Origin of the sequence: Paracoccus homiensis (assembly GCF_900111675.1) — a bacterium.
GTDB classification, from domain to species: domain Bacteria; phylum Pseudomonadota; class Alphaproteobacteria; order Rhodobacterales; family Rhodobacteraceae; genus Paracoccus; species Paracoccus homiensis.
Genome location: NZ_FOHO01000001.1, coordinates 278158 through 335828, shown reverse-complemented (window position 1 = coordinate 335828; position 57671 = coordinate 278158). Strand labels below are relative to the sequence as shown.

Genomic DNA, 57671 nt, shown 5'->3' with positions numbered 1-57671 from the left:
GGCATTGACCACGGTGATTTCGCGGAAGGCATCGCCAAGGCCCAGGGCCTCAAGCTCGGATTTGACCTCGGCCTCGCGGCCGACGACCAGTGCCTGGCCCATATTGGCGCGCTGCCATGCGACGGCGGCACGCAGGACGCGGGGCTCGTCGCCCTCGGCAAAGATCATGCGGGCCTGCTTGGCGCGGGCGCGGGCATGGATGCCCTGAAGGATCGCGGCGGTCGGATCCATCCGGTTCTTCAGCGACTGGACATAGCCGTCCATGTCGATGATCGGGCGGCGCGCGACGCCCGTGTCCATGCCCGCACGCGCGACGGCGGGCGGCACGACATGGATCAGGCGCGGGTCGAAGGGCGTCGGGATGATGTAATCGCGCCCGAATTGCAGCTTGCGGCCATAGGCGACGGCAACCTCGTCGGGGACATCCTCGCGGGCCAGTTCGGCAAGGGCCTGCGCGCAGGCGATCTTCATGTCATCGTTGATGGCGCGGGCATGAATGTCCAGCGCACCGCGGAACAGATAGGGAAAGCCCAGGACGTTGTTCACCTGATTGGGATAGTCGCTGCGCCCGGTGGCCACGATGGCATCGGGGCGGACGGCATGGGCATCCTCGGGGGTGATTTCCGGGTCCGGGTTCGCCATGGCGAAGATGACCGGATTGTCGGCCATGGATTGCACCATGTCCTGCGTGACCGCACCCTTGGCGCTGACACCCAGGAACACGTCCGCGCCTTTCATGGCCTCTTCCAGGCTGCGGGCTTCGGTGACGACCGCATGGGCCGATTTCCACTGGTTCATGCCCTCGGTGCGACCCTGATAGATCACGCCCTTGGTGTCGCACATGATGCAGTTTTCATGCCGCGCGCCCATGGATTTCAGCAGTTCCAGACAGGCGATCCCGGCCGCCCCCGCGCCGTTCAGGACGATGCGCACATCCTCGATCTTCTTGCCCGACAGTTCCAGCGCATTGATCAGGCCGGCGGCGCAGATCACGGCGGTGCCATGCTGGTCGTCGTGAAAGACCGGAATGTCCATCAGTTCCTTCAGCCGCTGTTCGATGATGAAACATTCCGGCGCCTTGATGTCTTCCAGATTGATGCCGCCGAAGGTCGGACCCATCAGGCGCACGGCGTTGATGAACTCATCGGCATCCTCGGTATCCAGTTCGATGTCGATGGCATTCACGTCGGCAAAGCGCTTGAACAGCACCGCCTTGCCTTCCATCACCGGCTTCGAGGCCAGCGCACCCAGATTGCCCATGCCAAGGATGGCCGTCCCGTTCGAGATCACCGCCACCATGTTGCCCTTGGTGGTATAGTCATAGGCGGTTTCGGGCTTGTCGGCGATCGCCTGCACCGGAACGGCCACACCGGGGCTGTAGGCCAGGGACAGGTCGCGCTGTGTCGCCATCGGGGTCGAGGCGGTGATGTCGTATTTCCCCGGGCTGGGCTCCATATGGTAGGCCAGCGCCTCTTCGGGCGTGATGCGGGTGCCGCGGCGCGTCTTTTCTGCCATGTCTCTCCTCCGGGTGGGCGTCCCTGCTGCTTAACGCGGCAGAGGGGTTGCCTCAACGCCGTTCCGGGGAAAGTCGTGGTTTAAAGCGTGACCTTGGTGAAACTGTCACGCAGCGCGGCGGACCAGGCGGCGCTCATTTCCATGAAATCGGGGTCGCCTTCCTGAATGCGGCGGCGGGTGGTGACCCGGCAGGCGTCCTTTTCCATCACCGCCAGATCCAGCGGCATCCCCACCGACAGGTTCGACCGCAGGGTCGAATCCATCGACAGAAGCACCGCCTTCTGCGCGTCCGACAGGCTGGTATCGGGGGTCACGACGCGGTCGAGGATGGGCTTGCCGTATTTATGTTCGCCGATCTGCAGGAAGGGCGTGTCATCGGTCGCCTCGATGAAGTTGCCTTCGGGATAGATCAGGAACATGCGCATGTCGCCGCCCCTGCGCTGACCGGCGACGATCATGCTGGCCGAGGCCTGCTGTTTCAGATCGCGGCACTGATCGGCGATCTCGCGGCGGGTGCGGGTCAGGGTATCGCCGATGATCGTGGCCACACGCAGCATGTTCGGCGCCTTCATGATCGACGTGGTCTCGTCGGCCATCTCGTCCTCGATGGCCTCTTCCAGACGGGCCAGCGTGGTCTGGGTCACCGACAGCGACCCGGCGGTCATGATCACTAGGCTGCGTTCACCCGGTTCTTCAAAGATGAACATCTTGCGATAGCAGGAAATATTGTCCAGCCCGGCATTGGTGCGGGTGTCGGACAGCAAGACCAGCCCGGCATTCAGCTTCAGGCCGACGCAGTAAGTCATTCAGGTTCGTCCCATTCAAATCAACCCGCAATCTAGGCATCGCGGCTGCGGGTCGCAATCTTTCCTTTCGGTCAGGTCCGCCGGGCTATTGTGCGATTTCCTCGACATGGACGGCCACGTCCAGACGTTCGGCCCCCGATCCCATCGCTACGCCCCGGATCGGCGCGGCATCAGAACTGTCCAGACCCGATCCCAGACGGACATAGCGTTCGTCGGGACAGCACCGGTTGGCGGCATCGAAACCGACCCAGCCAAGGCCGCCGACATGGATTTCCGCCCAGGCATGGGCGGCATCATGGGGTTGGCCGTCCAGCGTCGAGTGCAGATACCCCGAGACATAGCGCGCGGGCAGCCCGCGCAGCCTTGCCAGCGCGATCAGCGCGTGGCTGTGGTCCTGGCAGACGCCCTCGCCCAGGGCCAGCGCCTCGGCCGCGGTGGTATGCGCCTCGGTGACGCCGGGACGGAAAGCAATGGCATCGGTCACCGCCGAGGACAGCCGATGTGACAGATCCAGCGCATCATCGGTCGAGCCGTCCACCGAATGCGCAAGCTCGCGCAGCGCCTCGTCGGGCGCGGTCGGTTTGGTGTCGCGCAGATAGGCCAGCGGGTGAATGATCTCGCGATGTCCGCGCAGGACACCCGCGGTGTCGCGGGTTTCGATATGGCCCGAGGTGCGGACGGTGATTTCCTGCACCGGGCCACGCACGGTCCAGCCCTCGACCCAGTCGCCCGCGCCGTCGCGAAAGCCGGGCCCTTTCAGGCCGTTCGTCACCTCGATCAGCCATTCATGGGTTTTCTGCCCCTCGAAGACAGATGGCGTCAGGCGCAGGCTTTGCACCAGGTTGCGGATGGGCATGTCATAGCCATAGGTCGTCTCGTGCGAGATGCGCAGCTTCATGGCTTAGGCCCCCCCTAGCAGATAGTCCTGATGCACCCGGTTCGAGATCGTCCCGATCTCGCCGATGAACCAGCTGAGAAATTCGTGCAGCCCCTCGTCGAAGATCATGTCGATATCGCGCGATTGCAGCGCCTCAAGCGAATGGCGGGCCTGATCGCGGGCACTGGTCGGCGCGCTGTCGCCATAGCGGCGGGCGATGCCTTCCAGATGCCAGACCGTCTCGTAAAGCGAGGTGATCAGCGAGCGGGGGCTTTCGCCGTTCAGGATCAGGAAATCGGCCACCCGCGCGGCGGAAATGTCGCCGCCATAGGCCCAGTGGAACGCCCGATGCGCCGACAGGGCGCGCAGGATCACCTGCCATTGATAGGTGTCCAGACCCGAGCCGACGAACTCGATCCGGGGCAGCAGCACGAAATATTTCACGTCCAGCAGCCGCGCCGTGGCATCGGCGCGTTCAAGGCCGTAACCCGTATGCATGAAATGCCAGCCGTCATTGCGCAGCTGCGTGGCATTGATCGCGCCGCGCACGGTCGAGATATGGCCGGTGGTGAAATCGGTCAGCGTCGCGGTGTCCAGCTTTGCCCTTGGGGTCCGCTCGATCCGGCGCAGTTCCTGAAAGGCCACGTTCAGCGCGTCCCAGACCTGACTGGTCAGCGCGGTGCGGACGATGCGCCCGGCCTCGCGGGCCTTTTCGATGCATGAGACGACCGATGATGGGTTGTCGCGGTCGAAGAAGATGAATTCCTCGATCTTTTCCTGCGTGGCCTCGCCATATTTGCTGGCAAAGACCTCAGCAGTGCCCGAAGCGCGCAACAGCGCGTTCCATTCGTTCTGATACCCGGCTTCCGTATTCGGCAACAGGGTGATCCGCTGACCTACATCCAGCAGGCGGGCGGCGGTGTCGGCGCGTTCAAGATGGCGACCCATCCAGAACAGGTTCGAGGCGGTCCGGCTAAGCATGTGTTGTCCCTCCTCTTATTCCGACAGGACCCAGGTGTCCTTGACGCCCCCGCCTTGCGACGAGTTCACGACAAGGCTGCCCTCGCGCAGGGCGACGCGGGTCAGGCCGCCGGGCACAAGTTCGATCCGGTCGCCGCACAGGCAATAGGGGCGCAGGTCCACATGGCGCGGCGCGACGCCTTCCTCGACAAAGGTCGGGCAGGTCGACAGCGACAGCGTCGGCTGCGCGATATAGTTCGAGGGGTTGGCCTCGATCTTCTTGCGAAAGATCTCGACCTCTTCCCTGGTGGATTTGGGGCCGACCAGCATCCCATACCCGCCCGAGCCGTGAACCTCTTTGACGACCAGATCCGGCAGGTTGTCCATCACATAGCGGTAATCGTCATCCTTCCACAGCGTCCAGGTCTGGACATTGTTCAGGATCGGCTCTTCGCCCAGATAAAAGCGGACCATTTCCGGCACGAACGTATAGATCGCCTTGTCATCGGCCACACCCGCGCCGGGCGCCGAACAGATCGACACCCCGCCCGAACGATAGACATCCATCAGACCCGGAATGCCCAGCATCGAATCCGGCCGGAAACACAGCGGATCAAGGAAGGGATCGTCGATCCGGCGATAGATCACATCGACCCGCTTGGGCCCCTGCGTGGTGCGCATGTAGACGAATTCGCCATCCACGAACAGATCCGCGCCCTCGACCAGTTCGACCCCCATCAGATTGGCCAGAAAGCTGTGTTCGTAATAGGCGCTGTTGTAATGGCCCGGCGTCAGGATGACGCAGGTCGGGCGGCTGTCGCATTTCTGCGGTGCCACCGATTCCAGCGTATGGCGCAGCAGTTGCGGATACTGGTCCACCGGCTCGATCCGGTTCTGGCGGAACAGCTGCGGAAACATCCGCATCATGATCTCGCGGTTCTCCAGCATATAGCTGACCCCGGACGGGGTGCGGCAGTTATCCTCCAGCACGTAGAATTCGTCCTTCGCCGTGCGGACCAGATCGACGCCGATGATATGGGAATAGACCCCGCGCGGGGGCACAAAGCCCACGACGGCCTTTTCATAGGCCTCGTTGCGATAGACCAGCCGCGCCGGAATGCGGCCCGCGCGGATGATTTCGCCACGGCCATAGACGTCGCGCAGAAAGGCGTTCAAGGCGCGGGCGCGTTGCTTGATGCCGCGTTCCAGCTTGCGCCACTCGGCCTGTTCGAAGACCCGCGGCATCATGTCGAAGGGGATCAGGCGGTCGGGGTCGCCGCCCTCGCCATAGACGGCGAAGGTGATGCCGATACGGCGGAACAGATCCTCGGCCTCGGCCTGTTTCATCTGGCGGAAGTCCTGGGGCATGGTTTCGACCCATTCACTGAGCCGCGCATAGGGATCGCGCACCCGATCCCCTTCAAGCATTTCGTTATAGAATGTCATCATCCCCCCACATTGGACAAAGGAACCGACGGATCAACGCAACAGTCGGATGATCCGAGACAGTCGGCCGCGAGTCCACAAGGGAATGGCGGGAACCTGCCGAAAGTTCCGGCATTTTCAGTGACGCAAGGGGCGGCGCAGGTCAAATGCGCCGCCCCTTGCCCGGATATTGTGCAGTCAGATCAGTTCGATGGCAATCGCCGTGCCCTCGCCGCCGCCGATACAGATGGCCGCGACGCCGCGGCGCTTGCCCGCCGCCTGCAATGCATGGATCAGGGTCACGATGATCCGCGCGCCCGAGGCCCCGATCGGGTGGCCAAGCGCGCAGGCGCCGCCATTCACGTTGACCTTGTCGTGCGGCAGGTCCATCCGCGCCATGAAGGCCATGGGCACGACGGCGAAGGCTTCGTTCACCTCCCACAGATCGACCTCGTCCTTGGTCCAGCCGATTGCGGTCAGCAGCTTTTCCGCGGCGGGGACGGGCGCGGTCGGGAATTTGCCGGGTTCCTGCCCGTGACTGGCATAGCCGACGATGCGGGCGATCGCGCCCTGTTCCTGCGCGCTGATGACAAGTGCCGCCGCGCCGTCCGAGATAGAGCTGGAATTGGCCGCCGTCACCGTACCGTCCTTGCGGAAGGCGGGCTTCAGTTGGGGGATCTTGTCGGGTCGCGCATTGCCGGGCTGTTCGTCGGTATCGACGATTTCCTCGCCCTTGCGGGTGCTGATGATGACAGGCGCGATTTCCCGCGCAAAGGCCCCGGTTTCGATGGCGCGATTGGCGCGCGACAGGCTGGCCAGCGCATAGTCGTCCTGCGCCTCGCGGCCAAAGGCGAATTCGGCGGCGCAATCCTCGGCAAAGGTGCCCATCAGGCGGCCCTTGTCATAGGCGTCCTCCAGCCCGTCCAGAAACATGTGGTCGATCACCTGCCCATGACCCAGCCGTGCGCCTGCCCGCATCTTGGGCAGCAGGTAGGGCGCGTTCGACATGCTTTCCATGCCGCCGGCCACGACCAGATCGGCGCTGCCTGCGCGAATCATGTCGCCCGCCATCATCACCGCCTGCATCCCCGAGCCGCACATCTTGTTCAGCGTCGTGGCCGGAACCGTCTGCGGCAGGCCAGCCGCGAATCCCGCCTGCCGCGCGGGGGCCTGACCCTGACCCGCGGGCAGAACACAGCCCATGAACAGCGCCTGCGGCTGGTCGGCGGCCGTGTTTGCGCGCTCAAGTGCGGCCTTGATGGCGGTGCCCCCCAGCTGCGCCGCCGTCTGACCCGACAGTGCCCCCTGCAACCCGCCCATCGGGGTCCGGGCCGCACCGTGGATGAAGATATCTCTAATTTTCATTATTCCACACTCCCTTTCCGGCCTCGCTTACCGGATCGTAACCTTTGACGTCTAGTCACAGGATAAGGTCTGCAGGAAAGGTTACCCCGATGGAACTCACCGCCAACGATCAGGGCGAACAGGTTGTCGTGACGCTGGCAGAGCCGCGCATCGATGCGGCCATCGCGACGCGGTTCAAGGATACGATGCGCGAAATCATCACCAAGCATCGCAAGCCGGTGCTGGTCGACATGCGTTCCGTTCAGTTCATGGACAGTTCCGGTCTGGGTGCCATGATCGCCGTGCACAAGGCGATGCCGCAGGGCGTGCATCTGACCCTTCAGGATCTGACCCCCGATGTCATGCGGGTGTTTCGACTGACGCGGATGGATTCCGTGTTTCAGATCAAGGCTTCCGGTGACCAGCAGGAGATGACGACATGACCCCATCGCACCGGCAGAATGTCGGGCCGCACCCTCGCCCCTCGATGTCCACCAAGCCCATGTTCCATCGTGTTTTCGCGGCCGAACCTTCGGTCGTGCGCAAGACGCTTGTCGATATCCGTGCACGTTTCGGTGCCGGGCTGGACGAAGATACGATGGGCCGGCTGGAACTGGTTCTGGCAGAGGTGTTGAACAATGTCGCCGAACATGCGGTCGATGTGCGGCAGGGCACATCGATCCACCTGTGCATCGTCCGGCAGGATGCGGGCTTTGCCTGCGCGATCACCGATGACGGGGTGTCTTTGCCGCAGGAATGCCTGCAACCGCGCAACCTGCCGCAGGACGGCGCAACCGAACTGCCCGAGGGCGGGTTCGGTTGGTATCTTATTCAGGATCTGACGCAGGCGCTGTGCTATTACCGCGAGCGGCATCGCAATTTCCTGGCCTTCAGCGTACCCTTTGACGGTGTCGAGAGGGCGCATTAGGCGCTAGTTCAGGCGTTCCTGCAGCGGATAGCGCCCGTCCTCGAAATCACCGAACATCTCCGTGACTTCGGGGTGGTCCAACGGCTCGCCCGAATAATCCGGGACCAGGTTCTGTTCCGAGACATAAGCGATGTAGTAGGTCGCCTCGGTTTCGGCATAAAGGTGATAGAAGGGCTGGTCCTTGGCCGGTCGCGCGTCTTCGGGGATGGATTCGTACCATTCCTCGGTATTCGCGAATTCCGGGTCCACGTCGAAGATCACGCCACGGAACGGACGTTCCCTGTGGCGGACCACCTGACCCAGACTGTATTTCGCGATGCGTTGACCAGATTGCATTCGGGACGATCCCAAGAGGTATAAGCCGTTGTTGTAGCGCTGGCAGGCGTTCTAGCGCCGCCGCCCGATTCTGTCCACCATGCCCGCGGGTCAGGGGGTTTGCGCCTCGACCGGCACCGGCACGGTCGAAATCGCCATCTTGGCCGAACCGTCGGTGATCTGGTTGCCATGCGCCAGATAGACCAGCACCTGATTGGCCTCGTCATAGATGCGCTTGACCCGCAGCGACTTGAAGATCAGCGAGCGGCCTTCGCTGAACACGTTCTCGCCCTTCGGGCCGCGCTCGATCCGGGTAAGGTCGATGGGGCCGGTCTGACTGCACTCGATGGCGCTGTTCGAGGGGTCCTCGAACCAGTTGCCCTTGCTGAGCCGGTCGATGACCGAGCGGTCGAAATAGGCCAGATGACAGGTCACGCCGCCGACCTTGGGGTCCTGAACCGCCTCGACGACGATGTCGTTTCCGACCCAATCGACGCCGATCTTGCCGATTTCCTCGGCCTGGGCGGTCAGGGGCATCATCAGCGCAAGGCAGGCGGCACGAAACATCGGCTTACTCCGGGTGCAGGGGGACACGTCCTTCATCGGTCAGAAGGTGGGCCTTCCCATCCTCGATGACAATGGCGCAAAGCGGTCGTCCATAGGCCGCGCCGCCATCGATGTTCAGCCGGTTGCCGTGATGGACCGCCGTGTCCAGCGCGGTGTGTCCATGGATCACCAGCGTGCCATGATCGCGGGTGTCTTCCAGAAAACCCTTGCGGATCCAGACCAGATCCTGCTCGGCCTGATGTTGCAGATCGATGCCCGGACGGATGCCGGCATGCACGACCAACGCCTCGGGGTGCAGGAACCACAAAGGCAGGTTGGCCAGAAAATCGGCATGGGCGCGCGGCACCGCCCGCAAAGCCTGGGCATGAAGTTCGGGGGCAGGCAGGTCGGTATCCAGCCCATAGGATTGCAGCGTTGCGGCCGCGCCCAGACCGGGATGCGCCGTCCAGGGCCTGCCCGAACCGACGCCAGGATCGACCCAGGCGGGATTGCGCAGATAGGCGGGCAGAAAGCGATCGTGATTGCCGCGCGTGACGACCCAGTTGCGCCCGTCGATGCGACCTTGCAGCAGATGCTGAACCACGCCGCGCGAATCCGGGCCCCGATCGATCAGATCGCCGACATGCGCGATCAACGCGTCCTTGCCGCCATCGCTGAAGATGCGCTCATGCGCGGCCTTCAGCAGGTCCAACTGTCCATGCACATCGCCGATCGCATAAAGTCGCATCGCATCGTCCCATCGTTATGTCGCCCGCTACGCGACAGATGGCAGGGTTCCGCGCCACCGACAACGGGCGGCGCGGAAATTGTCGGGATCAGACTTCGAACTGCAACCGGCGGGCTTGCAGGAACTTGCCCGTCTCGCGCAGCACGGCCAGGGTTTCGTCCTTGATGGGCTCGTCCAGATACAGGATCGCGATCGCATCATCGCCATTGGCCGAGCGGCCCAGGGTAAAGTTCGCGATGTTCACCCCCAGATTGCCAAGCGTCATCCCCAGGGCGCCGATCACGCCGGGCACGTCCTTGTTGCGGGTGTACAGCATATGCTCCCCGACCTCGGCATCGATATTGATGCCGCGGATCTGGATGAAGCGCGGCTTGTCATCGCTGAACACCGTCCCCGCGATCGAGCGTTCACGCTCGGCCGTGACCACAGTCAGCTTGATGTAACCCTCGTAGACGCCGGCCTTGTCCTGACGGGTGGTGGCGACCTGAATGCCGCGATCCTTCGCGATCACCGGGGCGGACACCATGTTCACATCAGGGTTGGTCGCCTTCATCACGCCCGCGATCACCGACGCGTTCAGCGCGTTCAGGTTCATCTCGGACACGACGCCGTCATACAGGATGTTGATCGCCTTGATCGGTTCATCCGTCATCTGGCCCACGAATGCACCCAGATGCCCGGCCAGCTTGATCCACGGGCCCATCACGGCGGCTTCCTCGGCGGTGACCGACGGCATGTTCAGCGCGTTCTGCACGGCGCCGGTCAGCAGATAATCCGACATCTGCTCGGCCACCTGCAGTGCCACGTTTTCCTGCGCTTCCGTGGTCGATGCGCCCAGATGCGGCGTCACGACGACATTGGGCAGGTTGAACAGCGGGCTTTCCGTGGCGGGTTCGACCGCAAAGACGTCAAAGGCGGCTCCGGCGACACGCCCGTCCTTCAGGGCCTCGGCCAGCGCCTCTTCGTCAACCAGACCGCCACGGGCACAGTTTACGATGCGAACGCCCTTCTTCAGCTTGGCGATATTCTCGCGCGACAGGATGTTCTTGGTCTTGTCGGTCAGCGGCACGTGGAAGGTGATGAAATCCGCCTTGCCCAGCAGCTCGTCCAACTCGACCTTGGTGACGCCCAGTTCCTTGGCGCGCTCTTCCGACAGGAACGGATCGAAGGCCAGAACCTTCATGTGCAGACCCAGCGCACGGTCGATCACGATGGAACCGATATTGCCCGCGCCGATCACGCCAAGCGTCTTGTTGAACAGCTCGACCCCCATGAAGCGGCTCTTTTCCCACTTGCCGGCATGGGTGCTTGCGCTGGCTTCGGGCAATTGGCGGGCGACGGCGAACATCATCGCGATCGCATGTTCCGCCGTGGTGATCGAGTTGCCGAAGGGCGTGTTCATCACGATCACACCCTTCTTGGATGCGGCCGGGATATCGACATTGTCGACACCGATCCCCGCGCGCCCCACGACCTTCAGATTGGCCGCATTCTCCAGCAGCTTTTCCGTGACCTTCGTGGCCGACCGGATGGCAAGCCCGTCATACTGACCGATCACCTCGGCCAGCTTTTCCTTGTCCTTGCCCAGGTCGGGCAGATAATCCACCTCGACACCGCGATCGCGAAAGATCTGGACGGCGGTTTCCGACAGCTTGTCCGATACAAGAACCTTCGGCATGTCAATCATCCTCATATGCTGCACCCGGGCCCACGCCTCGCAGGTGCCTGATCATCTTCTGTGAAGAAATATCCTCGGGGGTCCGGGGGCAGACAGCCCCCGGCGGTCGCGGGACGCGAATTACTGCGCGGCCAGTTCCGCGCGATAGGCATATTCGATCCACGGCATCAGCGCCGCGACATCGGCCGCCTCGACGGTCGATCCGCACCAGATCCGCAGACCTGCCGGAGCATCGCGATAGGCGCCGGCGTCCAGGGCCACACCCTCTTTCTCCAGCCGCTTGGCCACGGCCTTGGCAAAGCTGGCCCCGTCCTTGATCGCGGGATCGGTGAATTTCAGGCAGACGCTGGTGGTCGATGCGGTGGCCGGGTCTGCGGCCAGATCGGCGATCCAGTCCTTGTCGGCGATGAAATCGCGCACGGCCTTGGCATTGGCGTCGGCGCGCGCGATCAGGCCCTGCAGGCCGCCGATCTTCTGCGCCCAGTTCAGGGCTGCCAGGTAATCTTCGACCGCCAGCATCGAGGGCGTGTTGATCGTCTCGCCACGGAAGATGCCCTCGATCAGCTTGCCGCCCTTGGTCAGGCGAAAGATCTTGGGCAGCGGGCGGTCCGGGGTAAAGCTTTCCAGACGCTCGACGGCGCGGGGCGACAGGATCAGCATGCCATGCGCGGCCTCGCCGCCCAGAACCTTCTGCCAGCTGAAGGTGACGACATCCAGCTTGTCCCAGGGCAGGTCCATGGCAAATGCGGCGCTGGTGGCGTCGCAGATGGTCAGGCCCTCGCGATCGGCCGGGATCGCATCGCCATTGGCAACGCGCACGCCGCTGGTGGTGCCGTTCCAGGTGAAGACCACGTCCTTGTTGAAATCGACTTCGGCGAAGTCGACGATCTGGCCGTAATCGGCCTTGCGGACGGTGGCGTCCAGCTTCAGCTGCTTGACCGCGTCGGTGACCCAGCCTTCGCCAAAGCTTTCCCAGGCCAGCATTTCGACGGGGCGGGCGCCCAGCATGGTCCACATCGCCATCTCGACGGCGCCGGTATCCGAGGCCGGAACGATGCCGATGCGGTAATCTGCGGGAACGCCCAGAACCTCGCGCGTCTTGTCGATCGCCTCGGCCAGCTTCGCCTTGCCGACAGCGGCACGGTGCGAGCGGCCCAGAGGGGCGTCGGACAGCAGGTTCAGATCATATTCGGGGAATTTGGCGCAGGGGCCAGACGAAAAACGCGGATTTGCCGGCCGCGTGGCCGGGATCGTCGGATCAGTCATGTGACTCAGCCTTCCAGCTAAAAGCCCTTCGTTGGGGAAGGGTGTCCCACGGACGGACATACAGGTCTCGGCCGCACTGGCGCAAGCGAAAACTTTGGCCTACATCCCGATCTGTCCAATAACAGGAGCGTCCATGTTCACCGTCTCGCTGATCGCTGCCCCCGCGCGGGCCAATCTGGAAAGCGCCCTTGTGGACGGGCTGGCGCGCGGCTGGGATGGCAGCGGGCTGCGCTGGTTGAACCCCGGCATCGCAGCGGAATTCGATGTGGCCGCGCAACCTGCGGATCTGGATCGCGTCTGGGCCGATCTGCAACGCGTCGGTATCGATCTGGCGATCCAGCCGGCACAGGGCCGCCGCAAGATGCTGCTGCTGGCCGATATGGATTCGACCATGATTCAGCAGGAATGCATCGACGAGCTGGCCGATATGGCGGGGGTCGGGGCGCGTGTCGCCGATATCACCGCCCGCGCCATGAATGGCGAGCTGAACTTCAACGACGCCCTGATCGAGCGGGTGGGCCTGCTGGCCGGTCTGGACGAATCGGTCATCGCCGAGGTGCTGAAGACCCGGATCACCCTGGCGCCCGGCGGTCTGGAGCTGGTCGCCACCATGCGCGCCAACGGGGCCTATGCCGCGCTGGTGTCGGGCGGGTTCACCAGCTTTACGGGGCCGGTCGCCGCCATGCTTGGCTTTGACGAGAACCGGGCCAATATCCTTCTGGCCCGTGACGGCAAGCTGACCGGCGATGTGGGCCGCCCGATCCTGGGCCGCGAGGCCAAGATCGAGGCGCTGCAGGACATCACCGCCACGCGCGGCATCACCGTCGATCAGGCGATTGCGGTCGGGGACGGCGCGAATGATCTGGGAATGCTGCAACTGGCCGGGGCTGGCGTGGCGCTGCATGCCAAGCCCGCCGTTGCCGCGCAGGCGGGCATCCGCATCAACCATGGCGATCTGACCGCGCTTCTGTATCTGCAAGGCTATCGCGCCGCCGATTTCGCGGCCTGATTCCGTTCGATCCCGTCGAACACCCTGTTCCGTAGCTGTCCACTGGGCGCGGACATGGTTCGCCTCCATCTTGCAGTCAGGTTTCTGACGAAAGGATGGAGAGATGCGCGGCGGCTTGCATCACGTCACTGCCATCACCCGCGATGTGCAGGCGAATGTCGATTTCTGGATGGGATTTCTGGGCCTGTCGCTGGTCAAGCAGACCGCCGGGTTCGAGGATGCGCAGCAATTGCACCTGTTCTATGGGGATGCGCGGGGTCGTCCGGGGACGCTGATCAGCTTTCTGGTCTGGCAGGGCGGCGCGCCGGGGCGGGTGGGGCACGGTCAGGTGGCCGAGATCGCGTTGACGATCCCCCGTGGCCGGATCGGCGACTGGCTGACGCGCGCCCTGGATCACGGCATCGCGGTTCAGGGGCCTTCGCGCGAATTCGGCGCCTCGGTACTGCGGTTGAAGGACCCCGACGGCATCATCGTCAAGCTGGTCGGCACCGATCAGCCCGATGGCGACTGGCCTGCCGCGCCTTCGGGTCTGCATGCGGCGACTTTGTGGTCCGATGACGTCTTCGCCACAACGGCATTTCTGGCGCAGTTCGGCTTTGGCATCACGGCGGTCGAGGCGGGGGTCACCCGCCTGACATCGCCGGGCGGGGCGCTGGATATCCGCGATGCGTCGGGCTTCGTTCCGGGTATTCCCGGCACCGGGGTCATCGACCATGTCGCGCTGCGCGTGCCGGATGCGGCGCAGGTCACGACATGGCAGGCCAGACTGCCCGGCGCTACCACCGTGCATGACCGCAGGTATTTCACCTCGCTTTATGTGCGGGACCCGGCGGGCGTGCTGATCGAACTGGCCAGCGACGGTCCCGGCATGGCGGTGGACGAGCCTGCCGAGGCCTTGGGACACAAGCTGGTCTTTCCCCCTGAATTTGCAGCGCAAAGCGCGGATCTGCGCGTCAGCCTGCCGCAATTCGCCCGTCCGGGCGAGGAAAGGACCATCATGCGACAACTGCCCTTCGTTCACCGGATCCACCGCCCCGATGCCGCCGACGGCTCGGCGATGGTGCTGTTGCATGGCACCGGCGGAAACGAGGCCGATCTGATGCCGCTGGCCCATCGCATCGCGCCCCATGCCACGCTGATCGGCGTCCGTGGACGATCAACCGAAGAAGGGGTGGCGCGCTTTTTCCGGCGGCTGTCGGTGGACAGCTTCGATCAGGACGACATCCGGTCCGAGGCGCGGGCCTTTCGCGCCTTCTGGGATGGGGCGGTGTCCGGCTATGATCTGGACCCGGCGCGGCTGACCGTGCTGGGCTATTCCAACGGCGCGAATTTCGCCGGCGCGGTCATGGGGCTTTATCCCGGACTGATCCGGCAGGCGGTGCTGCTGCGCCCGATGGCGGTGCTGTCACAGATGCCGAAGGTCGATCTGACGGGCACGCGGGTCCTGACTTTGGCCGGGGCGCAGGATCCATATGGCCGCTATGCCCCGGCGCTGAACGCATGGTTGCGGAACAGCGGTGCCGATCTGACGGCGCGGCAGATCAATGCCGGGCATAATCTGTCGCCTGATGATCTGACCACCGCGCAACAATGGCTATAGCCAACCGCTGCGGCCCGCGATGGGCCGCAGCCTTGCCCCTAGGCAATGCGAAACCGGGTGCCCCACGGGTCGGTTATCTGATGCCCGGCGCGGGCGGGGTCCGCGATCACCACTTCGGCAAGGCCGGCCATGCCTTGCGGGCGGGGGCCGGCATTGCGGCTGTTCCAGATATTTCCCGCAAGGTGGTGGTGATAGCCGTTCCAGCCATACCAGCCGCCGCCTGTCGCCTGAAATTGCAGATCCAGCCCCAGTTCATCCAGAAAGAACCCATCCGCCTGTCGCAGATCGCCCACCTGCAGATGCACATGCCCGACCGTCGCGTCCGCCGCGATGCCGTGCCACGCTGTCTGCGCCTCAGCCGCCAGATCGTTCAGGTCCAGCCGATGCGTGAACATCCGGATCCGGCCCATGTCGCGCGGCCAGTCCTGCGGGGCTCGGTCGCGATAGACCTCGATCCCGTTGCCCTCGGGGTCGTCCAGATAGATCGCCTCGCTGACGCCGTGGTCGCTGGCGCCGGTCAGACGCAGGCCCGTATCGGCGGCGTGACGCAGCCATTCGGCCAGATCCCTGCGCGACGGCAGCAGAAAGGCGGTGTGAAACAGCCCTGCCTGCGACGGATCCTGCGGCATGGCCGCCGGATCGCCGCGCAGTTCCAGAAGGACACGGCTGCCTGTGCCCAGTCGCCGCGTCGCGCCGTCGCCGCCCATCGGCCGCAGTCCCAGCGCCGTTTCATAAAAGCGTTCCATGCCGGGCAGATCGCGCACGGTCAGGGCCACATGATCGATTTCACGCCCATCCATTGGCGTTCCCCTTTCCTGATCCCGGACCTGTCGCGACGGCCCGGTCGGTCCGTCTACAGCGTGGCGGCGAAATCGGCGACAAAGCGGGCCAGCCGGTCGCGCGTCTTGTCATCGGTCAGGTTGCCGTCCTCGTCGAACAGATCGCCCGCCTTCGACACCATCAGCCGCCCCTCCCAGAACGGGCGCGTCTGCAATGTCCGCAGCACCGGCAGCCAGTGGCTTTGTGCGTGGGCGGTGCCGAAACTGCCGGGCGAGGCACCGGTCACCGCGACGGGCTTGCCCTTGAAATTCGCCAGCCCGTCGCCGCGCGACATCCAGTCGATCGCGTTCTTGAAGACGCCGGGAATGCCGTTGTTGTATTCCGGGCTGACCAGCAGCAGCCCGTCGGCCCCGGCAAGCTGCGCATTCAGGCGCTGCACTGCCTTGGGCGTGCCCGAGGCCGCCTCGGCATCGCCATTATACAGGGGGACATCGGTGATGGACCCGATGATGATCCGGACCCCGTCAGGGGCGCTGTCACGGGCGGCCCGCAACAGGCCGGTGTTGAAGGACGCGCGGCGCAGGCTGCCGCTGAGGCCGAGGATCGTCGTCATGTCAGGCTCCTTCCGGTGGGTGGGGGCATGGTGCCCCCCGGACCTATGCTAGTCGAGCGGTTTGAGTTCCGCCTTGATCTGGGCGCGCTTGCCTTCCAGGAAGGGCGGCAGGGACAGGCCCTGACCCATCGTGTCGCGCGGTTCATCCACGTCGAAGCCGGGGTCGTCGGTGGCCAGTTCGAACAGGTTGCCCCCCGGTTCGCGGAAATACAGCGAGCGGAAATAGTAACGCTCGACCTCGCCGGAATTCGGCACGCGGAACTGTGCGACGCGGGATGCCCATTCGGTCAGTTCGGGCTTGCCCGGCACGCGAAAGGCCACGTGATGCACGCCGCCCGCGCCCTGACGGGCCATCGGCAGACCCGGCTGGACCGCAACATGCAGTTCCGCCGCGGCCCCGCCCGGCCCCATGTCAAAGACATGAACCCGGCCTTCGCCATCGGGGCTGGCATAGTCCCGCGCCTTGCGCATGTTCATCACCTGCGTCAGCAGCGCCTGGGTCGGGGCCAGGTCCGGGACCGAAATGGTGATCGGGCCAAGGCCGCGGATCTGATGATCGGCGGGCACCGGGCTGTGCGCCCACGGCTGTCCCACCGGGTCGGGGGCGGCGATCAGGCGCAGGCGCTGTCCCTCGGGGTCCTCGACATCAAGGCTGGCGCGGCCATCCAGTTCGGTGATCGTTCCGCTGGACACACCCAGATCACGCAGGCGGCGCGCCCAGTAATCCAGACTGTCCTGCGCCACGCGCAGCCCGGTGCGGCTGATCGAATTAGTGCCGCGACGTTCGCGGGCGGCCGGCCAGTCGAAAAAGGTGATGTCGGTGCCCGGCGTCCCCGCGCCATCCGCGAAGAACAGGTGATAGGCCGAGGTGTCGTCCTGGTTCACCGTCTTCTTGACCCGCCGCATTCCCAGCGTTTCGGTATAGAAGCGGTTGTTTCCGGCCGCGTCGGCGGTGATGGCGGTCAGGTGGTGAATGCCTTGCAATTGCATGGCGAAACTCCTGTCGATGTTGCTTGATCTCAATATGCGGGGCTGGCGGCGTTTCCGGCAGGCGCCATCGGTGCAAAGCGGCGTTCGCTTTGCGCGAACACCGCGCCGGGCGGTCGCATGGCGGTTCCGGGCAGGATCGCGGATTGTCGCGGGGCGCAAAGGGTTGCAGGATGCCGTCGGCAGGATCGGGGCAATGGCCCGGGCGGACATCACGGACGGACAGACATGATCAACACGCTTTACGATGCCTTGATGGCCCCTCATGCCGGATCGCAGCGCGATTTCCTGATCCTGCCGGACGGTACGCGGCATTCTTATGACCAGATCCACCGCCTGTCTGGCCGTCTGGCGAATCTGCTGGTGGCCCAAGGGGTTACGCCCGGCGACCGGGTGGCCGCGCAGGTCGAGAAATCGCCGCAGGCGCTTGCGCTGTATCTGGCGACCGTGCGGGCGGGGGCGGTCTTTTTGCCGCTGAACACCGCCTATACCCCGGCCGAGATCGCCTATTTCGTCGGCGATGCGGAACCCGCGCTGGTCGTCTGCGACCCGGCGCGTGAAGGGCTGCGCGATGATTTCATGGCCCCCGATGCAGCGCTGCTGACGCTGGCCGCGGATGGCAGCGGCAGTCTGATGGCCGAGGCGATCCGCCATCCCGAAACCCACAGCCCGACCCCGCGCGAGGGCAGTGCCCTGGCGGCGATCCTGTATACGTCGGGCACGACGGGCCGGTCCAAGGGCGCCATGCTGAGCCATGACAATCTGCTGTCGAATGCCCGCACGCTGGCCGATGCTTGGCGGTTCGGAGCGGATGACGTGCTGCTGCATGCGCTGCCGATCTTTCACACCCACGGCCTGTTTGTGGCCAGCAATGTGATGATGCTGACCGGCGGTGCGATGATCTGGCTGGCGCGTTTCGATGCCGATGCGATCATTCGCCTGATTCCGCAGGCCACAAGCCTGATGGGCGTGCCGACATTCTATACCCGGCTGCTGGATCGGCCCGAATTCAACCGCGACCTGACCCAGAAGATGCGGCTGTTCACCTCGGGCAGTGCGCCGCTTCTGGCCGAAACCCACCGCGCCTTCGAACAGCGCACTGGGCACCGCATCCTTGAACGATATGGCATGACGGAAACCAACATGAACACCTCGAACCCCTATGACGGCGAGCGCCGCGCGGGGACGGTGGGCTTTCCGCTGCCGGGGGTCGAATTGAAGATCACCGATGATGACGGTGCCGACCTGCCGCAGGGTCAGATCGGCATGATCGAGGTGCGCGGCGACAATGTGTTTCAGGGCTATTGGCGGATGCCCGAAAAGACCGCCGAGGAACTGGCCGGGGATGGCTGGTTCAAGACCGGCGATCTGGGGCTGATCGACGAGGATGGTTATGTCGTCATCGTCGGACGCGGCAAGGACATGATCATCTCGGGCGGGTTCAACATCTATCCCAAAGAGGTCGAGTTGCTGATCGATGAATTGCCGGGCGTTCTGGAAAGCGCGGTGATCGGCGTGCCGCATCCCGATCTTGGTGAAGGGGTGGTGGCCGTGGTGGCGCGCGACAAGGGCCAGGACCCTGATCCGCAGGCGATCATCGACGCGCTGGCGGATCGGCTGGCCAGGTTCAAGCAACCCAGGAAGGTGATCGTGGTCGATGAACTGCCGCGCAATACCATGGGAAAGGTGCAGAAGGCCGCGTTGCGCAGCGAACATGCCGCGCTGTTCAGGGGCTGACGCTTTCCCGCGTGGGCGATTTGTGGCAGGGCTGGGGCGCGGCACGAATGCCGCGTCCGCAACTGACAGGACCATGTGATGATCGACCCGAACGCCCCGTTCTTCCGCCCGCTGTGGGTGCGCCTGATCTGCGGTCTGTCGCCCCTGCTTTGGGCCGGGGTCGAGGCCTGGCACGGCAATGGTTTCTGGGCACTTCTGTTTGCGGCCGCCGGGCTTTACCTGTGCTATCAGCTGTTCTTCCTGCGCAAGGCGGATTGAAGCCCGCCTTGCACGCCGCATCAGACCGTCAGATCCGGGGCGCCGTCCAGCCATGCAAAGCCATTGGCAGGCAGGTTCAGGACATCGCCCGACAGGCTGGCATGACCCGGACCGATCAGCGTGCATCCGGCGGCCTGCACCACTGCCGGGGTCTTTGACAGGTTGAAGATGCAGGTCACCGTCTGGCCGTCATGGTCGCGGCGAAAGGCCAGCAACGGTTCGGGCAGGTCCAGAAACCTTGTCGCGCCCCAGCGCAGCGCGGGCGTGGCCTTGCGATGGGCCAGCGTCGCGCGATAGCCCGACAGCACGCTGTCATTTCCGGCCTCTTGCGTGGCGACGGCACGGGCCGCCTGCGGTTCCTTGACCGGCAGCCAGGGTTTGGCCGATGAAAAGCCCGCATTCGGGGCGTCGGCGTCCCAGACCATCGGCGTGCGACAGCCGTCGCGGCCCTTCACCTCGGGCCAGAAGCGCAGGGCAGGGGGGTCGGTCAGTTCCGCATAGACAAGCTCGGTTTCGGTCTGGCCCAGCTCTTCGCCCTGATAAAGGCAGACCGAGCCGGGAAAGGACAGCAGCATCGCCGCCGCCTGTTTCGCCAGATCGTCCCGGTTCAGCGCGTGATCGCCCCAGCGGGTCACATGGCGCGGCACGTCATGGTTGGAAAAGGACCAGCAGGAATGCCCGTCGGGTGCGCCTTTCTGCACGCCCTCGATCACATGGCGGAAATGCCTGGCGGTAAAGGCGGGGCCAAGCATTTCAAAGCTGTAGCACATATGCAGGCGGTCGCTGCCCTCGGTATATTCGGCCATGATGCGGATCGCGGTGTCGCCGCCATCGCCGACCTCGCCCACCATCATCCGCGCGTCGTACTCATCGGTCAGCGCGCGCAGCCGTTTCAGAAAGCCGATATTCTCGGGGCGGTTCTTGGAGTGTATATGCTGTTGATAACCATAGGTTTCCGGCCCGTCCGCGTCGGGATTGGGCGGGTTGTCGCGCAGCTTGTCGTCGTGGAAATAGTAGTTCACCGTGTCCAGCCGGAACCCGTCGACGCCCCGGTCCAGCCAGAAGCGCATCGTGTCCAGCAGCGCATCCTGCACCGGGCGGTGGTGGAAATTCAGGTCCGGCTGCTGGATCAGGAAGTTGTGCAGGTAATACTGTCGGCGGCGCGGTTCCCATTCCCAGGCCGGCCCACCAAAGACCGAGGGCCAGTTCGTCGGCGGCGTGCCGTCGGGGTTGGGATCGGCCCAGACATACCAGTCGGCCTTGGGGTTGCTGCGGCTTTGGCGCGATTCCTCGAACCAGGGATGCTTGTCGCTGGTATGGCTGATGACCTGATCGATGATGACCTTCAGGCCCAGATCATGCGCCCGCGCGACCATCGCGTCGAAATCCGCCAGCGTGCCGAACAGCGGGTCGATATCGGTGTAATCCGACACGTCATAGCCCATGTCCTTCATCGGCGAGGTGAAGATCGGCGACAGCCAGATCGCATCCACCCCCAGCGCGGCCACGTGATCCAGCCGCCGCGTGATGCCGCGCAGATCGCCGATCCCATCGCCATTGTCGTCCTGAAAGCTGCGGGGATAGATCTGGTAGATCACCGCGTCTCGCCACCATTCGGTCATCGGAAACTCCTGTCCCGTGATGCGTGTCGAGGCCAGACAAGCACGACACCGGCAGCAAGGGAAAGTGGAAGTTAGCGTTCACATGCGCATTGTGTGAAAACTTGCGCAGGCTACAGTGCGGGTATGAGCGAGATGCCGAATCCTTCACCCATCGCGGAACGTGATCTGGCTTTGCTGGGCGCGGGGCAGCACGATCGGCCCTTCGACGTGCTGGGACCGCACAAGCACAAGGGCCGCTGGTGGGTCACGGCTTTTCACCCCGATATCGCGTCGCTGTCGGCCATCACCGACACGGGCGAGATGCCCTTGCCCCGCATCAAGGGCGATCTGTTCGCGGGTCCGGTCGGGGCCGGGCCCTATCGGCTGAAGGCGGTGTCGGGCGGCGGGGTCGCGTGGGAATTTCACGACCCCTATCGGTTCGATCCGGTGCTGGGCGAGGTTGATCTGCATCTTCTGGGCGAGGGGACGCATCGCAGGTTGTGGCAGGCGCTTGGGGCGCATGTGATGACCCATCAGGGCGTCGCGGGCACGCATTTCGCCGTCTGGGCGCCCAATGCGCGGCGGGTTTCGGTGGTGGGCCAATTCAACCAGTGGGACGGTCGCCGCCATCCGATGCGGCGCATCGGCGGTTCCGGTGTCTGGGAAATCTTCCTGCCATCCCTGTCCGAGGGGGAACTTTACAAATACGAGATCCTCGGCGCCGATGGCTCGGTCATGCAGAAGGCCGATCCGGTCGGGTTCGGCAGCCAGCATCCCCCCGAAAAAGCCAGCGTGGTGCGCGACATTTCCGGTTTTGGCTGGCGGGATGACCTGTGGATGGCGACCCGCAGCGAAATACAGGACCATCAGGCCCCGATCAGCATCTACGAGGTGCATCTGGGCAGTTGGCGCCGCCGCTGGGACGATCACGGGCGGCCCCTGTCCTACAAGGAACTGGCCCGCGATCTGGTCGGCTATGCCAAGGATATGGGCTTTACCCATCTGGAACTTTTGCCGGTCAGCGAGTTTCCCTTTGACGGCTCATGGGGCTATCAGCCGGTCGGCCTTTACGCGCCGACGATCCGGTTCGGCCCGCCGCATGAATTCCGCGATCTGGTCGATGCCGCGCATCAGGCGGGCTTGGGTGTTCTGCTGGACTGGGTGCCGGGCCATTTCCCGACCGATGCGCATGGGCTGGCACGGTTCGACGGCACGCCGCTTTATGAACATGCCGACCCGCGCGAGGGGTTCCACCAGGACTGGAACACCCTGATCTACAATTATGGCCGGACCGAGGTGCAGAATTACCTGATCTCGAACGCGTTGTACTGGTTGCAGGAATATCATATCGACGGGCTGCGCGTGGATGCCGTCGCCTCGATGCTGTATCGCGACTATTCGCGCAAGGATGGCGAATGGGTGCCGAACCGCGATGGCGGGCGCGAGAATTACGAAGCCATCGCCTTCATGCAGAACATGAATGTCATCAGCTATGGCGAATGCCCCGGCATCATGACCGTGGCCGAGGAAAGCACGTCCTTTCCGAATGTCTCGACGCCTGTCGATACCGGCGGGCTGGGCTTCGGGTTCAAGTGGAACATGGGCTGGATGAACGACACCCTGCGCTATATCCAGCAGGACCCGGTGCATCGCAAATACCATCACGACCAGATGACCTTTGGCCTGATGTATGCCTTTTCCGAGAATTTCATCCTGCCGATCAGCCATGACGAGGTCGTGCATGGCAAGGGCAGCATGCTGCGCAAGATGCCCGGCGACGAATGGCAGCAATTCGCCAATCTTCGGGCCTATTACGGCTTCATGTGGGGGCATCCGGGCAAGAAACTGTTGTTCATGGGCTGCGAATTCGCCCAGCCCGAGGAATGGAACCACAATGGCGAATTGAACTGGCATGCCGCCGAACAGCCGCCGAACAAGGGCGTGCAGGCGCTGATCCGCGACCTGAACCGGCTGTATCGCGAAACGCCCGCGCTGCATCTGAAGGATTGCAATGCCGACGGCTTCCAGTGGATCGCGACCGATGCCGATCAATCCACCTATATCTGGTTGCGTCGCGGTGACGACGCCGACCCGCCGGTGGTGGTCGCGTGCAACTTTACCCCGGTCCCGCGCGATAGGTTCCGGATCGGGGTGCCGCGCGCGGGATCGTGGCGCGAGGCGATCAATACCGACGCCGCGATCTATGGCGGCAGCGGCTTGGGCAATCTGGGGCGCGTCACGGCGGACGGGCCCGCGCAGGACGGACAGCCTGCGTCGATGGCGGTGACCTTGCCGCCGCTGTCCGTGGTGATCTTTACGGCCGACGACTGACATCATTGGGGAGGATCTGACATGGCCGAGACGAAACGACTGACCCGCCGGGCGATGGCTTTTGTTCTGGCGGGGGGGCGTGGCAGCCGCCTGAAGGAACTGACCGACCGGCGCGTCAAGCCCGCCGTCTATTTCGGCGGCAAGACCCGGATCATCGATTTCGCCCTGTCGAACGCGATGAACAGCGGCATCCGCAAGATCGCCGTCGCCACCCAGTACAAGGCCCACAGCCTGATCCGCCATTGCCAGCGCGGCTGGAACTTCTTTCGGGCCGAGCGGAACGAATTTCTGGACATCCTGCCCGCCAGTCAGCGCATGTCCGAGGAACACTGGTATCGCGGGACCGCCGATGCGGTCGCGCAGAATATCGACATCGTTGACAGCTATGACGTGGATTACGTCATCATCCTTGCGGGCGATCACATCTACAAGATGGATTACGAGATCATGCTGCGCGAGCATGTCGAAAGCGGCGCCGATGTGACGGTCGGCTGCCTGACCGTCCCGCGCAGCGAGGCCAGCGCCTTTGGCGTCATGGCGGTGGACGACAAGGGGCGCATCACCTCGTTTCTGGAAAAACCCGCCGATCCGCCCGGAATGCCCGGCGATCCCGACAAGTCGCTGGCCTCGATGGGGATCTATGTCTTCAACTGGGCCTTTCTGCGCGATCTGCTGCGGGCCGATGCCGAGGATCCCAACTCCAGCCATGATTTCGGCCATGACCTGATCCCCGACATCGTACGGCGCGGCAAGGCGATGGCGCATCGCTTTGACGTGTCCTGCGTCCGGGCCGAAGGGGCACCCGCCTATTGGAAGGATGTCGGCACGGTCGATGCGTTCTGGCAGGCCAATATCGACCTGACGAATTTCACGCCGGAACTGAACCTGTGGGACAATGACTGGCCCATCTGGACCTATTCGGAATCGGTGCCCCCGGCGAAATTCATCCATGACGAAAAGGACCGCCGCGGGATGGCGCTGTCGTCAATGGTGTCGGGCGGATGCATCATTTCGGGGACCGAGATCCGCAATTCGCTGCTGTTCACACGGGTGCAGACGAATTCCTGGGCCTCGCTGGATCATGTCGTGGCGCTGCCCTATGTCACGGTCCATCGCCGCGCACGGCTGACCAAGGCGGTGATCGACCGCGGCGTGGTCATCCCCGAGGGGCTGATCGTGGGCGAGGATGCGCGCGAGGATGCCAGGTGGTTCCGGGTCAGCGAGAACGGCGTGACCCTGATCACTCAGGCGATGCTGGACGCCCGCGCGGCCAGCCTGTGATGCGGGTTCTGTCGGTCGCCTCGGAATGCGCGCCCTTGGTCAAGACCGGTGGTCTGGCCGATGTGGTCGGCGCGCTGCCTGCCGCGCTGGCCCGCGAAGGGGTGCAGATGCGGACCCTGCTGCCGGGTTATCCCGCGATCATCGCGGCCTTGACGGATACCCGCGAGCTTTCGCAGATCGACGATCTGTTCGGCGGCACGGCGCGGTTGCTGGCGGGGCAGGCGGCGGGGCTGGACCTGTTGGTGATCGAGGCCGGGCATCTGTATCAGCGGCCCGGCAATCCCTATCTGGGCCCCGATGGCCACGACTGGCCCGACAATCCCGAACGCTTTGCCGCGCTGTCCTGGGTGGCGGCGCAGATCGCGGCGCAGGGCGCGGGGGACTGGCGGCCAGACATCGTGCATGGCCATGACTGGCAGGCGGGGTTCATGCCGGAATATCTGCGCCGCTTCGGCGTGGGCGATATCCGCAGCGTGCTGACCATCCATAATATCGCCTTTACCGGCCCGGCACGCCCCGACCGACTGCATGCGTTGCGACTGGATCCGGCGCGGTTTCACAGCGAAGGCTATGAATATTGGGGTCAGATTTCCGCGCTGAAGGCCGGGCTGATCGGGGCAGACCGCCTGACGACCGTGTCCCCGACCTATGCGACCGAGCTGATGACACCGGAATTCGGCATGGGGATGGAGGGGGTGATCCGCCATCGCCGCGCCGATCTGACCGGGATCCTGAATGGCATCGACAGCGATGTCTGGAACCCCGCAACCGATCCGGCGATCACGCCCTATGATCGGCCCGCCGGCAAGGCCCCGAACCGCGCCGCGCTGCGGGCTGAAATGGGCCTGCCCGACAGTGACGGTCCCCTATGTGTGATCGTATCGCGGATGACGCATCAGAAAGGGCTGGATCTGGTTCTGGAATCGCTGCCCGCGCTGCTGGATGGGGGCGGGCAGCTGGCGGTTCTGGGATCGGGCGACGCCGCGCTGCAATCGGCCTGGCAGGACGCCGCGCGCGACCCGAATGTCGCCGTCCGGATCGGTTACGACGAAGCCCTGTCCCACCGGATGATCGCGGGCGGGGATGCGATCCTTGTGCCGTCAAGGTTCGAACCCTGCGGCCTGACACAGCTTTACGGGCTGCGCTATGGCACGGTGCCGCTGGTCGCGCTGACCGGGGGGCTGGCCGATACGGTCATCAACGCCTCTCCGGCGGCGCTGGCGCGTCAGGTGGCGACGGGGGTGCAGTTCTGGCCCGTCGATGCGCTGACGCTGCGGCACGCCTTCTCGCGGCTTTGTGCCCTTTACAAGGATGATCAGACATGGTCCCGCCTTCAGCAGAACGCGATGGCGCAACCGGTCGGCTGGGATCAGTCGGCCCAAGCCTACGCCGCCCTCTACGCCGAGCTGACCGCGACCGAATGAACGACAGATATGTGATGACCGCAGGTTCGCCCACACCACTTGGGGCAAGCTTTGACGGTGCGGGGGTGAATTTCGCCGTCTTTTCGCAACATGGCGAACGGGTGGTGCTGTGCCTGTTCGACGACCGCAACAAAGAGATCGCGCGACTGGACCTGCCCGAACGCGAAGGTCATGTCTGGCACGGCTATGTTCCCGAATTGCGGCCCGGACAGCGGTACGGCCTGCGCGTTCACGGTCCCTACCGCCCGCAAGAAGGGCACCGCTTCAACGCCAACAAGCTGTTGATCGACCCCTATGCCAAGCGCCTGACGGGCGGCCCAAGGATGCATGACGCGATACTGGGCTATCGCGCCGGGCATGCGGATCTGGACCTGTCCTTCGATCGTCGCGACAGTGCCCAGCACATGCCGAAATGCGTGGTCACCGATACCAGCTTTTCCTGGGGCGATGACAGGCCGCTGCGACGTCCGATGGCCGATACCGTGATCTACGAGGCGCATGTCAAAGGTCTGACCGCCGGGCGCGGCGATATTCCCGATGCGGGCAGCTTTGCGGCCATGGCCTCGGACCCGGTGCTGGACCATCTGACCGATCTGGGCGTGACCGCGATCGAATTGCTGCCCGTCCATGCCTTCGCCGATGACCGCTTTCTGACCGAGCGCGGGCTGCGCAATTACTGGGGCTATATGTCCTACGGCTTTTTCGCGCCCGAGCCGCGTTACATGCGCGATGGCGATATCGCCGAATTTCAGCAAATGGTCGCGCGGTTCCATAAGGCCGGGATCGAGGTCATTCTGGACGTGGTCTACAACCACACCGCCGAGGGCAACGAGCTTGGGCCGACCCTGTCCTTTCGCGGGCTGGACAACGCCGCCTATTACCGGCTGGCCGAGGATCGCCGTTTCTATGTCAACGATGCCGGCACCGGCAATGTGCTGAACATGGACAGCCCCTTTACCCTGCGGCTGGTGATGGACAGCCTGCGCTATTGGGTCGAGGTGATGCATGTCGATGGGTTCCGTTTTGACCTGTGTTCGGTGCTGGGCCGGACGCGCGGCGTGTTCGACCGCGACGGGCCCTTCTTTCGTGCCGTGCGGCAGGACCCGGTGCTGAACCGCGTCAAGCTGATCGCCGAGCCCTGGGATATCGGCGAGGGTGGCTATCAGTTGGGCAGCTATCCCGCGCCCTTCGCGGAATGGAACGACCGTTTTCGCGATCAGATCCGGGCCTTCTGGCGCGGGGATGCCGGGCTGGTCGGCAAGCTGGCCAAGCGCATTGCCGGATCTGCGGCCCGGTTCGATCATGATGGCCGGGCGGCGACATCCTCGGTCAATTTCGTGGCTGCCCATGACGGCTTCACGCTGATGGATACGGTCAGCTACAACGACAAGCACAACGAGGCCAATGGCGAGGACAACCGCGACGGCCACAATCACAATGTTTCGGACAATTGCGGGGTCGAGGGGCCGGGCGACGATCCCGAATTGCTGGCCCGCCGCGCCCGCCGTCGCCGCAACCTGATGGCGACGCTGCTGCTGAGCCAGGGAACGCCCATGATCCTGGCCGGGGACGAACTGGGCAATTCGCAGGGCGGCAACAACAACGCCTATTGTCAGGACAATGAGATCGGCTGGGTCGACTGGTCGGCGGTCGATGACGAGTTTCTGGATTTCTGTCGCCGCGCCATCGCGTTTCGCCGCGCGCATCCGATCCTGCGGCAGCGGCGCTTCCTGCACAGCCAGCCGCGCGAACAGGACGGGCTGCCGGATCTTTTCTGGCGCCGGGCCGATGGCGGGCTGATGGGGCCCGAGGATTGGGCCAATCCCGATCTGCGGCTTTTGGGGGCGGAAATGCGGATGGCATCGGGAACGCCGGCCTATGCGGCGCTGCCGGGGGCGGTCTATCTGGTGTTCAACGCCGGCAATCAGGCCAAGGTCAGGCTGCCCGACACCAACGGGCAGGGCGGCCATTGGCGGCGGCAGCTGGACAGCGCGCTGGAACGCGAACCCGACGACGCCTGTGGCGACACCGTCACCGTCGCCGCCGAAAGCATCGCCGCCTTTGTCCTATGCAACAGCGCCGAATGCGGGTGACCCGCGCGGCAGTTGCGCCACGCCCTTGCGGAAATTGCCGCGCAAGCGGGCGGTTGCACGCTGTCACGGCGCGGATTTCGCTGTAGACGCATGTTGACCGATGGCGGATGGCGGATCTGCGTGACAATCGCGCGTGGCCGCCGCCCGATAGCGCTGTCGCCCGCATTTGCATGATGAGGCCCCTTGTGACCCAACTGCCTTCTGCCGAAACGCTTCGCGATCAGATCCTCTACCACCTGACCCATACGCAGGGCCGGGGCGAGGAATTCGCCACGACCTTCGATTGGCGGCTGGCCGTCAGCTATACCATCCGCGACCTGATCGTGACGCCGTGGATGGCGGCGTTGCGGGGGGCGCGCGATCAGGGCCGCAAGCGGGTTTACTACCTGTCGATGGAATTTCTGATCGGCCGCATTCTGGAAGACGCGATCATCAATCTGGGCCTGAATGACAGCATGGATGGGGCGCTGGACCTGCTGGGCCTGAACAAGCAGCAGATTCTGGACGACGAACCCGATGCCGCGCTTGGCAATGGCGGCCTAGGCCGTCTGGCTGCCTGTTTCATGGAATCGCTTTCCTCGCTGTCGGTTCCGGCCTTCGGCTATGGCATCCGCTATGAACACGGGTTGTTCCGTCAGCGGTTCGAGGCAGGCCAGCAGGTCGAAACCCCGGAAGACTGGCTGAATCAACCGCATCCCTGGGAATTCGTGCGGCTGGATTACAGCTATGCCATCGGGTTCAAGGGGCATGTCGAACAGGTCGATGGCCGCGCGGTGTGGCATCCCGGCGAAAGCGTCATCGCGCGGGCCTATGATACGCCGGTGATCGGCTGGCAGGGCGATTGGGCAAATACGCTGCGCCTGTGGGGGGCGCATCCGACGACGCTGTTCGATCTGCACCGCTTCAACGCGGGCGATCACACCGCCGCCGCCGAGCCCGAGGCGCTGGCCCGGACCATCAGCCGCGTGCTTTACCCCGATGACGGCACCGAATCCGGCAAGGAACTGCGGCTGAAACAGGAGTATTTCCTGACGGCCGCCGCGCTTCAGGATATCCTGCGCCGCTTTCTGTCGGAACATGACGATCTGCGGCAGCTGCCGGACAAGGTCGCGATTCAGCTGAACGACACCCATCCGGCCATTGCGGGCCCGGAACTGATCCGGCTGCTGATGGACGATCACGGCATGGATTTCCCGACCGCCCGCGATATCGCGCGCGGCACGCTGAACTATACCAATCACACCCTTCTGCCCGAGGCGCTGGAACGCTGGTCGACCTGGCTGATGGGCCGCGTCCTGCCGCGGCATATGCAGATCATACAGATGATCGACGACGATCACCGCCTGCAGACCCGCCGCCCCGATCATCTGGGTATCGTCCATCATGACGAGGTGCGGATGGGCGAACTGGCCTTCGTCATGGCGGGCAGGGTGAACGGCGTGTCGGCCCTGCATACGGATCTGGTCAAAAGCACCGTCTTTGCCGATCTGAACCGGCTGCATCCGGGGCGGATCGTCAATCAGACCAACGGCGTCACACCGCGTCGCTGGCTGCGCATGTCGAACCCGGCGCTGTCGGCGGTGCTGGACGATGTGATCGGCACGGGCTGGACCGGCGATCTGGATCAGTTGCGCGGGTTAGAGCCTCATGCCGAGGATCCTGCGCTGCTGGCACGTCTGCGCGCGGCCAAGCGTGCCAACAAGGTCTGGCTGTCCGATGGGCTGCTGGCCGGGCTGGGCGTCAGGGCCGATCCGGACGCGATCTTCGACGTGCAGGTCAAGCGTATCCACGAATACAAACGTCAGCTGCTGAACATCCTTGAAGCCATCGCCCTGTGGCGGCGCATCCATGACGACCCGAACGGCGACTGGGTGCCGCGGGTCAAGATCTTCGGCGGCAAGGCCGCGCCGGGATACTGGCTGGCCAAGACCGTGATCCATCTGATCAACGATGTCGCCGCGACGATCAACACTGATCCGGTCACGCGCGATTTTCTGCAGATCGCCTATCCGCCGAATTACAATGTCTCGATGGCCGAGGATCTGATCCCTGCCGCCGATCTGTCGGAACAGATCTCGACCGCCGGAAAAGAGGCGTCGGGCACCGGCAACATGAAATTCACCATGAACGGTGCGCTGACCATCGGCACGCTGGATGGTGCCAATGTCGAGATCCGCGACCATGTCGGACCCGAAAATTTCTTCCTGTTCGGCCTGACGGCGGACAAGGTCGATCAGGCCCGCGCCCGCCCCGGTCATGCCCGCGCCGCCATCGAGGCCAGTGACGATCTGTCCGCCGCCCTGCATATGATCGCAGAAGGCCGTTTTGGCCGCCCCGAGCCGTATTTTGCGCTGCTGGACCGTACCTGGAATGATGATCCCTTCTTGGTCGCCAGCGATTTCGACGACTATTTCGCCGCGCAACGTCAGGTCGACGCCGCATATCGCGACCCCGCCCGATGGGACCGCATGGCGGCCCTGAATATTGCGCGATCGGGCTTTTTCTCATCTGACCGGACGATCCGCGGTTATCTGCGGGATATCTGGAAGCTGGAACCGGGGGCGTAGATAAAACCCGCTTGTCGGGGGCGTTCTGCGCAAAATACTAAATGCATCGCATTTAATCGTTTCCGTGACGCCGGGCTAAGTCGATACCGGAACGAGGTGATGGTCCCAGGCGCGACCGGGGGATTTGGACAGCGGATGCAGGGTCTGGTCGGAACGCACCAAGCCGCCCAGCCCGTCCGAAATGAAAAAGCCCGCCCGCGCCGGGGCAAGGCCGCAGACATCTTCGCGCCGGATCGTCTGTTGATGGCCGCCGCGATGGTCAAAGACCTGCACCCGCCCGCCACGGGGCGAACTGATCGCGACTCGGCGTCCCTCGGCATCGAAGGCGACCGAGCCGACATAGCCCTGCATCGCCATCGCCTCGTGGATGGGCAGTTCGGCCAGCACCGCGCCCTGCCCGCGCCGGTGCAGGCCCAGAAGGGGCATCCCCTCGGCCGGGTCGCCCTGCCATTGCATCCCGAAGGCCACCACGCCGTCCTGCCCGAAGGCGATATGGCGGATCGAGTTGCGGCGCAGTTCGGGGTCCAGCTCGACCTGGTCCAGCAGCGCCCCGTCGGTCGCGACATAGGACAGGTTCGGACGCATCAGCGCGACATCCAGCTTGACGCCCGGCTGGTCGGGGTGATTGCGATAGCCGCCATTGGCCGCGACAAGGATGTCGCCCGGCATCCGCCTGATCTCGTGCGGGCCGATGCCGTGGGTCGGGATCTCGGCGATGCGGCGCCAGCCTTCGCGGCGCGACCACAGCCCGATGCGCCCCTCGCCGCTGTCATAGGCGTTTTCAGATGTGCACAGGATGTCGCCATCCGCGATGAAGGTGCCGTGGCCGTAGAAATGCCGCCCCTGCGGCGCATGCAGCCGGGCCAGGACCTGTCCGGTCACGCAGTTCAGCACGATCGCGAAATTGCCGGGGCTGCGGGCAAAGGCCACGGCCTCGGGGGCGGTCGGATGGGCGGTGGCGGCGTGGCCGCGACCGGGCAGCGGAATGCGGAACAGGTCCGCGCCCCGATCCGACAGGCCGAACAGCGCATAGCCGCCATCCCCTTCGCGCGCGGCGCCAAGGATCGCGGGGCTGCCCGCATCGGCCCAGCCCAGCCGGGGCGCGACCGCCCCCGCCATCAGCGCCGTCAGGAAGCTGCGCCTGCGCATCAGTCGCCATCCTTGGAATTGAAGCCCGCAGTCAGGCCCAGCCCGCCGCCGATCTCGCCCTCGATCGCGGTGCCGATGGCGCGGATGCGCTGTTGCAGGATCTCGACCTTCAGGCGCTGCGTCGGGTCGGTGACCCCTTCAAGGCGCGGATCGTCCTGCAATTCCGCGACCTGCGCCTGCGCGTTGTCGAAGGCCGCCTCGGTCAGGGGGATCGGATCGTCCGACAGCGCGACCGCCATGTCGCGCAGCGCGGCCAGCGACAGTTCGATGTTGCGCAGCGGGCGGTCGCTGCGCCATGCCTCGGCCAGCTTGGGGCGGGGCTTGTCGAAGCTGCCCATCGGGCGGCCAAGGCGCTGATCGGCGTCGAATTCGATGCCCGACAGCAGCGCGGTATAGATCGCCTGATCCGCCTCTCGGGCAGACAGGTAACGGTCGTTCCCGTCCTGCCCCGCATCCAGCATCAGCTGCGCGTGGTCCTGCCAGTCGGCCTGCACGGCATCTGCGATGGTGGCCAGGTCGGTCGCGATGGCGCGGGCATAGCGGCATTCGTAATCGCCAACCTCGTCCGCCATCAGCTGTTCCAGCGCCATCAGACCGCGCCCTGCTATCGAAACCTCGGCAAAGCCTGCCGGATCGTCCACGACCGGATCCTGATCCGCGACCAGCCCCCGGACCGAGCGTGCGACAAGCCCGCGCGGATCGGGCCAGAACGCCACCGTCAGCGCACGCCCGTCCTGTTCCAAGGGCCCGAAGGCCAGATGCGACAGGCCCATCCAGGCATCGAATGCCTGCTGATAGGGGGTGTCCAGCGCGCTGGCCGAACAATCGGCACCGGCCGCATCGGCCAGGGCATGGGCAGCCGTCGCAAAGCGGTCGGTCGCGGGCAGGATATGGTCGTTCACCACCTCGGGGGTGCCGGCCATGGCGGGCAGCGGCAGCAGGGCAAGGGCCAGCAGGGTTCGCATCACAGGCTTTCCACAAATCGGATCAGGGCCGCCCGGTCCTCGGGCGGGATGTCGATGACGGCGTCGCGGGCGGGCGCGGCCTCGCCGCCATGCCACAGGATCGCCTCCAACACGGAACGCGCGCGTCCGTCATGCAGCAGCATGCTGTGGCCGTTGACGGTCCGGGTCAAGCCGATGCCCCACAGGGGCGGCGTGCGCCATTCGCGGCCATTCGCCAGCCCCTCGGGGCGGTGATCGGCCAGCCCGTCGCCCATGTCGTGCAGCAGCATGTCGGTATAGGGCCAGATCAGCTGGAAGCTGTGCTCGGACCGATCCTCCATCCGCGCGGTGACGTATTTGGGCCGGTGACAATCGGCGCAGCCCGTGTCGTAGAAGACCTGCTTGCCGCGCAGCACCTGCGGATCGCCTTCGTCGCGGCGGGCGGGAACGGCCAGGTTCTGGCTGTAGAAGACGGTCAGCGCCAGCCCTTCGGCGTCGATCTCGAACCCGCGTGCATCGCCGCCGCCATGGGGAGCGGCGCGGCAATCCTGCTGGGCATCCGTGCATTCGCCCGCATGGTCCGGATGCAACGGGTTCGAGATGCCGATATCGCCTGAAAACGCGCTGGCGGATTGTTCCTCGACGGTGGGCATCCCAGCCTTCCAACCGAAACGGCCCAGCATCGGGGCGTCATGCCGCGCCGACCAGACGATATTGGCCCGCCCCGAGATCCCGTCGCCATCGGCATCATCCGGATCGGCACCGGCAAGAATGTCGGCGGTCGGGATCGCCTCCAGCAGGCCAAGGCCGATCATCGGCGGGGCGACGCGGGGGCTGATCATCAGATCGTCGCGCAGGGGGCCGTATGCCGGATCGTCGATGCCGTATTCAGGCACGCGCAGATGCGCGACCTCGCCGCCCGACAGGTCCACCCGCGTTTCGGCATAGTCGATGGTCATGCGCCCTTCCGCCGGAACGCCCGCGACCGACAGGTCCTGCAACTGCCCGCCATAGGTCGGATCGGGGCGCGTCGGCTCGACCGGGTTACCTGTCCCGGCCAGGTATTCCTCGATCTGGCTGCGGGGGTCGTTATCCGATGCCGGCACCGACAGCCGCAGGAACATCGAGCCGCCAGCCTCGCCCCGCGTGTCGGGGGGATGGCCGCGCCCGTCCTTCAGGTGGCAGTTCTGGCAGCCGCGCGAATTGTACAGCGGCCCCAGCCCGTCGGATGCCAGCGTCGACGAGGGCGAGGACACCCACAGCTTGCGAAACAGCCCGTTGCCGACCTTGAAGCGCAGTTCTCCCTCGAACCCGATATTGGCCGAGGGCTGCGAGAAGGCATCCGCATCGTCGCGGGCACGCACGGTCGCGGCCCCGCCGGGATTGCCCTCGAAGGGTTCGGGCGCGGTGAAATCCTGCGTGGGCGCGACGACATCGGCGATCCGTGCGGTTTCGGCGCCGGTGCGGGGCGTGGCGTTCAGGTGCAGATCGGTCAGCGCCGGACCCTCCGCAAGGACCGGCGCCGCCGTGATCATCAGCAGCGGCAGCAGGTGCCGCGCGGCCTTACTGGAAGACGGCATCGGGGCTGTCGAGGCTGTCCGAGCCCTCGATGGCGACGTCCTGCGCACCCAGCAGGGTGACCGCGCGTTCGATATCCTGCGTCTGCGCGACCAGCGCATCGACGGCGGCCATGATCAGGCCCTCGCCCGCGTCATTGCCGCGTGCCAGCATCTGGTCATAGGAGGTGCCGCCCTCGGCCACGGTCTTGATGCGGCCCAGCTTGGCCACGCTGTCATCCAGTCCCGCGCGCAGCGACCGATCGACCGATGCGTCGGCCTCGGCCACCAGCGAGGACAGGCTCTCGCCCGAGACGACCGTGCCGTCGATGCGGGCATATTCGCCCAGATAGACGTTCCGGATGCCCAGCCCATCATAGTAATGGCTGTTATGCGTGTTGTCCGAGAAGCAGTCGTGTTCCTCCTCGGGGTCGTTCAGCATCACGCCCAGCTTCATGCGCTCGCCCGCCAGTTCGCCATAGGACAGGCTGCCCATGCCGGTCAGCATGGCGCTGATCGCGGCGTCGGGATCGGCGGTCAGGCCGGTCGCGGCCTCGCCGCCCTCGGCCCATTGCGCGGTCATCCATTCCAGGTCGCTGACCAGCAGGTCGGTCGCGGCCTTCAGGTAATCGCCGCGACGGTCGCAATTGCCGCCGGTGCAGTCGTCACCCGCGGCATAGTCGGTCCAAGGGCGGTCGCCCGCGCCGTGATCGGTGCCGTTCAGGTCCTGACCCCACAGCAGGAACTCGATCGCGTGATAGCCGGTGGCGACATTCGCCTCGATGGCGTCTGCCTCGTGCAGCTGGCCCGACAGCAGGTCGGGCGTGATCTCGGTCGCGTCGATATCCTCGCCCGACAGGGTGAAGGTCGGCGCGGCGACCACGTTCAGCGCGGCGTATTCGTTCGCATCCGACGCCCCGCCATAGGACGGATCGACATAGTCGATCAGCCCCTCGTCCAGCGGCCAGGCGTTCACCTTGCCTTCCCAGTCGTCCACGATGGCATTGCCGAAGCGCAGCGCCTCGGTCTGCTGATAGGGCACGCGAGCGGCCAGCCATGCCGCGCGGGCATCCTGCAGCGCCTCGGCCGAGGGGGACTGGATCAGCGCATCGACGGCGGCCTGCAGGTCGCGCGCGGCGATCAGGCTGTCCTCGTATCCGGCATGGGCGATGGCGATGTAATTCGCGACGACCTCGGGCTTGCCCGCAAGGGCGGGCGAGGCGGTGGCCAGCGCAAGGGCGGACATGGCGAGGGTGGTTTTCATGCGATCCTCCTGAGGCGGGGTCGGTCCATCGCGGATGCGGACCGTTTGACCGCGTTCTGCCCCCTTGGCGATCGCGAAGTCAATTCCCGAGTTCTTTTATCGGTCAATTTGCCGGAAATTGCACGAAAAGGGCGAGCCTTCGTCAGAAGGCTCGCCCCTGGGTTCGTTGATCGGGGCCTCGCTCCTAGCTGAGGAAGCGGCGCGCGGCGGGCAGGTGCCGCATCAGCAGGTAATAGGTCACGCCCGCCGGGATCAGGCTGGCATACCAGCTGATGCCCGAAAAGATCAGCGCAAAGACCACGCCGGTGACAGTCGCGATCAGCGCCGCCGGGTTCATGCCCTGATAGGGGCCGGTCTCGTCATACAGGTGATCCAGATTCAGCGTCTGCTTGCGGATGACATAGTAATCCACCACGAGGATCGCGAAGATCGGACCAAGGAAGGCGCTGTAGGTCTGGATGAACAGACCCAGCCCGGCGGCGGATTCGTCGCGGACCAGCATCCAGGGGAAGGTCGCGAAGGCCAGAAGGCCCACGACCACCGCGGAGGTCTTGAAGTTCAGCTTGAACACATCCATCAGCGCATAGGCTGGCGGCACGACATTGTTCAGGATATTGGTCGTCACCTGCGCAAAGGCGATGAACAGCAGTGTCACGACCAGCAGAAGCTTGTTGTCGACCGCACTGGAAAAGACCTTGATCGGATCGACTTCGCCGGTGGCACCCGACACCATCAGCCCGATCAGGCCCATGAACAGCGTCGCGGGCAGGATCGAATTGGCATAGATCGCCACCTGCCGCACCGGGCCGACCTGATGGCGCAGTTCGCGGCTGTAATCGGACACGTTCAGCATCATGGTCGAATAGATGCCCAGAAACAGCATCGTGGCCCCCCAGAAGGGCGCGCCCCATGTTCCCTCGACATTCACCAGATTGGCGCTGATCTCTTCGCCATATTTGCTGATGACGCTGAAGAACATGTAGATCAGCGACCCGATGATAAAGACCGAGCCGATGTTTTCCAGCCATTTGATGCCGTGAAAGCCCAGCACCGACAGGCCGATCTGCAGGAACTGGAAGCCGATGAAGAACACCCAGATATTCGAATAGCCGAACATGGTTTCGCTGACGAGGTTCAGCGCCCCGGCACCGATCCAGCTTTGAAATCCGAACCAGACGATGGCCGGCACCGACCGGACCAGCGCGGGCAGGCGCGTGCCTGAAAACCCGAAGGCCGAGCGCGCCTGCACCATGAAGGGGATGCCATATTTGTGGCCCGCGCGTCCGTTGATCATCAGCGCGATTCCGATCACCGCGCAGCCGATGGCGATGGCCACGAAGGTTTGCAGCAGGTTCAGCGTGCCGACGAGGCCCGATCCGATGGTGAAGGTGCCGATGGACACGCAGCCGCCCAGCCAGGCGAACAGATAGGACCACGGATCCATGATGCGGGTCTGTTGCGGGGCCAGCGATTCCTGGCCCAGCCCTTTTTCATCGGTGGTGCTGTGTTGCGGCGGCGCGGCGGCCATCATGTCGGTCTGTGTCATGGGTAACTCCCTGTCAGGATTATGAGCGATTATTTCTTGTTGGGCACCGCGTAGGCGCCGATCTTGCTGGTTTTCAGCCCGGCGCCCACCAGCGCCTCGGCGAATTTCGTGGCGACGGTGACGCCGTCGATGACCGGAATCCCGGTTTCACGGGACAGCCATTCGGTCAGGTCGGACATGCCCGCGCAGCCCAGGACGACGGCTTCGCATTTGTCTTCGTCGATGGCGCGCAGGATCTCGTCACGGATCTGCTGCCGGGCGTTCGAGCCGGGCTCTTCCAGTGCCAGGACCGGAATCTCGGCCGAGCGGACGCGGCGGCATTGGTGATCCAGCCCGTATTTGCGGACCAGATCCTCGATGATCGGGACCGAGCGTGGCAGCGTGGTGACCACCGTGAACGAGGTCGCGATCATGCTGGCCGCCTTGCAGGCCGCCTCGCAGATGCCAAGGACGGGGCCGGTGGCGATTTCGCGGCAGGCCCCGATCGAGGGGTCGTCGAAACAGGCGACGACGATGGCATCGGCGGCCGATGCCTCGGCCTGTTGCACTTCGCGCATCAGATGGGCGGCAGACATGACCTCATCGAAATGGCCTTCGATGCTGGCCGGGGCGCCATGCGCGGTGCGGCCGATCACCTCGACATGATCGCCCGCCGCCGCGCGGGCCGAGGCGATGATCTTGTCCGTCATCGACTGGGTAGAGTTGGGGTTGATGACCACCAGTTTCATACGGTTTCCTCCATGAGTCATGAATTGATAACACAGATTGTTAACAATCCAAAAATAAATCTTTTGCTTATATCTTGGGCGTGACGCCTGTTGCGCAGGCCCTTGCGGCATGCAATCTGGGCGATATGGACAAGCCGCTTGAAACCATCATTGTCGACAGCATTCTGGACGCGATCGCGGATCAGCGGCTGCGCGCGGGCACGAAACTGGGCGAACAGGCGCTGTCCGATCTGTTCCGCTGCAACCGTGCGCATGTGCGCCGGGCGCTGGCGACGCTGACTGCGTATCGCGTGGTCGATCATCTGCCCAATCGCGGGGCCTTCGTGGCCACCCCCACGCCACAGGATGCGCGCGACATCTTTCAGGCACGCCGCGCGATCGAGCGCGTGATCTGCCGCAATGCCGTGAACCAGGCGACCGAACAGGACATCGCCGATCTGCGCAGCCATCTGGCCCAGGAGGCCGCGGCCAAGGGGCAGGGCAACCGCCCCGCCGCAGTGCGCCTGTCCCGCGGATTTCACGTGCTGCTGGGCCGGGTCGGTCGCAATCCGGTCCTGTCGCGCTATCTGGAAGAACTGACGATGCAAAGCTCGTTGATCATCGGGCTTTACGCCTCGGCCCACGGCACCTTGTGCGCCGAGGATGAACATGCGCGTCTGGTCGATGCGATCGAGGCGCGCGATCCCGATGCGGCGCAGCGGTTGCTGGACGAACATCTGCGCCATATCGAGGCCGGGATCGAATTTGGCGACGAGGCGCCGCCGACCGATATGCTGTCGGCGGTCCTGAAACGAAGCTAGGCGACGCCCCTGGCCGGCCCGCGACCGGGCGCGCGCAGATGGCGCGCGCCCAGCCGCGCCCGCAGCCCGCGCGACAGCCAGTCGATGCCCGCGGTCAGCAGCGCCGTCGCCAGCAGGATCACCACGGCCCGGTCCAGGCGCAGTTCGGCGATCGCGTCATCAAGAAAGAACCCAAGCGTGGCGATGCCAAGGATGCCCATGATCGCGCTTTCGCGGATGATGATTTCCCAGCGATACAGGCACAGCGCCACGAATTGCCCGAACAGGCGCGGCACGATTTCCCAGCCCCATAATGTCAGTCCGCGCGGGGCATCCGGGCGCAGGGTCAGCCCCCCCGCCTGACGGCCCAGAAGATGCCCGATGATCGCGCCGTTATGCAGCGCCAGCGCCAGCACGGCGGGTAGCATCGAGGGGCCGAGGATCTGCAGGAACAGATAGGCCAGCATGTATTCGGGAAAGCTGCGCAGAACTACCAGCAGCAGATGCCCCAGCGCCGCGCCCCATCGGCCCATCACGCGCGGCACGATCAGCGCCTGACCCAGAAACGCGATCATCCCCGTCAGGATCAGCGCAAGTTGGGCCACCACCAGCGTCGCGGCGATGCCGGGCAGGATGGCATCCCGGCCCAGATCGGCCAGCCAGGGCCACAGCCCCGCCGGGTCGCCCTGACGCAGGGGGGCGGGCAAGATGTCCTGGGACAGAAACCGCCACAGCGCGCCCGCGCCCATCGGAGGGGCGGTGACCTGTGTCAGCATCGCGCCTGCCGCAACCAGCCACGGCAACAGAAGCCGGGGCCGCATCCACAGCCGCAGCGTGGCGATCAGCAGGATATAGACCAGCATGATCGCCCCGGCGGCACCGTACTCACCCTGTTTGAAAAAGCTGTCCAGCTGAAAGCCAAGGGTCGGCAACCCGATAAAGCCCAGCACGGCCGAGGACCGCAGCCCGCATTCGATCCGGTAAAGCGCATAGGTCTGCATCTCGGGGCGGGCCAGCGGCGCGCGCGCCCACAAAAAGCGGCTAAGCGCGTCAACCTGCGGGCCCAGCCAGTTGGCGGGGCGGGGGTCGGCCTCGTCCAGGATCTCGGACAGGACCTTCGCGAAGATGCCGGCATAGGGCAGGGCGATGGCCAGCACCCCGGTCAGCACACCCATCCCCGCGACCTGCATCAGCAGCAGCGCCCAGAACAGTTCATGGACCGAACGCAGCGCGATCGCTGTCCAGCGCACCGCGCGAAAGCGATAGAAGGGCGCCATGACCAGCCCGGCCAGCCCGCCCGCAGCAACGCCCGCGATGGCAAAGGCAACGGTCAGCGCAAGTGCGCGAAAGATATCCTCGACCGCGCTGAAATCGGGACGCAGAAAGCCCGTCAGCATACGTCCCAGCGCGGACCAGGGATCATGCCCGGCGACCTGCAGATCGGCCAGCGGCAGGCATAGCAGCGCGATGGCTGCAAAGCCCGCGACGATCCCCGTCCGAGACAGCCGCCTAACGGGCATAAAGCGCCTCGACACGGTCCCAGACGGCGTCGATCGGGCCGTCGATCCGGATCTGGCCCTGCCGCAGTCCGATCAGCCTTGTGCCAAAGCTGCGGGCCGTATCCAGATCGTGCATTGCCAGAATGGCGGTCGGGAAGGCCTGCCGCAGCAGCCTGGCCAGATGCTCGGCCTGCGCGGGATCGACGGCGGATAGCGGCTCGTCGCCCAACAGCACATCGCCGCCCCGAAACAACGCCCGCGCCAGGGCGACGCGCTGTTTCTGGCCCCCCGACAGGCTTTCGACGGGGCGGTCGGCCTCGGCTGTCAGGCCGACCTGCGCCAGGATCGCCAGCGCGTGCTGACGGTCGCGGCGGCGTGGGCGGATCAGCGTTGTCAGGTTGTAGAACGCGCCGTGATCGTCCAGCCGCCCCATCAGCACATTGCGCAGCGCCGACAGCTGCGGCACCAGCGCATGATCCTGCGGCATCAGCGCGACCCGCCGGCCCTGTGCCAGCAGGGCCTGATGCAGGGCTGCCAGCAGGGTGGATTTGCCCGCCCCGCTGCGCCCCAGCAGCACCACCTTGTCGCCCGGCGCGACGGACAGCGTCACATCGCGCAGGACCGGGGTGGCGTCATAGCCCAGCTGTGCCGAGGTCAGCAGTTGCAAGGCTTACTCCAACAGATCCAGCTGCTGGCCGATGGTCTCGATCGGGGCGTAGTCGTCATTCGTGGCGGCGATGAAGGCGCTGCGCGGAAAGGCGGTCAGAAGGTCGGGATCGTCCATGCCGATCAGCGCCGCCTGAACCCTGTCAGCGAAACCTTCGCCCCAGCGGGCATCGACATCGCCGCGGATGGTCCAGTTGTAATCGGGATAGGGCGGGGTCTTCCAGATGATCCTGGCGGTTTCGACCTCGGGGGCGCCATCGGAGACGGCCTGATCATAGACCGAGAAATTCAGCGCCCCGACCTGCCATGCGCCCGAGGCGACCAGGCGCAGGGTCTGGCTGTGGTCGCCGGAAAAGCCGACGCGGCCAAAGAAATCCTCGGGGGCCTGCCCGGTTTCCTCGCGGATATGATATTCCGGCATCAGCCGCCCCGAGGTCGAGGTCTTGGCCCCGAAGGTGAAGGACATGCCCTTCGCCGCCATCGGGAAATCGTCGGATTCGGTCAGGCCGGTCTTGGTGTTGGCGATGAAATAGGTGACGAAGTTCTGGTCCTCGTCGCCCTGCGCGATGGCGCGGGCATCAGGGACCAGCATCCGTGCCTGCACCCCCGACAGCCCGCCGAACCACGCCAGTTGCACCTGATCGTTGCGAAACGCGGTGACGGCGGCGGGATAGGATTTCACCGGCACGAATTCGACCGGCACGCCCAGCTCGTTGGTCAGATAGTCGGCGACCTTGTCAAAGCGTTCCGACAGGCGGGTTTCGTCCTCATCGGGGATGGCGGAAAAATACAGCGTATCCTGGGCCTGGGCGGCAATCGGCAGCGTCAGGGCAAGGGCGGACAGCAGCAGGCGGATGGGGGTGCGCATGGCAAACCTTCTGTTGGGATGGGGCCGGTCGGTAGGCGTGGCTGCCACCCCGAGGGCGGTTGCTGCGTCATCGTCCCGGCAAACCCCGGATGGAGGATACGCGCTAGCACCGCGCGGACCCGAGCGCTACCTGCGCATCGGTTTGCAGGGGAAACTTTAGCAAAACCTCGGGTTCGCGGGCAACAATTGCCTGCATGCCGGATTTTTTACGCGAAAGGCGGGAACATTTGTCTGTTCTTTCGCTTCTTCTTGACAGCCGCGATGCGCAGGATCACGGTTTTTATGTACCTATCTATTCAGACAGGCAGGAGGGTGAGGATGAATATCGACCTTTCGCGCCGCAGCTTTCTAAGGCTGGCGGGGGCGGGGGTTGCGGCAACGTCGCTGGGGGCCATGGGCTTCGGCGAAGCCGAGGCAGCCGAGGCCGCGCATGTGCGCGCCTTCAAGCTGACCACGACGACGGAAACGCGCAACACCTGTCCATATTGCTCGGTCGCCTGCGGGATCATCATGTATTCCGAGGGCGATGTGAAAGCCGGCGAAACCGCCGAGATCATGCATATCGAGGGCGACGCCGACCATCCCACGAACCGCGGAACGCTGTGCCCGAAAGGCGCCGCGCTGAAGGATTTCGTGAAGGCGCCGACCCGCCTGACCCGGCCCCGCTATCGCGCCGCCGGCGCGACCGAATTTCAGGACATCACCTGGGATCAGGCGCTGGACAAGATCGCCCGCGCGATGAAGGACGACCGCGACGCCAATCTGGTTCAGACGAACGAAGATGGCGTGGCGGTCAACCGCTGGACCACCACGGGTTTTCTGGCCGCATCGGCCACCACGAATGAAACCGCATGGCTGACCTACAAGGCCGTGCGTTCCACCGGAATAGTCGGTTTCGACAATCAGGCACGCGTCTGACACGGCCCCACGGTGTCCAGTTTGGGCCCAACCTTTGGCCGTGGCGCGATGACGAACGCCTGGACCGACATCAAGAATACCGACCTTGTGGTCGTCATGGGCGGCAATGCCGCCGAAGCCCATCCCTGCGGCTTCAAATGGGTGACCGAGGCCAAGGCCAATCGGGGTGCCAAGCTGATCGTCGTCGATCCGCGCTATACCCGCACGGCCAGCGTGTCGGATTTCTATGCCCCGATCCGTCCGGGCAGCGATATCAGCTTCCTCATGGGGGTGATCCGCTGGTGCATGGAAAACGACAAGGTGCAGTGGGAATATGTCCGCAACTACACCAATGCCGCCTTCCTCGTGAAAGAGGGCTTTGGCTGGTCCGACGGGCTGTTCACCGGCTATGACGAGGAAAAGCGCGATTACGACAAGGAAAGCTGGGATTACCAGATCGGTGAGGACGGCTATGCCCGGATCGACCCGACCTTGCAGGACCCGCGCTGTGTCTGGAACCTGCTAAAGGCCCATGTCGAGGCCTATACGCCGGAATTCGTGGAAAACATCTGCGGCACGCCCAAGGACAAGTTCCTGCAGATCTGCGAGATGATCGGCGAATGCAGCGCGCCCGACCGGGTGATGACCTCGATGTATGCGCTGGGTTGGACGCAGCATTCGAAAGGGGCGCAGAACATTCGCGGCATGGCGATGCTGCAACTGATTCTGGGCAATATCGGGATGCGTGGCGGCGGCATGAACGCGCTGCGCGGCCATTCGAACATTCAGGGCCTGACCGATCTGGGCCTGATGTCGAACTTGATCCCCGGCTATCTGAACATCCCGACCGAAAAAGAGCCGGACTGGCAGACCTATATCTCGGCCCGCGGGTTCAAGCCGCTGCGCCCGAACCAGACCAGCTATTGGCAGAACTACCCCAAATTCATGGTCAGCTTCATGAAGGCCATGTGGGGCGATGCGGCCACGGCCGAGAATGACTGGGCCTATCACTACCTGCCCAAGCTGGACGTGCCGACCTATGACGTGTTGCGTATGTTCGAACTGATGAAGCACGGGCAGATCAACCTGTACTTCTGCCAGGGCTTCAACCCGCTTCTGTCCTTCCCCAACCGGGCCAAGCTGACCGAGGCGTTGTCGCGGCTGAAATTGCTGGTCGTGATGGACCCGCTGGAAACCGAAACCGCGCATTTCTGGGAAAATCACGGCATCCACAATGACGTGGACAGCGCCGCGATCCAGACCGAGGTGCTGGAACTGCCCACGACCTGCTTTGCTGAAGACGAGGGCGCGTTGGTCAATTCGGGGCGCTGGCTGCAATGGCACTGGGCCGGGGGCACACCGCCGGGCGAGGCCAGGCACGACACCTGGATCATGGCCAATATCTTCCTGAGGCTGCGCAAGCTGTACCAGGACGAAGGCGGCGTGTTCCCCGATCCGATCCTGAACCTGACCTGGGATTATGCCGACCCGTCGGAACCCACGCCCGAAGAACTGGCACGGGAAATGAACGGGCGGGCATTGAAGACCGTCTATGACGCCAAGGACCCATCGACCGTGCTGGTCGAGGCGGGCAAGCAGGTGAAGAACTTTACCCAGTTGCAGGATGACGGGTCGACCATGTGCGGCTGCTGGATCTATTCCGGCTGCTGGAACGAGGATGGCAACAACATGGCGCGGCGGGACAATTCCGATCCCGGCGATGCCGGCATGTTCCTGAACTGGTCCTTTGCCTGGCCGGTGAACCGGCGGATCCTGTATAACCGCGCCTCGGCCGACATGCAGGGCAAACCCTGGGACCCCGACCGCAAGCTGATCGAATGGACCGGCGAGAAATGGGAAGGCTATGATGTGCCCGATATCGGGGTCACGTCGAAACCGGACGAGGTGATGCCCTTCATCATGAACCAGGAGGGCGCATCGCGCCTGTTTACCCGGGGCATGATGCGGGACGGCCCGTTCCCGACCCATATGGAGCCGTTCGAAAGCCCGCTGAAGAATGTGTTCAACGACAAGATGCGCGGCAACCCCGTCAGCCGGGTCTTTGCCGACGATGCCGCGCAATTCGCCACCAGCGACGAATTTCCCTTCGTCGCGACCTCGTATCGCCTGACCGAGCATTTCCACTACTGGACCAAGCACAACAAGGTGAACGCATCCCTGCAGCCCGAGTTCTTCGTGGAAATCAGCGAGGAACTGGCCGCCGAAAAGGGCATCGCCAAGGGCGGGCGCGTTCGGGTCTGGGGCAAGCGGGGCGAGGTCTGGGCCAAGGCTGTGGTCACCAAGCGGATCAAGCCGATGATCTGCGATGGCAAGACGGTTCATGTCGTGGGCATCCCGCTGCACTGGGGCTTCAAGGGCGCGGCGAAGAAAGGGTGGGGGCCCAACAGCCTGACTCCCTTTGTCGGTGACGCCAATGTCGAGACGCCGGAATTCAAGGCGTTCCTCGTCAATATCGAACCCTCAACAGAGGAGCCGGTGGCATGAGCGGGACAGCGCCTCAACCCACGACGGCGGCGGCCAATCCGCCGGTGCAGCCGATGGAAGCCGGTTTCGGGACGCGCGATCTGGTGCGCGTCTCGGCCACCGCCGATCTGCCCGCGCCGGATCGGCAACTGACCAAGCTGGCCAAGCTGATCGATGTCAGCAAATGCATCGGTTGCAAGGCCTGCCAATCCGCCTGCGTGGAATGGAACGACACCACCCCCGAGATCGGCGAGAATGTGGGGGTCTATGAAAACCCCCACGATCTGACCCCGGACATGTTCACGCTGATGCGGTTCAGCGAGTGGGAAAACCCCGCCACGAACGAACTTGAATGGCTGATCCGCAAGGATGGCTGCATGCATTGCGAGGATCCGGGCTGCCTGAAGGCCTGTCCGGCGCCGGGCGCGATCGTGCAATATTCCAACGGAATCGTGGATTTCATCCACGACAACTGCATCGGCTGCGGCTATTGCGTCACCGGCTGTCCCTTTGACATTCCCCGGATCAGCAAGACCGATCACAAAAGCTATAAATGCACGCTGTGTTCGGACCGGGTCGCGGTCGGGCAGGGGCCGGCCTGTGCCAAGGCCTGTCCCACGAAGGCGATTACCTTCGGCACCAAGGATGACATGCTGGCGCTGGCCGATGACCGGATCGAGGATCTGAAATCGCGTGGCTACGACAATGCCGGGGTCTATGATCCCGAAGGCGTCGGCGGCACCCATGTGATCTATGTGCTGCACCATGCCGACAAGCCGGGCATCTATAGCGATCTTCCCGAAAATCCGCGCATCTCGCCGATCGTCGAGGGGTGGAAGGGGGTCACCAAGACCGCAGGCATGGCCGCGATGGGTGTTGCCGCCGCCGGGGCGTTGTTGATGGGCCTGTTCTCGCGCGGGAACAAGGTCGAGGCCGAGGAAGAAGTGGCCGCCGAACGTCTGGTCCGCGACCGGGAGGATATCTGATGGCAAGGCTGTTCTATTCGGAACGCGGCGATCATATCGAAAGCACCGAACCGGTGCGGGTCAGCCGCTATCGTGGCATCACGCGGCTGAACCACTGGATCACGGCGGGGTCGCTGATCCTGCTTGCGCTGTCGGGTTTGGCGTTCTTTTCACCGTCGCTGTATTTCCTGACCGGGCTGTTCGGCGGCGGTCAGATCGCCCGTTGGCTGCACCCGATCCTTGGGGTCGTGCTGTTTCTCAGCTTTGCGTTGCTGTTCTTGCAGATGTGGCGTCTGAACCTGCCGCGTCCCGAGGATACGACCTGGGTCACACGAATCGGGGATGTCGTCACCGGCCATGAAGAACGGTTGCCGGAACTGGGCAAATACAATGCCGGGCAGAAATTCATCTTCTGGGCGATGTCCGGGCTGATCCTGGTGCTGATCGTGTCGGGGGTGATGATGTGGCAGCAGTTCTTCGACGGTCTGGTGCCGATCCAGATACGGCGCATTGCCACGCTGATTCATGCGCTGGCGGCGGTCGCGATCATTCTTGTGTTCATCCTGCATGTGTTTGCCGCCTTCTGGGTGCGTGGCACTTTGCGGGCCATGACGCGGGGGGATGTGACCGGCGGCTGGGCGTGGCGGCACCACCGCAAATGGCTGCGCGAAGTGGCTGGACGCGGTGATCGTGGCCCGGCAGAGTAGCGCGAAACACTACGACCTAGTGGCCGGTCCGGCCCGGAGAGATCATGGCAACGACCACCCATCCCGATCCAGGCGCCATTGGCGGCGTGCCGAAGCCGCCCCTGGCCATCCTTCCCGACCCCGACAGCCTGTTCGCCCGACGTGCGAACCGTTTCGGATTTCTGGCGGAACATGATCCGCGTCTGGGCCCCTATCTGGCTTTTCTGGCCGACCTGACCGCGTTGCAGGCCCGCCTGATCGACGAATTGCCGGAACCGGATCCGATCACCCGCGACCGGATCGAACTGGCCCGCGCCAGCCGGATGCCGCCGATCGACCGTGACCTGCAGGCAACTGACGAGGTGCTGCACGAAACGCTGACCGTGCTGTGCCACGAGGCGCTGTCGCTGGAGATGCCTGAACCGGCAAAGCTGGCGTTGCAGGCGGTGGTGTCGGCGGATCTGGCCGATCGCCACTGGTTGCTGGAAAACCTGCTGTCGGACCGCATCCCCGAAGACAGCGCCGCGCCGCATCTGTTCGCGGCGGCTGCGGTTCAGGTGCATATGGCGCGCCTTGCATCCATGCTGGATGCCGAGGCGCTGGTCCCGATCCGCACCGGCATCTGTCCGGCCTGCGGCGGACGGCCGGTCACCTCGCAGATCACGGCGACGCAGGGGATCGAAAACCTGCGCTATGCCACCTGCGCCTGCTGTGCCACACGTTGGAACGAGGTGCGGGTGAAATGCCTGTCCTGCGCATCGACCAAGGGCATCAGCTATCGTTCGGTCGAGACGGAAAAGGCGACCGTCAAGGCCGAAGTCTGTTCGGAATGCGATTCTTGGGTCAAGGTGCTGTATCTGGTCGATAATCACAGTCTTGACCCGGTGGCCGACGATGTCGCCAGTCTTGGGCTGGACCTGATGATGAAGGACACCGGCTTTTCCCGCGCGGGGCTGAACGCCTATCTGGCGGGGTATTGATGCAGGGCTTTCGCGCCCTTCCCTCGATCGATCAACTGCTGCAATCCGACACGGGACGCCTGCTGATCGAGGAACATGGCCGCGCGGTCGTGACCAAGGGCGCGCGGCTGCGCATGGATGCGGCCCGAGAGGCGATCCGCGGTGGTGCCGATGGCGGGGCCGAGGCCGCGCGCCTGCCGCATCTTCTGGCCGCCGATCTTGCCGCCGCGGCGCAGTCGCGTCTGCGGCCGATGCTGAACCTGACCGGTACGGTCCTGCATACCAATCTGGGTCGTGCGATCCTGCCCGACAGCGCCATCCACGCTGCCAGTGCCGCCATGGCCGCACCGCTGAACCTGGAATTCGATCTGGATGGCGGCACGCGCGGGCAGCGTGACGATCACCTGCGCGGGCTGATCTGCGATCTGACCGGGGCCGAGGATGCGACGGTCGTCAACAACAATGCCGCCGCGATGCTGATCGTGCTGAACACGCTTGGTCTGGGGCGTGAAGGCATCGTGTCGCGCGGCGAACTGATCGAGATCGGCGGCTCGTTCCGCATTCCCGACATCATGGAACGCGCGGGCGCCCGTTTGGTCGAGGTCGGCACGACCAACCGCACCCACCCGCATGATTACGAAAACGCCATCGGCCCAGACAGCGGTCTGATCCTGAAGGTGCACACCTCGAACTACCGGATCGAGGGGTTCACGCGCGATGTGGCGGCCCCCGACCTGTCCGCCATCGCGGGCAAGTCGGGGCTGCCCTTGGTGAACGATCTGGGGTCGGGGTCGCTGATCGATCTGTCCCGCTGGGGCCTGCGGCGCGAGCCGACCGTGGCCGAGGCCATTGCCGAGGGTGCCGATCTGGTCACCTTTTCGGGGGATAAGCTGCTGGGCGGTCCGCAGGCGGGGTTCATTGCCGGGCGGCGTGACCTGATCGCGCGGATCAACCGTAACCCGATGAAACGTGCGCTGCGTCTGGACAAGATCCGCATCGCCGCGCTTGAGGCCGTGCTGCGGTTGTATCGCGACCCCGATCGCCTGGAACAGCGATTGCCGACGCTGCGCCATCTGGCGCGGCAACGTCAGGATATCGTCGCGCAAGCCCTGCGCCTGCTGCCGCAGGTCGGGCAGATTCTGGCGCCTTTGGGCTTTGCCACCAAGATGTGCGACTGCGACAGCCAGATCGGTTCGGGCGCGCTGCCGACCGATACGATCCCTTCGGCGGGGTTGCGGCTGACCGGGCAGGGCGGCGATGCGCCCGACCGCCTTGCCGCGATGCTGCGTGGCCTGCCGCGCCCGGTGATCGGGCATATCCATGACGGGGCGATGATCCTGGATCTGCGCTGTCTGGATCGCGATGACGACCTGCTGACGGCATTGGTGGCGCTGTGATCATCGGGACGGCGGGGCATATCGACCACGGCAAGACGGCATTGGTCAAGGCACTGACCGGGACTGATGCCGACCGGCTGGCCGAGGAAAAGGCCCGCGGGATTACCATTGATCTGGGCTTTGCCTATGCCGATCTGGGCGGTGACACCATATGCGGTTTCGTCGATGTGCCGGGACATGAGCGCCTGATCCACACCATGCTGGCCGGGGCGGGGGGGATCGATCTGGCGCTGTTGGTGGTGGCCGCCGATGACGGGGTAATGCCCCAGACGCGCGAACATCTGGCGATCATGGACCTGCTGGGCATCCGTCGCGGGATCGTGGCGCTGACCAAATGCGATCTGGCCGATGCGCCGCGCCGCGATGGGGTCGCGCAGCAGATTCGCGCGGCGCTGGCCCCGACCGGCCTGCGCGATGCGCCGATCCTGCCGGTTTCCTCGCTGACCGGCGAGGGGGTGGGGGATCTGCGCAGGGCGTTGGTTGTGGCGCAGCGGGATCTGACCGCGCGGCCGGCGCAGGATGGTTTTCGGCTGGCGGTGGATCGCAGTTTCACCCTGTCGGGCGCGGGCACGGTGGTGACAGGGACCGTGATTTCCGGGCAGGTGGCGGTGGGCGATCAGGTGGCGATCAGCCCGACGGGGCTGTCCGCGCGGGTGCGTGGTCTGCATGCCCAGAACCGCCCGGCCCAGATCGGACTGGCCGGTCAGCGATGCGCCCTGAACCTGGCGGGCGATGGTATCGCCAAAGAGGCAATCCGACGTGGCGATCTGATCCTGTCGCCCGCCTTGCACGCCCCGACCGATCGCATCGATGCCCTTCTGCATGTCCTGCCAAGCCAGCCAAAGGCCGTCGGCACATGGTTTCCCGCGCGCCTGCACAGCCATGCGGTCGAAGCCGGGGCACGGATCGTGCCATTGGCCGACCCGATCCAGCCGGGGGGCAGCGGTCCCGTTCAGATCGTGCTGGACCGTCCGATTTCGGCTGCGGTGCTGGATCGCTTTGTGCTGCGCGACGTGTCGGCGCAGCGGACGATCGGTGGCGGGCAGTTCCTTGATCTGCGCGCCCCGTCACGCCGGCGGCGCGCGCCGGATCGGTTGGCCCTGATTGCGGCGGCTGACCAGACTGCGCCGGAACGCGCCCTGTCGCATATGGCCCGGATCGCGCCGGTCGATCTGGTCGTGTTCTGTCGCGACCGTGCGATCCCCGACAGCGCGGCGGCGGATCTGATCGCGCGGGCAGGCGTGGATGTCATTGGCAGGCAGGCACTTGGTCCGGATATGGCAGCCGCGCTGGAACAGGCTTTGCTGGACGCGTTGACCAGTTTTCACGCGGCCAATCCCGACCTGTCGGGAATCGGGCGCGAAAAACTGCGCCTGCAGATGCAGCCACGGCTGCCAAAGCCCGATTTCATGGCGCTGTTGCATCGGCAATCCGAAGCCGGGCGGATCGTGCTGGATGGCGCGTTCCTGCGCCTGCCCGGACATGAGGTCAGCCTGTCACCCGAAGATGAGGCGCTGTGGGCCCGCATCAAGCCCGACCTGACCGGCGAGGCCCGCTTTCGCCCGCCGCGTGTCCGCGATTTTGCCGCAAATCTGGGGCTGGATGAACGCGAGGTGCGGCGGGTGCTGAAGCTGACGCAAAAGCTGGGCCGGACCGATCAGATTGCACGCGACCATTTCTTCGCACGTGCGGTCACGCGCGAGATGGTTGCAATCATCTGTGACGTGGCACGGGCCGCGCCGGATGGCTGGTTCACGGCCCCCGCCTTTCGGGACCGCGTTCAGAACGGGCGCAAGGTCGCGATCGAGATCCTGGATTTTCTGGATCGGTTGGGGGTGACCTTGCGTCGGGGCGATATGCGGCGCATCAATCCGCACAGGGTCGATCTGTTCGGACCAATTGGAAGGGAATCGTCCCCGGTGGGGCGGCCGGACTTCAAATCCGGTTGGGGCAGCGAGCCTGTCCCGGGTGGGTTCGACTCCCATTCCCTTCCGCCAGAATCCCGGTGATGTCGGGCGGATCATAGCGTCCGCTGAGGGTCGCAAGGACCGCCATATAACCCCGGCACGCGATGCATGGACGGATCCGGGGCTTGGGGGCTGGTCCTGCAAGGATTGTACCTGCGCGACTGAACATCACGGTTTGGGACAGACTGATCCTGAAATGCTGCTGCATTTCAGTAATCGTCTGAATTCCAAGGAAGTTCAGTGGTGAGCCCGACAGGATTCGAACCTGTGACCCACTGATTAAAAGTCAGTTGCTCTACCAACTGAGCTACGGGCCCATCGCACGGGGGGCTATCTACGGTTGGTGGCTGGTGGCGTCAACAGGAAAAACGACAAGTCTGGCAAATTCTTTTCCTCGGGCCTATATCGCGGCCATGACAGCTGACATGACCCCCCCGCTGCCCTTCATGAAGATGCACGGGCTTGGCAATGATTTTGTGGTGATCGATCTGCGCGGCTCGGCCCTGGCCCTGTCGCCCGATCACGTTGTGCGCATCGCGGACCGCCATATGGGGGTGGGCTTTGATCAGCTTGCCACCATCCATGATGACGATCGGTCCGATGCGCGGCTGGTCTTCTGGAACGCCGACGGGTCGCGCAGCGGCGCCTGCGGGAACGCGACCCGCTGCATCGCGCGGCATTTGCTGGATCAGACCGGCAGGTCCGGCCTGCGCCTGCGCACCGATCATGCCGTCCTGACCGCCGAGGATGCCGAGAACGGGCTGACCCGCGTGAATATGGGGCATCCGGTGCTGGACTGGCGCGCGATCCCCTTGGCGCAGGATGTCGATATCGACCATTTGCCGATCGAGGGCGATCCGGTTGCGACCGGCATGGGCAATCCGCATGTCACCTTCTTCGTGGATGACGCGGCCTCGGTCGATCTGGCCGAATTCGGTCCGCGGATGGAACATCACTTCCTGTACCCCGAACGTACCAATGTCGAGGTCGTGCAGGTCATCTCGTTCGATGAAATCACCCTGCGGATCTGGGAACGCGGCACGGGGCCGACGCTGGCCTCGGGGTCCTGTTCCTGCGCGGCGGCGGTGGCTGCGGCGCGGCGCGGGCTGACGGGGCGGCGCGTCAAGGTGAACGTGCCGGGCGGCGTGTTGCATATCGACTGGCGTGACGACGGGGTCTGGATGGAAGGCCCGACCGCGCATGTCTTTTCCGGAACCTTCACCGCGGATTGGTGGGCGGCATGAGCGCACCCGTCTTTTCCACCCTCGGCTGCCGCCTGAACGCCTACGAGACCGAGGCCATGCGCGAGATGGCCGATGCCGCGGGCCTGTCGGGTGCCGTGGTCGTAAACACCTGCGCCGTCACCGCCGAGGCCGTGCGCAAGGCGCGTCAGGAAATCCGCCGCCTGTCGCGTGAAAACCCCGGCGCGCCCGTCATCGTGACCGGCTGCGCGGCCCAGACCGAACCCGAGACCTTCGCCGCCATGCCCGAGGTCACGCGCGTTATCGGCAATCACGAAAAGATGCAGCCCGAGACTTGGACCCAGCTGCGCGCCCCCGACCTGATCGGCGAGACCGAAAAGGTCCGCGTCGACGACATCATGTCGGTCAAGGAGACGGCGGGGCACCTGATCGACGGCTTCGGCCGTCACCGCGCCTATGTGCAGGTCCAGAACGGCTGCGACCACCGCTGCACCTTCTGCATCATCCCCTATGGCCGCGGCAATTCGCGCAGCGTGCCCGCGGGCGTCGTGGTCGAACAGATCAAGCGCCTTGTCGGGCGCGGCTTCAACGAGGTCGTGCTGACCGGCGTGGACCTGACCAGCTGGGGCGCGGATCTGCCGGGAACGCCGCGTCTGGGCGATCTGGTCATGCGCATCCTGCGCCTTGTCCCCGACCTGCCGCGCCTGCGCATCAGCAGCATCGATTCCATCGAGGCCGACGAGAACCTGATGCTGGCCATCGCCTCCGAACCGCGCCTGATGCCGCATCTGCACCTGTCGCTTCAGGCGGGCGACGACATGATCCTGAAGCGCATGAAGCGCCGCCACCTGCGCGACGACGCCATCGCCTTCTGCGAGGAAGCCCGCCGCCTGCGCCCCGATATCGTCTTCGGGGCCGACATCATCGCCGGTTTCCCGACCGAGACCGAGGAGATGTTCCGGAACAGCCTGAAGCTGGTCTCCGATTGCGACCTGACCTTCCTGCATGTCTTCCCCTATTCCGCGCGCAAGGGCACGCCTGCCGCGCGGATGCCGGCGGTCAAGGGCCCCGCGATCCGCGACCGCGCCGCGCGCCTGCGCGGGGCGGGCGATGCCGCGCTGCGCCGCCATCTGGACGCGCAGATCGGACGGACGCATCGCGTGCTGACCGAAGGCCCGCGCATCGGACGCACCGAGCAGTTCACCGAAGTGGCCTTCGACACCGACCAGCCCGAAGGCACATTGATGGATCTGGTCATCGCCGGACATGACGGCGCCCGCCTGACCGTCTGATTGTGGTCTTGTCCCTTGGCCGCGTGCCGCCTAGCGTGGCGCGACGGCAGGAGGAGGCCCTGATGACGACAGCCCTGTTCACCCATGATTCCGCCGCGCGGCATGTCACGCCGGACGGCCATCCCGAACAGGTGGCCCGTTACGGCGCGGTCATCCGGGCGCTGGCCGATCTGGATCTGGATCGCCGCGACGCCCCCGAGGCGCAGGATGGCGAGGTGCTGCGCTGTCATCCGGAACGCTATCTGGCGCGGATCCGCGATTTCGAACCGGCCGAGGGGCTGCGGATGCTGGATGCGGATACGCATATGTCGCCCGGCAGCTTTCAGGCGGCGCTGCGTGCGGTCGGCGGGGCCTGCGCGGCGGTCGATGCGGTGCTGGCCGGCGAGGTCGCGAATGCCTTCGTCGCCATGCGCCCGCCCGGACACCATGCCGAACGCGAAACGGCGATGGGCTTCTGCCTGTTCGGCACCGTCGCCATCGCCGCCAAGCGCGCGTTGGATCTGCACAAGCTGGACCGCGTGGCGGTTCTGGATTTCGACGTCCATCACGGCAATGGCACGCAGGACCTGCTGTGGGACGAACCGCGCGCATTCTTTGCCTCGTCGCATCAGATGCCGCTTTATCCCGGCAGTGGGACGATGGCCGAACAAGGGGCGCATGGTCAGGTGATGAACGTGCCCTTGCCCCCACATTCCGGCGGGGCCGAGGCGCGGGCCGCCTGGGACGATATCCTGCGCCGTTGTCGTGATTTCGCGCCGCAACTGGTCATCATCTCGGCCGGGTTCGACGCCCATCGCGACGATCCGCTGGCGCAGTTGAACTGGTCGGACGAGGATTTCGCCGCCCTGACCCGCGCCATCTGCGACATGGCGTCCGACTGCGCGGCACCGGTGGTATCCTGTCTGGAAGGTGGCTATGATCTTGCCGCTTTGGGGCGGTCGGTCCGTGCCCATGTCAAGGTGCTGATGGAGGCCGCAGAATGAGCGAGATCACCGAACTGTCCTTCGAGGACGCAATGCGCGAACTGGAAGCGACCGTGGGCAAGCTGGAAACCGGCGAGGCCACGCTTGAGGAATCGATCGCCCTGTATGAACGCGGCGCCAAGCTGCGCGAGCATTGCGAAAAACGCCTGCGCGAAGCCGAGGAGCGGGTGGAAAAGATCACCCTTGCGGCCAATGGTCAGCCCTCGGGCGCGGAACCGGCCGAGGGTCTGTGATGCAGGCACGTCTGGACGAGGTGAAGGCGCAGGTTCAATCCGCGCTGGACGCCGCCATCGCCGATCTGCCGCAGGGCGAACTGCGCGATGCGATGGCCTATGCGACCGTGGGCGGCAAGCGGCTGCGCGCCTTTCTGGTGATGGAATCGGCGCGGCTGCACGGCGTTCAGGCCGAGGCGGCGCTGCCCGTCGCCGCCGCGGTCGAGGCGCTGCATGCCTATAGCCTTGTCCATGACGACCTGCCCGCGATGGATGACGACGATCTGCGTCGCGGCATGCCGACCTGCCATGTCCAATGGTCCGAAGCCACGGCGATCCTGGCTGGCGATGCGTTGCAGACGCTGGCCTTCGATCTGCTGGCCCGCGATCAGGTCGGCGATGCGGCCGCGCGTCTGCGCCTGATCCGCGCCTTTTCCGATGCCGTCGGCGCGCGGGGCATGGTCTGGGGGCAGGCACTGGACATTGCCGCCGAAACGGCGGTCGACGCCCTGGACCTGAAGGCGGTCAAGCGCCTGCAGGGGGCCAAGACCGGCGCCTTGATCCGATTTGCCGCGATGTCGGGGGCGCTGATCGCGGATGCCGATTCGGCGGCGCTGGACGATTACGCAACCGCATTGGGACTGGCCTTCCAGATCGCCGACGACATCCTGGATGTCACGGGTGACGAGGATGTGACCGGCAAGCGCGTCGGCAAGGATGCCGATGCGGGCAAGGCGACTTTCGTGTCGCTTCTGGGGCTTGAGGGCGCACAGGACGAGGCCCGTCGTTATGTCACCCGCGCCGAGGATGCGCTGTCGCCCTATGGCGATGCCGCCGGAAACTTGCGCGATCTGGCGCGATTCGTTATCGAGCGCGATACTTGATAAGCCCGGAGGGCCAGCCATGACCGATCGCCCGCAGACTCCGGTCCTTGACAGGGTCAATCTGCCCTCGGACCTGAAATCCCTGACCGATGCCGAGCTGAAACGCCTGGCCGATGAATTGCGTACCGAGACGGTCAGCGCCGTCAGTGTGACCGGCGGCCATCTGGGCGCGGGTCTGGGCGTGGTCGAACTGACCGTGGCCCTGCATGCGGTCTTTGATACCCCGCGCGACAAGATCATCTGGGATGTCGGGCACCAGTGCTATCCCCACAAGATCCTGACCGGACGGCGCGACCGGATCCGCACCCTGCGCATGGGCGGCGGTCTGGCCGGGTTCACCAAGCGTGCCGAAAGCGAATATGACCCGTTCGGGGCCGGCCACAGCTCGACCTCGATTTCGGCGGCGCTGGGGTTCGCGGCGGCGCGCGATCTGGGGGGCGATCCGGGCGATGCCATCGCGGTGATCGGCGACGGCGCCATGAGCGCGGGCATGGCCTATGAGGCGCTGAACAATGCCGGCCATCTGGGCAAGCGGTTGTTCGTCATCCTGAATGACAACGAAATGTCGATTGCCCCGCCGGTGGGCGCGATGTCGTCCTATCTGACGCGGCTTTATACCGGCGGCCCGTTTCAGGAACTGAAGGCTGCTGCCAAGGGTGCCGTCAGCCTGCTGCCCTCTCCGATGCAGGAAGGTGCGCGCCGGGCCAAGGAAATGCTGAAAGGCATGACCGTCGGCGGCACCCTGTTCGAAGAGCTGGGCTTTTCCTATATCGGCCCGGTAGACGGCCACGATGTCGAGCAACTGCTGGCCCTGCTGCGTACGGTCAAGTCGCGGGCGACGGGTCCGGTCCTGATCCATGCCGTCACCCGCAAGGGCAAGGGCTATGGCCCGGCGGAAAACGCCGCCGATCGGGGCCACGCGACGGGCAAGTTCGACGTGATCACCGGGGTGCAGAAGAAGGCGAAATCGAACGCGCCCAGCTATACCTCGGTTTTTGCGCGGAACCTGATCGCCGAGGCCGAGCGTGACGACCGCATCGTTGGCGTGACTGCGGCGATGCCGGATGGCACCGGGCTGAAACAATTTGCCGATCGCTTCCCGCGCCGGTCCTTTGACGTGGGGATCGCCGAGCAACATGCCGTGACCTTTGCCGCGGGGCTTGCCGCGGGCGGGCTGAAACCGTTCTGCGCGATCTATTCGACCTTCCTGCAGCGTGGCTATGATCAGGTCGTCCATGACGTGGCCGTGCAGAACCTGCCGGTGCGTTTCGCCATCGACCGCGCCGGGTTGGTCGGTCAGGACGGCCCGACCCATGCCGGGGCCTTCGATATCGCGTTTCTGGCCAATCTGCCGGGCTTCGTGGTCATGGCCGCCGCCGACGAGGCCGAACTGACGCATATGGTCGCAACCGCCGCCGCACATGACAGCGGCCCGATCGCCTTCCGCTTTCCGCGCGGCGAGGGGACTGGGGTCGACATGCCGGAAAAGGGCGATGTGCTGCCCATTGGACGCGGTCGCATGATCGCCGAGGGGAAATCGGTCGCGATCCTGTCCTTCGGGACCCGCCTGTCCGAAGTGATGAAGGCGCGTGAATCGCTGATGTCGCGTGGCATTCAGCCGACCGTCGCCGATGCCCGCTTTGCCAAGCCGTTGGATCGCGAACTGATCCTGCGCCTTGCGCACGACCACGATGCGCTGATCACCATCGAAGAGGGCGCTGTCGGCGGCTTTGGCAGCCATGTCGCGCAACTTCTGGCGGATGAAGGCGTGTTCGATCACGGGCTGAAGTTCCGTTCGATGGTGCTGCCGGATCTGTTCGTGGACCACGACGCGCCGGTGGCGATGTATGACACCTCGGCGCTGAATGCCGCGCATATCGAGGCCAAGATCCTGCAGGTTCTGGGCATCGACAATCTGGACGAACGCCGGGCCTGATCCGCGCTATTGATAGCTGCGGACCAACGCCCCGGCGATCAGGGTCCAGCCGTCGACCACGACGAAGAATGCCAGCTTGAAGGGCAGGGCCACCACGACCGGGGGCACCATCATCATGC

Annotated in this window: 49 protein-coding genes, 2 tRNA genes and 1 pseudogene (2 of these 52 only partly in view); 26 read left to right on the top strand and 26 right to left on the bottom strand. The window is 64.8% G+C overall.

The features are described 5' to 3' along the window. The 6 genes from BMX67_RS01690 to BMX67_RS01665 form a co-directional block, all read right to left on the bottom strand. On the bottom strand, window positions 1–1515 hold the 5' portion of the coding sequence (locus BMX67_RS01690; protein ID WP_090731992.1) for an NADP-dependent malic enzyme. 765 nt of this gene lie to the left of the window's left edge; the window shows 1515 of its 2280 coding nt (coding positions 1–1515); its start codon is at window positions 1513–1515; its stop codon lies off the left edge, out of view. A gap of 80 nt (window positions 1516–1595) precedes the next feature. Beyond that, a complete protein-coding gene (locus tag BMX67_RS01685) occupies window positions 1596–2321 on the bottom strand; it encodes a proteasome-type protease (RefSeq protein WP_090731990.1) in 726 nt (241 codons plus the stop codon). Window positions 2322–2406: 85 nt separating this feature from the next. Beyond that, entirely contained in the window at window positions 2407–3219 is an 813-nt protein-coding gene (locus tag BMX67_RS01680) for a transglutaminase family protein (protein WP_090731989.1), read from the bottom strand. A 3-nt stretch (window positions 3220–3222) separates the two neighbouring features. Beyond that, complete coding sequence (locus tag BMX67_RS01675) at window positions 3223–4179, bottom strand: alpha-E domain-containing protein (RefSeq protein ID WP_090731987.1); 957 nt, start codon at window positions 4177–4179, stop codon at window positions 3223–3225. A gap of 15 nt (window positions 4180–4194) precedes the next feature. Further along, window positions 4195–5607 carry a circularly permuted type 2 ATP-grasp protein gene (locus BMX67_RS01670; protein ID WP_090731986.1) on the bottom strand — a complete coding sequence of 471 codons (1413 nt, stop codon included), beginning with the start codon at window positions 5605–5607 and terminating at the stop codon, window positions 4195–4197. A gap of 174 nt (window positions 5608–5781) precedes the next feature. Next, the gene (locus tag BMX67_RS01665) at window positions 5782–6942 is read right to left on the bottom strand and encodes an acetyl-CoA C-acyltransferase (protein ID WP_090732208.1); all 1161 of its coding nucleotides are present in this window, start codon (window positions 6940–6942) and stop codon (window positions 5782–5784) included. 95 nt (window positions 6943–7037) lie between these two features. On the opposite strand from BMX67_RS01665, the gene BMX67_RS01660 reads away from it, so the two are divergent. Next, entirely contained in the window at window positions 7038–7370 is a 333-nt protein-coding gene (locus tag BMX67_RS01660; protein WP_090731984.1) for an STAS domain-containing protein, read from the top strand. After that, a complete protein-coding gene (locus tag BMX67_RS01655; protein WP_090731983.1) occupies window positions 7367–7855 on the top strand; it encodes an ATP-binding protein in 489 nt (162 codons plus the stop codon). The genes BMX67_RS01660 and BMX67_RS01655 overlap by 4 nt, the downstream gene beginning before the upstream one ends. A gap of 3 nt (window positions 7856–7858) precedes the next feature. On the opposite strand, the gene hspQ is transcribed toward BMX67_RS01655, so the two are convergent. The 5 genes from hspQ to BMX67_RS01630 all read right to left on the bottom strand — a co-directional run bounded on the left by hspQ (window position 7859) and on the right by BMX67_RS01630 (window position 12408). Continuing rightward, window positions 7859–8191 carry a heat shock protein HspQ gene (gene hspQ, locus BMX67_RS01650; protein WP_090731981.1) on the bottom strand — a complete coding sequence of 111 codons (333 nt, stop codon included), beginning with the start codon at window positions 8189–8191 and terminating at the stop codon, window positions 7859–7861. A gap of 90 nt (window positions 8192–8281) precedes the next feature. Next, window positions 8282–8737, bottom strand: coding sequence for a CreA family protein (locus BMX67_RS01645; protein WP_090731980.1), 456 nt, complete (start codon window positions 8735–8737; stop codon window positions 8282–8284). 4 nt (window positions 8738–8741) lie between these two features. Further along, a complete protein-coding gene (locus BMX67_RS01640; RefSeq protein ID WP_090731978.1) occupies window positions 8742–9464 on the bottom strand; it encodes a metallophosphoesterase in 723 nt (240 codons plus the stop codon). 88 nt (window positions 9465–9552) lie between these two features. Beyond that, entirely contained in the window at window positions 9553–11142 is a 1590-nt protein-coding gene (gene serA, locus BMX67_RS01635) for a phosphoglycerate dehydrogenase (RefSeq protein ID WP_175479775.1), read from the bottom strand. A gap of 120 nt (window positions 11143–11262) precedes the next feature. Continuing rightward, window positions 11263–12408, bottom strand: a complete 1146-nt coding sequence (locus BMX67_RS01630) for a phosphoserine transaminase (protein ID WP_090731975.1) — start codon at window positions 12406–12408, stop codon at window positions 11263–11265. Between the two features lie 133 nt (window positions 12409–12541). On the opposite strand from BMX67_RS01630, the gene serB reads away from it, so the two are divergent. Both serB and BMX67_RS01620 read left to right on the top strand, forming a co-directional pair. After that, a complete protein-coding gene (gene serB, locus BMX67_RS01625; RefSeq protein ID WP_090731974.1) occupies window positions 12542–13417 on the top strand; it encodes a phosphoserine phosphatase SerB in 876 nt (291 codons plus the stop codon). A gap of 103 nt (window positions 13418–13520) precedes the next feature. Further along, the gene (locus BMX67_RS01620) at window positions 13521–15017 is read left to right on the top strand and encodes a VOC family protein (RefSeq protein ID WP_090731972.1); all 1497 of its coding nucleotides are present in this window, start codon (window positions 13521–13523) and stop codon (window positions 15015–15017) included. 38 nt (window positions 15018–15055) lie between these two features. Here the strand turns inward: BMX67_RS01620 and BMX67_RS01615 are convergent, their stop codons facing one another. The 3 genes from BMX67_RS01615 to BMX67_RS01605 are packed head-to-tail and all read right to left on the bottom strand — an operon-like array spanning window position 15056 to window position 17400. Beyond that, entirely contained in the window at window positions 15056–15817 is a 762-nt protein-coding gene (locus tag BMX67_RS01615; RefSeq protein WP_090731970.1) for a VOC family protein, read from the bottom strand. A 53-nt stretch (window positions 15818–15870) separates the two neighbouring features. After that, entirely contained in the window at window positions 15871–16410 is a 540-nt protein-coding gene (locus tag BMX67_RS01610; protein WP_090731969.1) for an NADPH-dependent FMN reductase, read from the bottom strand. 48 nt (window positions 16411–16458) lie between these two features. Then, window positions 16459–17400, bottom strand: coding sequence for a ring-cleaving dioxygenase (locus BMX67_RS01605; RefSeq protein WP_090731968.1), 942 nt, complete (start codon window positions 17398–17400; stop codon window positions 16459–16461). A gap of 225 nt (window positions 17401–17625) precedes the next feature. Between BMX67_RS01605 and BMX67_RS01595 the strand changes: the two genes are divergently transcribed. After that, on the top strand, window positions 17626–19134 hold the full coding sequence (locus tag BMX67_RS01595; RefSeq protein ID WP_090731964.1) for a malonate--CoA ligase: 1509 nt from the start codon (window positions 17626–17628) through the stop codon (window positions 19132–19134). Window positions 19135–19212: 78 nt separating this feature from the next. Continuing rightward, window positions 19213–19392, top strand: a complete 180-nt coding sequence (locus tag BMX67_RS01590) for a hypothetical protein (protein ID WP_342707892.1) — start codon at window positions 19213–19215, stop codon at window positions 19390–19392. Window positions 19393–19412: 20 nt separating this feature from the next. Here BMX67_RS01590 and BMX67_RS01585 read toward each other — a convergent pair whose 3' ends face one another. Then, window positions 19413–21014, bottom strand: coding sequence for an alpha-glucosidase (locus BMX67_RS01585; protein WP_090731961.1), 1602 nt, complete (start codon window positions 21012–21014; stop codon window positions 19413–19415). A 123-nt stretch (window positions 21015–21137) separates the two neighbouring features. Here BMX67_RS01585 and glgB point away from each other — a divergent pair, with 123 nt between their 5' ends. The 5 genes from glgB to BMX67_RS01560 all read left to right on the top strand — a co-directional run bounded on the left by glgB (window position 21138) and on the right by BMX67_RS01560 (window position 30689). After that, on the top strand, window positions 21138–23324 hold the full coding sequence (glgB, locus tag BMX67_RS01580; RefSeq protein WP_090731959.1) for a 1,4-alpha-glucan branching protein GlgB: 2187 nt from the start codon (window positions 21138–21140) through the stop codon (window positions 23322–23324). Between the two features lie 21 nt (window positions 23325–23345). Further along, window positions 23346–24605, top strand: coding sequence for a glucose-1-phosphate adenylyltransferase (gene glgC, locus BMX67_RS01575; RefSeq protein WP_090731958.1), 1260 nt, complete (start codon window positions 23346–23348; stop codon window positions 24603–24605). After that, window positions 24602–26029 carry a glycogen synthase GlgA gene (gene glgA / locus BMX67_RS01570; protein ID WP_245739076.1) on the top strand — a complete coding sequence of 476 codons (1428 nt, stop codon included), beginning with the start codon at window positions 24602–24604 and terminating at the stop codon, window positions 26027–26029. Before glgC ends, glgA begins: the two co-directional genes overlap by 4 nt. Continuing rightward, entirely contained in the window at window positions 26026–28122 is a 2097-nt protein-coding gene (glgX, locus tag BMX67_RS01565; protein ID WP_090731954.1) for a glycogen debranching protein GlgX, read from the top strand. The genes glgA and glgX overlap by 4 nt, the downstream gene beginning before the upstream one ends. A gap of 173 nt (window positions 28123–28295) precedes the next feature. Further along, window positions 28296–30689 carry a glycogen/starch/alpha-glucan phosphorylase gene (locus tag BMX67_RS01560; RefSeq protein WP_090732207.1) on the top strand — a complete coding sequence of 798 codons (2394 nt, stop codon included), beginning with the start codon at window positions 28296–28298 and terminating at the stop codon, window positions 30687–30689. Window positions 30690–30764: 75 nt separating this feature from the next. On the opposite strand, the gene BMX67_RS01555 is transcribed toward BMX67_RS01560, so the two are convergent. The 6 genes from BMX67_RS01555 to BMX67_RS01530 all read right to left on the bottom strand — a co-directional run bounded on the left by BMX67_RS01555 (window position 30765) and on the right by BMX67_RS01530 (window position 37876). After that, window positions 30765–31841 (bottom strand): DUF1513 domain-containing protein, encoded by a 1077-nt coding sequence (locus tag BMX67_RS01555; RefSeq protein ID WP_425438956.1) that lies wholly within the window; start codon window positions 31839–31841, stop codon window positions 30765–30767. Next, window positions 31838–32803: an imelysin family protein gene (locus BMX67_RS01550; protein WP_090731950.1), complete on the bottom strand. Its 966-nt coding sequence runs from the start codon at window positions 32801–32803 to the stop codon at window positions 31838–31840. Before BMX67_RS01550 ends, BMX67_RS01555 begins: the two co-directional genes overlap by 4 nt. Next, complete coding sequence (locus BMX67_RS01545; RefSeq protein ID WP_425438952.1) at window positions 32803–34362, bottom strand: di-heme oxidoreductase family protein; 1560 nt, start codon at window positions 34360–34362, stop codon at window positions 32803–32805. Before BMX67_RS01545 ends, BMX67_RS01550 begins: the two co-directional genes overlap by 1 nt. Continuing rightward, window positions 34346–35602: an imelysin family protein gene (locus BMX67_RS01540; protein WP_090731948.1), complete on the bottom strand. Its 1257-nt coding sequence runs from the start codon at window positions 35600–35602 to the stop codon at window positions 34346–34348. Before BMX67_RS01540 ends, BMX67_RS01545 begins: the two co-directional genes overlap by 17 nt. A gap of 184 nt (window positions 35603–35786) precedes the next feature. Next, complete coding sequence (locus BMX67_RS01535) at window positions 35787–37148, bottom strand: NCS1 family transporter (RefSeq protein ID WP_245739073.1); 1362 nt, start codon at window positions 37146–37148, stop codon at window positions 35787–35789. Between the two features lie 29 nt (window positions 37149–37177). Next, window positions 37178–37876, bottom strand: coding sequence for an aspartate/glutamate racemase family protein (locus BMX67_RS01530; RefSeq protein ID WP_090731946.1), 699 nt, complete (start codon window positions 37874–37876; stop codon window positions 37178–37180). Between the two features lie 125 nt (window positions 37877–38001). On the opposite strand from BMX67_RS01530, the gene BMX67_RS01525 reads away from it, so the two are divergent. Next, the gene (locus BMX67_RS01525; protein WP_090732202.1) at window positions 38002–38676 is read left to right on the top strand and encodes a GntR family transcriptional regulator; all 675 of its coding nucleotides are present in this window, start codon (window positions 38002–38004) and stop codon (window positions 38674–38676) included. Here BMX67_RS01525 and BMX67_RS01520 read toward each other — a convergent pair. The 3 genes from BMX67_RS01520 to BMX67_RS01510 are packed head-to-tail and all read right to left on the bottom strand — an operon-like array spanning window position 38673 to window position 41688. Then, window positions 38673–40175, bottom strand: coding sequence for a PhnE/PtxC family ABC transporter permease (locus BMX67_RS01520; RefSeq protein ID WP_090731945.1), 1503 nt, complete (start codon window positions 40173–40175; stop codon window positions 38673–38675). The genes BMX67_RS01525 and BMX67_RS01520 overlap by 4 nt on opposite strands. Beyond that, the gene (locus BMX67_RS01515) at window positions 40165–40821 is read right to left on the bottom strand and encodes an ATP-binding cassette domain-containing protein (RefSeq protein WP_090731943.1); all 657 of its coding nucleotides are present in this window, start codon (window positions 40819–40821) and stop codon (window positions 40165–40167) included. The genes BMX67_RS01520 and BMX67_RS01515 overlap by 11 nt, the downstream gene beginning before the upstream one ends. A gap of 3 nt (window positions 40822–40824) precedes the next feature. Further along, window positions 40825–41688, bottom strand: coding sequence for a putative selenate ABC transporter substrate-binding protein (locus tag BMX67_RS01510; RefSeq protein WP_090731942.1), 864 nt, complete (start codon window positions 41686–41688; stop codon window positions 40825–40827). Window positions 41689–42006: 318 nt separating this feature from the next. Here BMX67_RS01510 and BMX67_RS20105 point away from each other — a divergent pair, with 318 nt between their 5' ends. From BMX67_RS20105 to BMX67_RS19485, 8 genes and pseudogenes are all read left to right on the top strand, one after another. Further along, entirely contained in the window at window positions 42007–42606 is a 600-nt protein-coding gene (locus tag BMX67_RS20105; RefSeq protein ID WP_217645765.1) for a twin-arginine translocation signal domain-containing protein, read from the top strand. Between the two features lie 12 nt (window positions 42607–42618). Then, window positions 42619–45090: a formate dehydrogenase-N subunit alpha gene (gene fdnG, locus BMX67_RS01505; RefSeq protein WP_217645764.1), complete on the top strand. Its 2472-nt coding sequence runs from the start codon at window positions 42619–42621 to the stop codon at window positions 45088–45090. After that, window positions 45087–46055, top strand: a complete 969-nt coding sequence (gene fdxH, locus BMX67_RS01500) for a formate dehydrogenase subunit beta (RefSeq protein WP_090731939.1) — start codon at window positions 45087–45089, stop codon at window positions 46053–46055. Before fdnG ends, fdxH begins: the two co-directional genes overlap by 4 nt. Continuing rightward, window positions 46055–46741 (top strand): formate dehydrogenase subunit gamma, encoded by a 687-nt coding sequence (locus BMX67_RS01495; RefSeq protein ID WP_090731937.1) that lies wholly within the window; start codon window positions 46055–46057, stop codon window positions 46739–46741. Before fdxH ends, BMX67_RS01495 begins: the two co-directional genes overlap by 1 nt. A gap of 44 nt (window positions 46742–46785) precedes the next feature. Next, on the top strand, window positions 46786–47700 hold the full coding sequence (gene fdhE, locus BMX67_RS01490; RefSeq protein ID WP_090731936.1) for a formate dehydrogenase accessory protein FdhE: 915 nt from the start codon (window positions 46786–46788) through the stop codon (window positions 47698–47700). Beyond that, window positions 47700–49076 carry an L-seryl-tRNA(Sec) selenium transferase gene (gene selA, locus BMX67_RS01485; RefSeq protein WP_090731934.1) on the top strand — a complete coding sequence of 459 codons (1377 nt, stop codon included), beginning with the start codon at window positions 47700–47702 and terminating at the stop codon, window positions 49074–49076. The genes fdhE and selA overlap by 1 nt, the downstream gene beginning before the upstream one ends. Beyond that, a pseudogene (gene selB / locus BMX67_RS01480) lies at window positions 49073–50884 on the top strand (selenocysteine-specific translation elongation factor); the annotation flags it as partial. The gene selA and the pseudogene selB, both read left to right, overlap by 4 nt. Before the next feature lie 93 nt (window positions 50885–50977). After that, window positions 50978–51073: transfer RNA gene (locus BMX67_RS19485), tRNA-Sec, on the top strand. Between the two features lie 211 nt (window positions 51074–51284). Here BMX67_RS19485 and BMX67_RS01475 read toward each other — a convergent pair. Continuing rightward, a tRNA-Lys gene (locus BMX67_RS01475) sits at window positions 51285–51360 on the bottom strand. Window positions 51361–51456: 96 nt separating this feature from the next. Between BMX67_RS01475 and dapF the strand changes: the two genes are divergently transcribed. From dapF to dxs, 6 genes are all read left to right on the top strand, one after another. Beyond that, window positions 51457–52287, top strand: a complete 831-nt coding sequence (gene dapF, locus BMX67_RS01470) for a diaminopimelate epimerase (protein ID WP_090731931.1) — start codon at window positions 51457–51459, stop codon at window positions 52285–52287. Further along, a complete protein-coding gene (gene mtaB / locus BMX67_RS01465) occupies window positions 52284–53537 on the top strand; it encodes a tRNA (N(6)-L-threonylcarbamoyladenosine(37)-C(2))-methylthiotransferase MtaB (RefSeq protein ID WP_090731930.1) in 1254 nt (417 codons plus the stop codon). Before dapF ends, mtaB begins: the two co-directional genes overlap by 4 nt. 62 nt (window positions 53538–53599) lie before the next feature. After that, a complete protein-coding gene (locus BMX67_RS01460; RefSeq protein WP_090731928.1) occupies window positions 53600–54520 on the top strand; it encodes a histone deacetylase family protein in 921 nt (306 codons plus the stop codon). Continuing rightward, entirely contained in the window at window positions 54517–54753 is a 237-nt protein-coding gene (locus BMX67_RS01455; protein ID WP_090731926.1) for an exodeoxyribonuclease VII small subunit, read from the top strand. The genes BMX67_RS01460 and BMX67_RS01455 overlap by 4 nt, the downstream gene beginning before the upstream one ends. Beyond that, window positions 54753–55616 (top strand): polyprenyl synthetase family protein, encoded by an 864-nt coding sequence (locus BMX67_RS01450; protein WP_090731925.1) that lies wholly within the window; start codon window positions 54753–54755, stop codon window positions 55614–55616. Before BMX67_RS01455 ends, BMX67_RS01450 begins: the two co-directional genes overlap by 1 nt. A gap of 19 nt (window positions 55617–55635) precedes the next feature. Then, window positions 55636–57552 carry a 1-deoxy-D-xylulose-5-phosphate synthase gene (gene dxs, locus BMX67_RS01445; RefSeq protein ID WP_090731923.1) on the top strand — a complete coding sequence of 639 codons (1917 nt, stop codon included), beginning with the start codon at window positions 55636–55638 and terminating at the stop codon, window positions 57550–57552. A gap of 6 nt (window positions 57553–57558) precedes the next feature. Here the strand turns inward: dxs and fliP are convergent, their stop codons facing one another. Further along, window positions 57559–57671, bottom strand: partial view of a flagellar type III secretion system pore protein FliP gene (fliP, locus tag BMX67_RS01440; protein WP_090731922.1) — the 3' portion only. 628 nt of this gene lie beyond the right edge of the window; the window shows 113 of its 741 coding nt (coding positions 629–741); its start codon lies off the right edge, out of view; it ends in the stop codon at window positions 57559–57561.

Bases quoted from the DNA above. Each gene is read 5' to 3' on its own strand.
- BMX67_RS01685 (WP_090731990.1), bottom strand. From the start codon at position 2,321: ATGACTTACTGCGTCGGCCTGAAGCTGAATGCCGGGCTGGTCTTGCTG.
- BMX67_RS01680 (WP_090731989.1), bottom strand. From the start codon at position 3,219: ATGAAGCTGCGCATCTCGCACGAGACGACCTATGGCTATGACATGCCC.
- BMX67_RS01675 (WP_090731987.1), bottom strand. From the start codon at position 4,179: ATGCTTAGCCGGACCGCCTCGAACCTGTTCTGGATGGGTCGCCATCTT.
- BMX67_RS01670 (WP_090731986.1), bottom strand. From the start codon at position 5,607: ATGATGACATTCTATAACGAAATGCTTGAAGGGGATCGGGTGCGCGAT.
- BMX67_RS01660 (WP_090731984.1), top strand. From the start codon at position 7,038: ATGGAACTCACCGCCAACGATCAGGGCGAACAGGTTGTCGTGACGCTG.
- BMX67_RS01655 (WP_090731983.1), top strand. From the start codon at position 7,367: ATGACCCCATCGCACCGGCAGAATGTCGGGCCGCACCCTCGCCCCTCG.
- hspQ (WP_090731981.1), bottom strand. From the start codon at position 8,191: ATGCAATCTGGTCAACGCATCGCGAAATACAGTCTGGGTCAGGTGGTC.
- BMX67_RS01645 (WP_090731980.1), bottom strand. From the start codon at position 8,737: ATGTTTCGTGCCGCCTGCCTTGCGCTGATGATGCCCCTGACCGCCCAG.
- BMX67_RS01640 (WP_090731978.1), bottom strand. From the start codon at position 9,464: ATGCGACTTTATGCGATCGGCGATGTGCATGGACAGTTGGACCTGCTG.
- serA (WP_175479775.1), bottom strand. From the start codon at position 11,142: ATGCCGAAGGTTCTTGTATCGGACAAGCTGTCGGAAACCGCCGTCCAG.
- BMX67_RS01630 (WP_090731975.1), bottom strand. From the start codon at position 12,408: ATGACTGATCCGACGATCCCGGCCACGCGGCCGGCAAATCCGCGTTTT.
- serB (WP_090731974.1), top strand. From the start codon at position 12,542: ATGTTCACCGTCTCGCTGATCGCTGCCCCCGCGCGGGCCAATCTGGAA.
- BMX67_RS01620 (WP_090731972.1), top strand. From the start codon at position 13,521: ATGCGCGGCGGCTTGCATCACGTCACTGCCATCACCCGCGATGTGCAG.
- BMX67_RS01615 (WP_090731970.1), bottom strand. From the start codon at position 15,817: ATGGATGGGCGTGAAATCGATCATGTGGCCCTGACCGTGCGCGATCTG.
- BMX67_RS01610 (WP_090731969.1), bottom strand. From the start codon at position 16,410: ATGACGACGATCCTCGGCCTCAGCGGCAGCCTGCGCCGCGCGTCCTTC.
- BMX67_RS01605 (WP_090731968.1), bottom strand. From the start codon at position 17,400: ATGCAATTGCAAGGCATTCACCACCTGACCGCCATCACCGCCGACGCG.
- BMX67_RS01595 (WP_090731964.1), top strand. From the start codon at position 17,626: ATGATCAACACGCTTTACGATGCCTTGATGGCCCCTCATGCCGGATCG.
- BMX67_RS01590 (WP_342707892.1), top strand. From the start codon at position 19,213: ATGATCGACCCGAACGCCCCGTTCTTCCGCCCGCTGTGGGTGCGCCTG.
- BMX67_RS01585 (WP_090731961.1), bottom strand. From the start codon at position 21,014: ATGACCGAATGGTGGCGAGACGCGGTGATCTACCAGATCTATCCCCGC.
- glgB (WP_090731959.1), top strand. From the start codon at position 21,138: ATGAGCGAGATGCCGAATCCTTCACCCATCGCGGAACGTGATCTGGCT.
- glgC (WP_090731958.1), top strand. From the start codon at position 23,346: ATGGCCGAGACGAAACGACTGACCCGCCGGGCGATGGCTTTTGTTCTG.
- glgX (WP_090731954.1), top strand. From the start codon at position 26,026: ATGAACGACAGATATGTGATGACCGCAGGTTCGCCCACACCACTTGGG.
- BMX67_RS01560 (WP_090732207.1), top strand. From the start codon at position 28,296: ATGAGGCCCCTTGTGACCCAACTGCCTTCTGCCGAAACGCTTCGCGAT.
- BMX67_RS01550 (WP_090731950.1), bottom strand. From the start codon at position 32,803: ATGCGAACCCTGCTGGCCCTTGCCCTGCTGCCGCTGCCCGCCATGGCC.
- BMX67_RS01545 (WP_425438952.1), bottom strand. From the start codon at position 34,362: ATGCCGTCTTCCAGTAAGGCCGCGCGGCACCTGCTGCCGCTGCTGATG.
- BMX67_RS01540 (WP_090731948.1), bottom strand. From the start codon at position 35,602: ATGAAAACCACCCTCGCCATGTCCGCCCTTGCGCTGGCCACCGCCTCG.
- BMX67_RS01535 (WP_245739073.1), bottom strand. From the start codon at position 37,148: ATGACACAGACCGACATGATGGCCGCCGCGCCGCCGCAACACAGCACC.
- BMX67_RS01530 (WP_090731946.1), bottom strand. From the start codon at position 37,876: ATGAAACTGGTGGTCATCAACCCCAACTCTACCCAGTCGATGACGGAC.
- BMX67_RS01525 (WP_090732202.1), top strand. From the start codon at position 38,002: ATGGACAAGCCGCTTGAAACCATCATTGTCGACAGCATTCTGGACGCG.
- BMX67_RS01520 (WP_090731945.1), bottom strand. From the start codon at position 40,175: ATGCCCGTTAGGCGGCTGTCTCGGACGGGGATCGTCGCGGGCTTTGCA.
- BMX67_RS01510 (WP_090731942.1), bottom strand. From the start codon at position 41,688: ATGCGCACCCCCATCCGCCTGCTGCTGTCCGCCCTTGCCCTGACGCTG.
- BMX67_RS20105 (WP_217645765.1), top strand. From the start codon at position 42,007: ATGAATATCGACCTTTCGCGCCGCAGCTTTCTAAGGCTGGCGGGGGCG.
- fdxH (WP_090731939.1), top strand. From the start codon at position 45,087: ATGAGCGGGACAGCGCCTCAACCCACGACGGCGGCGGCCAATCCGCCG.
- BMX67_RS01495 (WP_090731937.1), top strand. From the start codon at position 46,055: ATGGCAAGGCTGTTCTATTCGGAACGCGGCGATCATATCGAAAGCACC.
- fdhE (WP_090731936.1), top strand. From the start codon at position 46,786: ATGGCAACGACCACCCATCCCGATCCAGGCGCCATTGGCGGCGTGCCG.
- selA (WP_090731934.1), top strand. From the start codon at position 47,700: ATGCAGGGCTTTCGCGCCCTTCCCTCGATCGATCAACTGCTGCAATCC.
- dapF (WP_090731931.1), top strand. From the start codon at position 51,457: ATGACAGCTGACATGACCCCCCCGCTGCCCTTCATGAAGATGCACGGG.
- mtaB (WP_090731930.1), top strand. From the start codon at position 52,284: ATGAGCGCACCCGTCTTTTCCACCCTCGGCTGCCGCCTGAACGCCTAC.
- BMX67_RS01460 (WP_090731928.1), top strand. From the start codon at position 53,600: ATGACGACAGCCCTGTTCACCCATGATTCCGCCGCGCGGCATGTCACG.
- BMX67_RS01455 (WP_090731926.1), top strand. From the start codon at position 54,517: ATGAGCGAGATCACCGAACTGTCCTTCGAGGACGCAATGCGCGAACTG.
- BMX67_RS01450 (WP_090731925.1), top strand. From the start codon at position 54,753: ATGCAGGCACGTCTGGACGAGGTGAAGGCGCAGGTTCAATCCGCGCTG.
- dxs (WP_090731923.1), top strand. From the start codon at position 55,636: ATGACCGATCGCCCGCAGACTCCGGTCCTTGACAGGGTCAATCTGCCC.